Source organism: Mesorhizobium sp. M0663, from assembly GCF_040320585.1.
In the GTDB taxonomy this organism is placed as follows: domain Bacteria; phylum Pseudomonadota; class Alphaproteobacteria; order Rhizobiales; family Rhizobiaceae; genus Mesorhizobium.
Genome location: NZ_JAMYPX010000028.1, coordinates 1 through 56458, shown reverse-complemented (window position 1 = coordinate 56458; position 56458 = coordinate 1). Strand labels below are relative to the sequence as shown.

Genomic DNA, 56458 nt, shown 5'->3' with positions numbered 1-56458 from the left:
GCATCGGGTAAACGCCGTAGCCAGCGATGACGTCCTTGATCGTCAGATCGTTCTGGATGAAGTAGGCCGGACGCAGGATGGTAGCGTGAAAGCCCATCTGCTCGATCATCCGCTCGACGCCGAACTTGCCGGCGAAGTGCGGCACGTTCACGTAGACGTCCGGGTGAATGACTGACAGGTAGACGATCCGTTCGACGCCAGCCGAGCGGGCGACGTTGAGGGCGATCAAAGCCTGGGTGAACTCGTCTGGTGCGACAGCGTTCAGCAGGAAGAGCGTCGAGACACCGTCGAAGGCGGTACGTAGGGAGTCGACGTCCAGGAAGTCACCTTTGACGACGGCAACACCTGCCGGGAAATTGGCCTTGGAGGGGTCGCGGACGAGAGCGCGGACATCAGCGCCGCGGTCGACGAGGTGATGGATGACTTGGCCGCCGATATTGCCGGTGGCGCCGGTAACGAGAATGGTGATGGGATTTTCTCCGGGTTGGTATTGCTTGACACCCGGAATATGGCTGGTTCATTCTTAAACCAATAGGCTGTTAATTTAGACACTTCGTCTCACAGGTGGAACGATTATGGATCTCGTCGCCCTTGCCGATTTCAACCTTGTCGCGCGTCACGGTGGCTTCGGCAAAGCGTCGCGGGCGTCCGGCCGTCCCAAAGCGACCTTGTCCCGACGGGTTACGGAACTGGAGGCTGCCCTTCAACTTCGGCTCTTTGAACGTGGCGCGCGCAACCTCAAACTCACTGAGGAAGGACGCGCCCTTCATGAGCGGACAGCCTCTCTGCTGACGGAGCTCGACGAAACGGCGGCCACGATCGCGGCGGGCGGGGACAAGCCGCGCGGCAGGTTACGGATCAGCGCGCCGCTGCTGTTTTCGCAGACAGCCATGGGCAGGATCGCGGCGGGCTTTGCACTGAAATATCCCGACGTGCGGTTGGAAGTCACGACAGAGGACCGAGCCGTGGACATGATCGAGGAAGGTTATGATCTGGTCATCCGGGTCAATCCGGACCCAGATGAAAGTCTTGTCGGCCGAGCCTTTCTGTATGATCGCCTGGTCGTCGTGGCAAGCCCCGGTCTGCCCCGGCCGGCCGCGGATCTCTCGGTGCCAGGTGTCGTGCGTGGGGCCAGCGATCGGCAGACCTGGAACGTCGTGACTTCAGAAGGATCCGCGACGATCGGGATCGAGCCCATTCTCGCACTGTCGTCCCTCATCATGGTTCGGGATGCCGTGCGAACCGGCGTAGGCGCTGCTCGTGTGCCGATTTCGCTGGTGAGTCACGACCTGGCCGACGGCACTTTGCTGCACTGGGGTGATGTCGAGGGTTCCGAGATCGCGCTGTGGGCGCTTTACCCGTCGCGGCGTCTGTTGAGCGCGCGTGTATCTGCCTTCCTGGATTTTCTGAAGCAGGCTTTTCCCAACGGAACGCCCGATGAACTGGCGGCCTACATCGGCAAGTGAGGGGCCAAAGCAGCCTGCTCCACATTTTGCAATCGGGCCGGCGTTACCCAGCGGTGTTTACCCGCGAATAGGCGCCGGGCGGCATTCCCACATGCCGACTGAACGCGACGCTGAAGGCGCTTGCCGAGCCATAGCCGACGCGTTGCGCGATCTCCGCCGTGACAACATCCTTGCGAAGGAATTCCTTCGCCAGCGCCATGCGCCAGCCGGTCGCGTATTCCATCGGGGCCACGCCAACCTCCCTCCGGAAACGATCGAAGAAGGTCGAACGGGACATGGCAGCATCCCCGCGAGTGTTTCCACCGTCATGCTGCGACCTGGATCCGCGTGAATCCGGCGCAAGGTCGGTGCCAGCAGCGGATCGGCCATACCGCGCAGGAGACCGGGCGGGGCCGCGGCGCTTGCCGTTGAACGCAAAGCTTCGATCAACAGCACCTCCAACAACCGGTGAAGCACCATCTCACGGGCGGGCCGGTCGGCTCTCGTTTCGTCGTTTATCATCCCGACCAGCATCATCAGCCGCTCTTCGCCCTGGACATGGATAACCTCTGGTAGCAACGAGACGAGAAGAGCCTTGTCATCCGAGCCAAAGGCACAATGGCCAACCATCGCCTTGATTTCGGCGGTCGCTTCTGGGTCACCGAGCCGGAGGACACCCGGGCTGGTCTCAAGACGTTGGGCAAGGGCTCCGCGAGGAGGTGGTTCCAGGCTGCTCATCGTGAACGAGAAGATTTCCGGAACCAGCACGAAGTCGCCGGCCATCAGCAACATCGGAGCAGCTGCCCCATGTCGAACTCGTCGCGGACGATTCCGGACATCTCCTCCCGGCGGAACGCGAAGCCGTAGTCGAACAGGAAGTCGTCGCCGTAGCCCGACACGTAGGGCATTGTCCACCCGCGCTGTGCCTTAGTTGCCATCAGCTTCTCCAGCGGCGCCCGCGACATCGCGATGAGCGTCACGTCGCGGTCGTTCACGTGCGTGACCATGCCGCCCAGCCCATCGCCGACCGAGGTGCAGCCCGGGCACGCCATCTTCCAGTCCTCCCCGAACATCAGGTGATAGATGAGGAGCTGCGAGCGGCCATCGAACAGCTCCGGCAAGGACTTCGGCCCGTCGTCGGTGGCGAAAGCGTAGTGCTTCTCGACCGGAACCCAGGGCAACTCCCGCCGTTGCTTGGTGACGCGCCGTTCGTGCGCCGCCAGCTCCCGCTAGGCCGCCAGCAGCTCCTTGCGGGCGGCCTGCCACTCCTGCTCAGTCGCGACCTCCATCCGACCTCCCCATGTTCGACCTCGTCCTTGTTGAAACCGCGCGGCAGCGGAAAACTCATCGGCACCTCGAAGTCGACGACCTCCGCGACCCGTCCGTCCTCGAGGGCCTCGAGGCGCAGGACGGACAGGGCGAGCGGACGGTAGCCCGGCTCACCCGACGAGCACAAGAGCAGCATCGTCTGGTTGGTCCCGAAGCGGTCGTTCCATCGAGCCGATTGCTACCCGCGGGACGCGCCATTTCCTGACTTTGCCGTTTACGCCGCGAAGGTCGCGGCTCGAAACCAAACCGGACGGTCATCCGATCCTGTCCTGGGCTCCAGCGGCAGGTTTTGGCATCGGGACCGTCATGCAGGCGTAGTGGCCACGATCATTGCGCTCGTGAACCCGCCCCGCCTCTTCCGGCGATCTGATTGCCTGTCGCGAGCGGCTCAGGTGCTTTTGAGCGTGCCGTTCATCCCTTCCGGATAGAAGCCGCCCTTGCTCACTCCATCCTTGTCGGTGAGATAGACGATCCGGAGCACCTGTTGCGGTGTTCTGGTGAAGGCGATCGCGTCGGGCGTTGAAGGAACGATGTTGGCTTTGCGGTCCACCTGGATCCCCTGGTCCTTATCGTCCGATCCGTCGATTTTGTCCCGGGCATCGGAGACAACGTTGGCGGCCTTCCAGGCTTCCTCTCCCTTCCGGTATAGCGTAGATCGCGCCATTCCCATGTGGTAGGCCTCGACCGCCAATATGCCAGCGGCGGCGGCGAGGAAGTCCTTGTTCTTCAGAACTGTCGCCGCACCCGCATAGGCGGTGACGCCGACATCCTCGAACAGCAAGCCGCCGAGAACGAAGTTCGTTTCGTTACCGAAGGGATCGAAGTCCCGCCCGAGGCCCGCTGCCTCCGCAACCGCCTTGAAGCCCGCATCGAAATCGATGGCCGGCCTGTCGACGGCGTTCTTTCCAAGCGTCTTGCGGTAAAATCGGACGTGCGCGAGTTCGTTTTCCGCAACTTCCTGCATGAATTCGCCGATGGCCGGCGTCTCGAACGAGACTTGCTTTCCGCCAACGACGTCGCCGGATTTCGAGCCGGCATCGGCTGCGTCGATGCCTTTTCCGGTGGTGCCGCGGAGGTAGTATTCAGCCTCCATATATTCGAGGTTGAGCGCAAAGCGGAAAATGTCTTCGTCCTGCACGTCCTCCTGGGCATAGGCGCGAGAAACCGGCGTCAGGCCCGTGGTGGTGGCGAGGGTTGCTCCCAAGCCGAACTGCAACGCGCGACGGCGCGAAATATGAATTGAAGGCGTGACACGGATCCTGACTTCCTCCCAAAAGTCCGCCGGTATCACCTGTTGGCACCTGATCGCGGGCCAGCCTTTCTAACCCCGTCAAACTCGATAAATGTTCCTTCGGTTGTCGCGCATTTTCGCCAAATGTTGTGCTTCGAATCCGAGCCATGACCTTGAGCTGATTATGGGCGACTGATGTCTCTCGTCTTGTCGAGAAGCTAGAGATCACAACTGCATCGATGTAGCCTTTTATGACCAGTGATATCTACGTCATAGGCGTCATTTGCGCTGGCCGGTGCTTCGGCGCCAATACACAAGCGAACGCCGATTGGCTTATTCGATCGAAGCCAAGGGCGACACGGCCGGTCCGTTCAAGGCGCTGCCATCAATGGCAAAGTGCGAGCCGTGGCAGGGGCAATCCCAGCAGCGTTCCAGCGAGTTCCAATGAACATGGCAACCGACATGAGTACATGCGGCCGAGCGCTTGTGGAGCGTGCCGTCCTCATCGCGAAAAGCCGCGACTTTGGTAAGCCCTTCGCGCACGATAGCGCCCTCTCCCGGCCGCAGCTTGTCGGCGGAATCGATTTCGCCAGGCGCGATATACTCGGCAAAACTCTTGATCGCTGTCGCATTCTGCGCCAAATAATCGCCGATCGCGCGTGCCGTCTTGCGAGAGGGTTCGTAAAGTTCCCGCCAGGGGCTTTCCCCCTTGAGAATCAGGTCGGAAATCAACAGGCCTGCCACGACCCCATGGGTGATGCCCTGGCCGGAATCGCCGGTTGCAACGAAGACACGCCGGTCACCGGGATTGCGACCGATGAACCCGGCATAGTCGACGGTCTCCATCACCTGCCCGGACCAACGGTTGGTTTCCATCCCGACATCGGGCACCAGCCTTTTGGTCCAGGCCGCCAGGGCCGCGAAGCGTTTGCCGGCATCATCGGCCCGTCCTGTTTTGTGGTCTTCACCTCCGACGATCAGGAAGTCGGTCCGACCTTTGCCAGGCTGAAGCCGAACGTAGTGATAAGGGTCTTCAGTATCCCAATACAGCGCATCCGGTAGGATATCGCGCGCGATCTCGAATGACATCGCGTAGGTCCGATAGGGCGCTTGTTTGGTATGAAGGGCGACCCGATCGTTGATCGGCGAGTTGGTGGCGACAACGGCCGATTTGGCAGACACGGCAAAGCCTGAGACCGTGGTTACGCGCACGCCGCCGTCGGTCTCCTCGACCTTGTCGACGATAGTCTCCGCATAAAGCATGCCGCCGCGCGCGCGAATGCCCGCAGCCAGCCCGCGGAGATATTTGAGCGGGTGAAATGTCGCCTGATTGGCGTAGCGAAGGACGGGCGTATCCGAAAAGCCTGCAAACGGCACGCCTGCGGTTTTCTCGACGTCGACACCAATCTTCAGAGCGGCGTCCAGTTCGCGCTCGATGACGGATTCCTTTCTGCCTGACGCCGGAAACAGAAAGCCGTCGAGGCGGCGGAAATCACACGCAATACCCTCCGCCTCTTGGATTGCTTGGATACGGTCGATAACGGCCGACTGGCTTTGGTAGTAAATCCGCGCCAGTTCCTCGCCGCGCAATTTGATCAGTTCCGAAAAATAGTCGTCGCAGATCGATGACAGATGCGCGGTGGTGCGTGCCGTCATGCCGCTTCCGATCCGGCCGCGATCAAGCACTGCCACCTTTTGCCCGGCGACAGCCAGTTCGTAGGCGACCGACAGTCCGGCAATGCCAGATCCGACGACCACGACATCGACCTGTTCACTCCGCTCGAGCGGAACCGCCTCAGGCGCGACTTCGGTTGCCGCCCAAAGCGATACAGTCCTTTCATCGCTGACATTCATGGCGGAACTCTCCAGGGCATCGATCAGGAAATGGACGCGAGGGGCTAAAAGTTCCCGCTGCGTTTGTACGCCGATCTAATGCGCTAAGCTCCACGGACTGCGCAGGTGGGAAGCACCCCCTTCGCGCGGGTTTCCAGGCCAGCTGTTTCAATCGCCAGTTCGAAGCGTTAGCCGCATTCGCGGACAATTGCCGTGGTCCGCCAACAGCGAGAACGCTGGCCACATCTGACAAGGCGCAACCAGTACGTGACCGTGTAGTGTCTGGACGATCTTGAAGGCATCCCCATGCAGTGTTCTATGAGTAGACACCTCGAAGTTCCAGGATACGATGCTGTGCGACTTAAATGGCCGCGCCCGATTGTCGCCGTTTGGGGCGCGCCTGACCGCCCGGCCTTCAGGACCACGTTGCCTCGGCCGATACCCACTGATGGAATGCGGCGATACGAGGGTCGGTCCAGCAATCTCTTCTGCAACACAAGTAATAGGCCTCCGTGTCGTCAGAGATCTGCATATCCTTGAACGGCAGGACCAGTTCTCCCTTGGTGATCTCTTCGTGGAGCACAGAGAGGTCTCCGATCGCGCCGCCCTGGCCCATGGCCGCGGCACGATAGGCCATATCGGCACTGGGAAAGACCTCACCCGAGTTCACGTCAAGAAGGTTCGGCACAAATCGCCCAGCCCAAACTTTCCAATCGTGCCGATCAGACGTTTCATGCAGCAGGTTATGGTGAACCAGGTCGGCAGGAGAGGTTAGTGGCACCCCTCTCTCCAGCAGCTTTGGAGAGCAAACTGGGGTGCCGAACGATTGCAACACTAGCACCGCGTCGATATCTTTCGGCCCATTTGGATTACCGCAGTCAAAGGCGAGATCGAACTCACCTCCGAAGAAAATTTCCCAATCATAAGGAGCGGTCGTTAGCAATGGCGTGCAATCGGTGTCCGGGTAACATCACGTCGAACTCGACATCAAAGACCAGTTGGAGGTCGCATATCAGCCGATCGAGCGTGTGTATTTTCCAGAGATGGGCATTGCATCGGTGGTCGCCACCATGACCGGTGGGCGGCAAAGCGAAGTCGGCATCGTCGGCCACGATGGCGTGACAGGGGTTGGCGTTATCCTCGGCCAAGACAGGTCTCCCAATGAAACCTATATCCAGGTCGCCGGCAATGGCTGGATTCTGCCCGTTGAAGACCTTCGCGCTGCGATTGCAGCAAGCCAGTCCCTTCGCGAGTCGCTGCTTCGCTATGCCCACGCGTTCCTCGTGCAGTCGTCCCGGACCGCGCTGGTCAACGGCCATTCCAAAATCGAAGAGCGGTTGGCCCGCTGGCTGCTGATGGTCCAAGACCGCGCCGAAGGAAACAAGATCTACCTGACGCATAAATTTCTGCCGACCATGCTTGGTGCCCGGCGCCCCGGCGTTACCACCGCCCTCCAAATGCTTGAATATCGGGGGCTGGTTCACGCCAAACGCGGCGAGATCGCAATCGTCGATCGCGTTGGAATGATAAAACTCACACACGGTGCTTACGGCGAGGAGGAGCAAAGTCACTTCGGCCTAGCCTCCGCCTAACTGTTCGGAATCGGACAAACCCTTGCAGGCTGCCGAATTGGTGCCATAAATCGTGTTGGTTTGGGTTTCAGGGAGGAACTCACATGACCAATACTTTTCACACCGTCACGGTTGAAAGAGCCGCCGAAACCTATGTGCTCTCTAGGGGCAAGGCCCACTTCCTCTCCATCGCACAGGCAATCCGTGCCATCCGAACGCTCATGCCGGCATGCAAGGCTACCGACCGCGAACTGGAGGAGTTAGTGGCGGCAGCATGCATCATTCACGGTGTGCCCGTCGCATTCGACTTCAAAACAGCCGTGGCCGCAGAACCACAGCTCCATTCATAGGGCCGGTGATGCCTGCGCTCGCGCAGACGCCTACCTTGTTGGACGTTCGCCAAGCGATTGTCCGCTACCTGATCGACAACATCGGCAGCCCGAGGATTTCGATATCCGAGGTTAGCCACACTATCAGGAGAATGCTTCCCTTTGCGAACTGACGGACTGGGAACTTGGCGATCTCATTGCGCGAAGCGCGATCGATGCGGGATTCGCGATTGAACTCGACGCCGCAGATCCCTAGGACGCCTGTCGAGGCTCAATAGCGGAACAGCCGCTTTAGCCATGTGGCTCCCAATCACGGACGGTCAGGTTCCGGCCCCACACCGGTCGTTCCGTTGGTCCGGCTTAGTGGACGCGTCTGTCGATCCGGCTCGGCCGAACCAAGACGACACAGGCCGACAGCGACGCCTCTGTACTGCTCGTCGGCCGCCCGGTGACGGTGCTGCAATCGTGGCTCGAGCGCGCCGAAATATCTGAAGCCGCCGTGTTTCGCGGCATCGACCGGTGGGCAATCTCGAAAAACGAGCGCTCACGTCGCAGGCCGTCAATCTGATCCTGAAGCGCCGCGTCGCCGAGGCCGGGCTCGACCCGCAAGCCTTCTCCGCCCACGGCCTGCGCTCCGGCTATCTTACCGAAACCGCCCTTCGCCAAAAAGACGTACAACCGCTCTGGAGCCCGGTCGGGTGGGGCTCGGTTGCCTGATGCACGACCATTTTTTTGCAGCCGCCCACAGTTAAGAGCGCACAACCAGCGGCACGAGGCCCTCGTGTCGCTCGTCGAGATAGCAGACGATGCGGTCGCCGACGCGCTGAAAAGTGAGGTCGACCTTCACGTCACCGACCGCTAAGTGCCGGAGGACGATGTTGTCGATGCCTATCGGCAGCCGAGGGCGTTCGACATTGATCTCGCCCTTCCAACCATCGATCCGAATCCCGAGACAGGCTTGCAGCATCATGAAGGCGGATCCGGCGGACCATGCCTGTGGCAGACAAGCCACGGGATAGGCCACTGGCGCATCACCGATCGCACGCGTAAACCCGCAGAATAGCTCCGGGAGCCGCATGTTGAAACGGACCGCCGCCTCGAACATGCTGCTCATAAGCTTCACGACACTGGTGCGCTCCTGGTAGCGGGCGAGCCCAGCGGCACAGATTGCCGTATCGTGCGGCCAGATCGAGCCGTTGTGATAGGACATCGGATTGAATGGAAGCTCGTCGTCGGCCAAAGTCCGAACGCCCCAACCGCTGTGGAGATGGGCTGATAACAGCTGCTCGGCAACTGATTGCGCCCGTTCAGCTGACGGTAGCCCGACATAAAGCAGGTGACCGGGGTTGGAGGCGCGCACCGCGCATTGCTTGCCTTCGCCGTCGATTGCCAAGGCATAGAAATTGCGGTCTGGCATCCAAAACTGCGTCTCCACTGCGTTGCGGATCCTTTCTGCCATGCCGCTCCAGTGCGCTGCCTTGGCGACATCGCCGCGCTTGGCGGCCAGCGCAGCCATGCCTTGATAGGCTGCGAAGACGTAACCTTGCACCTCGACCAGTGCGATTGGTCCCCTGGGTATCGTCCCATCGCTATGGAAGATAGCGTCTGCGCTGTCCTTCCAGCCCTGGTTGAAAAGCCCCGTATCTGCCGCCCTGCTGTAGGTCACGAAACCCTCTCCGTTGCGGGCTCCAACCTCCTCCATCCACGCGATGGCCGCACACAGCGAGTCCCACATGCGATCGACCAACTCGTCATCGCCCGTGCGATCGGCATAGGACCAGGCCAGGTAAACATAAAGCGGAGTGGTGTCGACGCCGCCGTAGTAGCGGCCGAACGGTAGCTCTCGCAGCACAGCCATTTCCCCCTTGCGCGTTTCATGCATGATCTTGCCGGGCTCGGCATCGTCAAATATCGAAGTCTCTGTCGACTGATAGCGGGCAAGGAACGCCAGGACCCCGCGGGCAAGGTCGGGGTTGAGCCACAGCATTTGCAAGGCGGAAATGACGCCGTCGCGGCCGAAGGCTGTCGAGAACCAGGGAATACCGGCGTACGGATAAGGCCCGGTCTCCAGATCAGTGGTCAGCAACGCTATGTCGGCGCGCGTGCGCGTGAGCCAGTCATTGAACACGCGGCCGGAGCTGAAGACGGTGGCGCCCTGTCGACGCTTTGAGCGCATGGCAAACCGCGCTCGCGCCGCGGCCGCGCGGAAGCGATCACTGGACGGGATTTCCTCGCTGTGACCGACCTCCAGATGGAGCGCTCTGCTGTCGCGCATCCCCACCAGAATGAGGAACTCGGCGTGATTGGGGTGCATCTCATGGGGCGTCATCGAAAACGCGATGACGGATTGGCGCTCCACATTGTCGAGACCCTCGTAGCGAAACGTCACTCTTGACTCGCCCACTAGCGCGTCATGCGCGCGACCGCGCCGGCTGCGCGTAGTGCCGCGCACCTCAAACATGTCACGGAAATCGGCGTCGAAGTCGAACCGGACCGGCAGCAGCACCTCGCGCGCGGAGTAGTTCGTGAAGATGACGCGCTCGAACATGCGGTCTTGCCAGATGAACCGGGTCCGATCGATGTGCACGACGCCCGGCAGCGTTTCACTACCGTTCGGCCCGATGGTGGCCAGATTTGTAAGATTGGCGGTGAATAGGATGTTATCTTGCGATAGCGAGGCGCCAAGTAGTGAGGGCATGCGGCCGCCGATGAACAGACGGAAGCGCGACAGCACACGCGTATCGTCGCGGAAAAGCCCGTCGCCGGTGCCTCGTATGTCGCCGTAGCTGTCCGCGACGATGAAGCAGTCCTCGTGCTTGAGAGCAAATTGCCTATGCGGCTCGCGCGGCGCCGATTCGTCGAGCGCCGGGAGAGCCACAGCTGGATCAAGCTTGCGTTCTTCGACTTCAGTGGTCATGTCAGCCCTCCTGTTCGAAAGAGACTTGGGCGGTGGAGACTTGGGCGGCGCAGGCACACATGCTTCCCCATCAAGGCCGGCGCCGAACCATCCTCATCGACAGCGTCTCGCATCAATCCCGCACTCGGCGCGCGATCGCGGAGAGCCTCGTTCGAATTCTTGGCGAATGATTGGCGAATTCTGCTGTAAAGCGCGATCAAAAGCGGCTCGAAGCCGATCGGTTCTAGGCCGGTTCGATCAAACAGGCCTGACCAGCTGCATTTCAGCGCGGCCATTTCGAGAGCCAAATGCAAATCGCTTGTTGCCGGCGAGCGAGCGGTAGACCGCCATATAGTCGCTGCACATGCGCCCGACCATGAACCGCCTTTCAAAAGTTTCCCGTACCCGTCCGCGATCGAGACCGCCTATCCGCCGTACAGCCTCCACAGCTTCGTCGACGCTGTCCACTATCAATCCGGACACGCCATCATCGATGACCTCTGGAACGGCGCCGCGGTTGAAGGCTATCACCGGGGTGCCGCAGGCCATTGCCTCGATGGTTACAAGGCCGAACGGTTCGGGCCAGTCGATCGGAAACAGCAGCGCTGTCGCATTGCCCAAAAACTCCGCCTTCTGCTGCTCATCGATCTCGCCAATGAACTCGACATTCGAATATCGAAGCACCAGGGGCTCAACTCGCTCCGCCCAAAATGATTGGTCAACCGCGTCGATTTTGGCCGCGATCTTCAGCGGCATTCCAGCGCGGGCGGCGATTTCTATCGCCACTTCCGGGCCCTTTTCCGGTGAGATGCGGCCAAGAAATGCCAGATATCCCGAGGCTTTCCGCCGGAATGGAAGAATATCACGCGGCAGGCCATGGTAGACCGTTCCGAGCCAATTGACCGGCGGCATGGGCCGGCGCTGGTCATCGGAAATCGAGACCAGCGGAATGTCGTCGAACATCGCGTAAAGCCGCGCCAGGAACGGAAGGTCGAGCCTGCCATGAAGCGTGGTAACGGTTCGCTGCGCGAACTCTCGAATTATCGGAAAGTGGAGAACATCGACATGAAAATGCAGTGCATCGAATTCATCCGCCCGTTTACGGACCTGTTCAAGCATCATGATGTGGTAGGGAATATGGTTTTGGGACTTGGGATTCAGGCGCAGTGCAACATCGCAACACGCCACCAGTTCGGCCGAAGTGCGTGAATCACCGCTGGCGAACAAGGTCACCTCGTGGCCCTGTCGAACCAGCTCTTCCGTCAGATATGAAACGATGCGCTCGGTCCCGCCATAGAGCCTGGGGGGTACAGATTCGATAAGAGGTGCAATCTGGGCGATCTTCATTTTTGCAGGACATCGTGAAAGTGAAAAGTCGGCCTTCAACGAGAGCGGGCGACGCGCACACCTCTCCTTGTATTGCACCGACGCCAACTCTCGAATTGCTAATATGTTCCCGGGAAGATCACCCATCGTGACGTTCGGGCTAGGCAAGGCTTGAGGGCCTAGGTCCTGATCTTTGCGGAATGTTCGCGGGGTGCGGGCATTCCGGCATGGCATCGACCGCGAGCGCCGGCATCAAGGTGATCATATTCTGGGTCAACGTGGCGTGTCGAAGCCGCTTCAGCGGGGCCGAGTTTATTCGCAGAAGAAGCATCATTCTCCAGATCCCCCCTGTAGCGCGAGGCGCGTCCGTGGCAGAACTTTGGCATGGCACGCCTTGGCCCGCTGCTGGCATTTTTAGCGCTCTATGCCGCAATGTATGCTGCATTCGGGACAGCGTCCCCGTTCTGGCCACGGTATTTTGAGGCGCGCGGCCTGACACCTGAAGAGCTGGGCGTTCTGTTCGGGCTAGGCAACGCAGCCCGGCTGATTGCCGGACCGCTCGCCAATCGAATTGCAGATCTTCTCGGTGCCCTCCGCATCACCCTGGCGGTCTGCATCGGGATCGCGGTAGCGGCGACGCTTGGGCTGGCTGCCGTGCAAGGCGTCTTTCTTCTGTTGGTCGTCTATCTGGCCCAGTCAGCCGGGCTGGCACCGATCACAACCCTCGCCGACGCCCTTGCGGCGCGCGCATCGGTGCGCGAGCCGGGTTTTGAGTATGGTTGGGTGCGGGGTGCGGCATCAGCGGCCTTCGTTGCTGGCACCCTCGCGGCTGGCCAGGTGCTCGGAGTTTTCGAGCTGGATGCGATTATATGGATGTACGCCGCGCTGCTCGCCGGAGCGTTGGCTGCCGCCGCGCTGGTGCCGGAATCAGACACCGGCGCCGAGCGGGCTGCGGACCCGGTCGGGCAAAGCGTAATCGGCGGGCTGCGCGAGCTGCTCGGTCTCCCGACTTTCCGGCGCATCGTCATGATTGCGGCGCTGATCTATGGCAGCCATGCAATGCATGACACCTTCTCGGTCATCCGCTGGACGGCGGCCGGGGTCGGCACGGCGGCGAGCAGCATACTTTGGTCGGAAGCCGTCGGAGCGGAGGTGGTGGTGTTCGTTGTGGTCGGGCCGATCCTGCTGCGCCGGCTTGGCGTGGCCGGGGCCGCTGCTCTGGCCGCGGTGGCCGGAATCCTGCGCTGGGTCGTGGAAGCGGAAACGGCGGCGATCTGGATGCTTGCGTTCGTGCAACCGCTTCACGGCATTACCTTCGCACTGCTGCATCTTGCCTGTATGCGTGTTATCGCCAGCAGCGTGCCGGCACATCTTGCCGCCACGGCGCAGGCCCTTTACGCGATCGGCCCGGGGCTGGCCACCGCGGGCCTTGTCTGGGTATCAGGTCAGCTTTATGGAGCCTATGGCCCGCCCGGGTTCCTCATGATGGCGGGACTCTGTGTGCTGTCCCTTCCGCTAGTAATTGGACTTCGTGAAAGGCCCCCACCATCGGATTGACGCGTATGAGGGCGATGGTCGCCGATTGTGCGAGCTTCTCAGCCAAGGGGTGGTAGCGGCGGAATGGGGAAGATGCCAGAGGGGCTCGTCAGCGCCCTCGAGCTTCGGCTTGAGTATTTGCACAAACGAGTCCAGCGGGGGGTTATACCGAAGGCGGATGGGAAACAGCGACTGGAAGACAAGATCGTTCAGGATGCAACAGTCACGGTGCTCAATGCATCTATGAAGGCGACTTCTGCGGTTTCTCCTACGGGTTCCGGCCCGGAAGAGGACCACACGGCGCATTGGATGCCCTGTACATCGCGATTGACCAACGGGAGGTGAACTGGATCGTAGACGCCGACACCCAGAACTTCTTCGGGACGGTCAGTCCGGAAAGGCTGGTTCGCTTCATCGAACACAGGATCGGCAACAAGCGCATCATCCGCTTGATCCGCAAATGGCATAGACATGCTCGGACATGACCTCGCGAACGGTCGTGTTGCCGGCTGAGCGCTCCTCGGCGACACCGCGCATCACGATATCGCGGTCGGTCACCATGCCGACCAGCATGTCATTCTCCCGACCGGAAGGGCGCCGAGATAGTCGGCCCGCATTTTCCGGGCGGCAACCGCTATGAGGAAAGGCCTCTGTTCACTTGCTATGCGCTTTAATGTGCATATATTGTGCGTATGAGAGGTCGGAGATTTGCCATGACCCACGCACAGCTCGCACATTCCGCGGTGGTCTCAGGCTTTGTCGATAGCTTGCAGGAACCACGCACGCCCTATATCTCGCCGAAACGCCTGTCGCAGGCCCTCGGCGTGAAGGTGGCCAACCTGGCGCAGTTAACCGGTGTTCATCGCAACACGCTGCGCAATCCCGCATCGGAACGCCTGCAGGGCCGGATGCGCGAAATGGTGAAGGTGATTTCGGCCGCGACGGAACTCACCGGTAACGTCGACAAGGCGATCTACTGGTATCGCAACGAGCCCATCGCCGACTATGGCCATCGCACGGCGGCCGAGCTCGTTGCGGACGGCCAGGTCGAGGCGGTTCTGGCCTTCATCAGGGATCTCGAGAACGGGGCGCGCGGGTGAGAATCACCCACGTCGGCCCGGACGAGATCTTTCACCGCTATCTGACACCCAAATGGGCATTCCTGCCCATCAGCGGTGCGGGCGCGGCGATCGACGGCGGCCGCTTCAATCGACCGGGCGTCGAGGCGCTTTACCTGTCACGCGCGCCGCAAACGGCCCTCGATGAATACAAGCAGAGCGCCAGCATCATCCCGCCGGCCACCCTTGCAGCCTACAAGATCACGCTCGCCGAGGTCGCCGACCTTTCGCAGGGGTTCGACCCAAACGTCTGGGACGACATCTGGCAAGGATGGGATTGTGCGTGGCGCCAGATCGCCCGCATCGACAGGAACGTCCCGCCATCGTGGAAGCTCGCGGACCTGGTCATCACGGCTGGGCTTCGCGGTATCCTGTTTCCGTCGCTGCGCCATGCCGGCGGCACCAATCTGGCGATCTTCTCGGCCAATCTTGTCGAAGAGGATCGCGTCGCGGTCCATGATCCCGATCATCGGCTGCCGCACGATCAGTCGTCCTGGTCCTGAATTGCCGCCTCTCGCCAAGGGCGCAACGACCTCTAGGGCACTTGGTCCTCAACGCGGTCAGCCTCTAATTCTTCCTCTTCGCCTTCCTCCTCCTCGCTCGCCAGCCCGGCCGGAATTTCTCCCGCCAGCAGCTTCTCCTTGCTGAGCAGTCCGGCGTCCTCGAGCGCCTCGAAATCGGGCAAGTCGCGCAGCGTGTCGAAACCGAAGTGCGACATGAAGGCTTTGGTCGTCACGTAGGTGTAGGGGGCGCCGGGCTGTGGGCTGCGCGGTCCCGAGGTGATGAATTCCTGCTCGCGCAGTACGCCAATCAGATCGCGTGAAACCTCCTTGCCGAAGAAGGATGACAGCTCGCCACGGGTGATCGGCTGGAAGTATGCAATGCACATCAGCACCAGCGCCTCGAACTGCGACAGGGGTTTTGACCGCGTTCTATCCGCGCCCTGGCCCGTTGCTGTGCCAAATGCACCGCGAATGACGTCGGCAAACGCTTTCCTGGTTCGGTGCTGCCATCCTCCGGCGACCGACACGAGCTCATAGGGCCGGTTGCGCAGTTCCTCGCGAATGTCGTCGATGATCAGATCGACGTTGCAGCTCTTTCCGACGACCCGCGCCAGCGTCTCACGCATGACGGGCTCGCTGGCGGCGAAGATGACCGCCTCAATCCGGCCCATCCATTCACGCCAGCGCAGCTCCGGCGGCAGGTGCTCGAGTTCGGTATCGACCAGCAAGCGCTGGTTATCCTTTCGCTGACTTCCCGTCCGGTCCGCCATCGCTACAGCCCATAGAGCCGGAAGGTCGGCCGACCCGACAATTCTCGCACGGCGCCAAAGTCGACCAGCCTGTCAAACAGGCGCCGCAGACCTCGCTCGCTCATGCCAGGAATGGGCTGGGACGCGACAATCGCATCGTCGGAGAGCAGTTTTTCGACTACAGCATCCGATCCCTTTGCCCGCAGCTTCGGTGCAACGGCGATGAGCCGCTGGGCACGACGATCGAGCTCGGCCGAAAGCTCGACGGCCCGCAGCGCGGCGCGCGCCTGAGCCACAAGGAGGCTCTGCACGCTCTCCCGGCCTGGCCCCTGGTCCCTCTCCGCCAGGCTGGTTATTCTCGGTCGCACGCCACGCGTGTACCCGCCCGATCCTGACTGCGCTCCCAGCAGCGGCACCGCATATTGCCAGCCCAGCCGTTGCGCGAGCAGGACGTCGGCGAGCCAGGACCCGAAACTGCGTCCGAAGCCATGGCGCTCAGCAGCCGCGAAGGCGCCGGTCAGCACCGCGACAACGCCCTCCGCCCCGGAAAGCTGGCGGAGATCCTCGATCAGATCGCTCACCGCCTCGTCGTCGCCTCCGTGACCGAGTTCGTCCAGCGCGGCGGCGAGCACAGCTTCCGTCAGCAGATCCTCTGCCGGCAGCAAAGTCAGCCGGCGCCAGGCGAGCAGGATGCGGCCGGCCGGCCCGACGTCATCGCCGGGACGGGTCAGACACACCGCGTCACGCAGGGCGCCGTCATCCTCGACGCGGCCCGCCTTTCGCGACGTCGAAGCTGCCGCCGCGAGCGCCAAGCGCTGCCGCCAGGCCCCGGCCCACCGCTCCTGCCGGCGCACGACAGCGTCGAGCGCGCCGATCGTTGCGCCTGCCACAACCGCAGCCTCGTCAAGGCTTTGCGGGCCGTCGACCGCCCGTCGCAACCAGGACGGCACCGGCGCCACGGTGGTGACCAGTTCGATCCCGGCAGGGTGAGCATTGTGGCGGAGCGACGGCTTGGGGCGAAGAATCATCGTCAATGAGGATGAACGAGCGCGGCGCTTCTGGCAACGATAATGCGAACAAACCGCCGCGCCCGTCGTAGCTCCACAACGAACGATAATGTTGCATTATCGTTCGTTGTTTACGAGCCTTCGGAGCCATGGTAGAATGCACCCGAAAGGTAGAATTTTGGAGTCTTTCGTGTCTCTGAACATCAAAAATCCGGCCACCGTGGCTCTCGCCGACGAACTCGCACGCCGCCAGGGCATCAGCAAGACGGCAGCCATTCATCAGGCCCTTAGCGATCGCTTGCATCGCTTGGGCTTTGGAGAGACCGCTCAGGAGCGTCTGCTGACAGAATTGCGCGCCATCCGAGAAAGAGTGGCACGATTGCCTGAACTAGATAGTCGCAGCGACGAGGAGATCATCGGGTATGACGAGCATGGAATCCCGAACTGATGGTGATCGATACCTCAGCTGTTGTAGCGATCCTTCGGAGCGAGCCTGAGGCAGCAAGGCTGGAACGAGCGCTGATCTTGGACCCAATCCGTCTGGTCCCGGCAACCTGCGTGCTCGAGGCACGCATGGTGCTGGTCAGCAGGCGCGGCGAACACGTATTGGCCGAGATCGATCTTTGGCTGCGCAAAATCGAGGCCGACATCATTCCTGTCGACTCCGAATTGGTTGATCTGGCGACCCAGGGTTGGCTGACCTACGGCAAGGGCCACCACCCGGCGGCGCTGAATTTTGCCGATTGCCTCTCCTATGCTTTGGCAAAGCGTGCGGACGAACCGCTGCTTTTCGTCGGCAAGGACTTCTCTCAAACGGATATCGAAGTGGCATGAGCATGACTGACGACGCTCCAAGATCATCGGCTGCTTCCGGCGATGACGACATGCCCGACATGGTCGACGTCGTCATGCAGATGGGCGATGCCGACTGCGGCTCGTCCCCTCCCCTTCCAGCCATCGCCAATCCCAGCCTGCCTGCGCATCTTGAGGCGCTCGCCGGCCGCGCGCGCGATTATATCGAGGCGGCGAGTTCGGCCAACACGCGCCGCGCCTACGCAGCCGACTGGAAGCATTTTTCGAGCTGGTGCCGGCGCCAAGGCATCGAGATGTTCCCGCCCGATCCTCAGGTCGTCGGGCTCTATATCGCCGCCTGCGCGTCAGGTACGGCCACTGGCGACAAAAGGCCCAACACCGTTTCAACCATCGAGCGCCGGCTTTCGTCGCTCTCCTGGAATTTTGCCCAGCGCGGCCAGCCGCTGGAACGCAAGGACCGGCATATCGCCACCGTGATGGCTGGCGTTCGCAACACCCACGCCTCCCCTCCCCGGCAGAAGGAAGCGATCCTGCCCGAGGATCTGATCGCCATGCTCGAGACCCTCGACCGCGGCACGCTGCGTGGTCTGCGCGACCGCGCCATGCTGATTTTGGGCTTCGCCGGTGGCCTTCGCCGATCCGAAATAGTCGGCCTCGACGCCGGCAGGGACCAGACCGAGGACGGACGCGGCTGGGTCGAGATTTTTCCCGAGAAGGGTCTGCTTGTCACATTGCGCGGCAAAACAGGCTGGCGCGAGGTCGAAATCGGCCGCGGCTCCTCCGACGCCACCTGCCCTGTGGTCGCTCTGCAGACCTGGCTAAGACTGGCGCGCATTGCGCACGGACCGCTGTTCCGGCGCGTTGCTGGTCAAGGCAGAGCCGTCGGTGCCGATCGCTTGAACGACCAGGAGGTCGCACGCCTGGTCAAGCGCGCCGCCCTGGCCGCCGGCGTGCGCGGCGATCTGTCGGAGGGCGAACGGGCCAAGAAATTCGCCGGCCACTCACTGCGCGCCGGCCTCGCCTCGTCGGCCGAGGTCGATGAACGCTATGTGCAAAAACAGCTCGGCCATGCCTCCGCGGAGATGACCCGCCGCTATCAGCGCCGCAGAGATCGCTTCCGCATCAACCTGACCAAGGCGTCCGGGCTCTAAGGAGGCAAAAGCCCCTCCCCTGCCGTCTTGCGTCTCGCGATCCGCGCACGCCCTCCAGCCTGACCAGGCATTCTCGCCAAATGAATTGGGTCACTTCTGTCGGGACCGCCCCGGGGGCCGTCTTCATCGCCAGGACAGCTGGTCTTTCGGCAGCCGACCGCTCGGATCGAACACGTTCACTTTGTGCGGAAGATCGGGGCCCCAGTCCCATAGCACCAGATTGCGGTCCTCCGTCTCCGCGCCCGGAGCAAAACTCGGCACCAGTATTCCAGCGATGCCTTGAGGTCGCAGCCGGTCATAGATAGACCAGGATGCAGGTCGCTCGCCGTTGCTGAGAGCCGTGGCCCAGGCGCTGCCCATGTCCGCAAGCGTGACAGAAGATCCTCCCCTCCCCTGCTCGGTTGCCAGATCAGTGATGTCCTCGCAGTCCACCTCATAAGAGCACAGCACGCAGGGATCGATGCGATGCGCGAAGCCCTGGTTGGCTTCCTTGACAGCCGTCATGACGGTCAGCGCCAGATACAGCGCGGGCACACCTTTGGGATTGAATCGAGCGCCCCTGATCGCCGCTCCATCACCGGAACTCGGCTTGAATGCCCAACGTGGATCATGCGCCCTGTAGCAGGTTCCGACAAACCTCAAGCAAAGCCACCCAGGGCCATGTGATCGAGGTAGTCGCGAATAGCAGCGGCCTTGCCGTCCTTCACGAGGGCTTCGGCGGTGCGTCCACCGAATGCCGGCAGCGGCTGGGCTCGGTACCAGGCCATGGCCTGTTCCTTGCCTCCGGCCCATTCCGTCACGCGGCTGATGATCTCGAGCATCTCGCGCAGACGGCTCTGCGTCTTGGCCGTGCGGCTGCGCTCCAGCCGATAGAGGGTTTCACGGGCAAGCCCGGCTGTCTGAGCCAACTGACCCTTGGACATTCCAAAGCTGTCGGCCACCTGGTCAACGGCAATTTTCCCGGCCCGGTCCATATAGGACAAAACCAGAGGCTCATTCTGCACGGATATCTTGAGGGCCTGCCCCATGGAGTTCCTTGTCGTATTAGCAGCCGCGTTTACTGTGCAAAACATATGGCGCTTGTCGACTGGTTTCAAGCCCGCAGGCGCATGACGTTGGTTGGTGGCTTCTGATTGCGTAGACCAGCTTGCGAGCTGCTTGGCACGTCGATCTCATAACATCATCTTGCCATTCGCCTCCTCGACCGCGCGCGGACCACCAACAACGGCAGCATTACGCACAAGAATTTCCAGCGCCTAGCCGGTCATTCTTGCCGTCGTGCCATTGGCCTTAAGCGCTGCCATCAGCATGGGTCCGACCGAGAACTGTCCTGCCCTCGCCTTTTCGGTCAGCACGCGCAGATAGCCCCCGGCCGAGTTGATATGCTGCGCCCTTTGTAGGATACAGGCAATCACGATCGCGGCGACCTCCTGGCCCATCACATGGCAAGCCTCCTCATACGCCGAGGGCGACACGCCAAGGTAGCCACGCACCTGGGCGGCGGTAATCATCAAATCGCGCCAGCTTGCGATTCCGTGGGCGGCATAGTCGGCAAGTTCGGGACAGGCCTTCAGCACAAGTCCTATCGGAAACCCTTTCGGCTTCTCGGCGTAGGCCGTTCTTGGTTCGACCGTCGCCCTGCTTTGTTCTAAAGCTGGTTCAAATACAAAAGTGGAGTCTGTGTTTGAATCAGATTGCTGCCGCTCGTTTTGGGACTCATTGCCGCTAGGATTCGTGGAATTCATGAAGCTTTCCAGCATCATATCCACTTCGTCGTGAAGCAAGGAGAGCTCCGCAAGAATCGCTTCCAGCTCCGACAGCCCTGCCCGCCGAGGAATAGCCTCCACGATTGCTCTGAACCGCCTCCAAATGGTTCCCCAGTCGCCAGGCGCGCCCTCGTCGATCGCGGCTTCGACCAGCTTGTGAATGTCGCGCCGATGGAGGGTGATCCGCTCCCGCGTTAATTTGAGCGCCCGGCTGTCGGCGCGGACCTGCTCGGCAGCCTGCTGAAACTCCGCGGCCCGTGCAAGCAGTGGCGCCAGCGAGAACCCGAACGCCTCCTCGACTGCGCCGCCCTTTGCCTTGCGAGCGAACCGTTTGCCGTTTGGACTGTCTCGGCGGATGATCAGTCCGCTATTCACCAGTTCGGCCAGATTCCTGCGCAGCGTGGAATCGGCCATGCCGTGCGCCCGCAGTGACAGCTGCGCGTTCGAGGGATAGACCATCAGCCCGTTCTCTTCGCTGATCTGATCGTCCGGATAGAACGACAGCAGTCCGCTGAGGACGGCCAGGGCGCGATCTCCCACGCCTATGATCGTCTTGCCCTCGCACAGCCAGCGATACACCTGCCATTTCTCGACGGCGGCCCCTTCAGGAATCTTTCGTGATGCCGTGTTCGCTTGCACCAAGGCAAGCGTCATCGGCCGCCGCCCAAAGGGCGTCGTCGCATAACCACTTTCCATTTCCCTCGCCTTTCAATCAGGCAAAAGAAAACTGCTCGTCGAAACGACGCCAACGACTCTTGACAGTGATTCGGGGAAATGCGATTCTCAGCTTGCTACAGACGTGAGAAGGGCTTCCGCGACGGTGACGTTCGGGGGCCTTTTTCTTTTGCGATTTCAGTCTCCTGTTTTCTTTGCCGTTTCCGATGCCCTGAAAGCCTCGAAAAGCTCGTCCAGCTTGTCGGCGATGAATGCGCCGAAGGGCGATGCATCCTTTGACTTCAAGGCAAGCGTAAACACCTTTCCCGTGTCGGTGATCTTGGCTCGGACCGACTTGTCCTGGGGCACCCAGGCCTTTTCCTGAGGCTTCGATGCGGCTCGCGGCTGCTTCATCGGCGCATTCAAAAAATCGAACAGACGAGCAAAACGAGCGTCACTGCCCGGTTCGGCGAAATCGGCACTTGTCACGTACTCTGCCGCCCGTGCGGCGGTCCCGGGATGCTCCATGAGCTTGGCAAGCTGCCACCAGCGGTCCCGGCCTATGCTCTTGGCTGCGCCGACGGCCACAATGACCTGCTCGGGAATGTTGTTGGTCACGGAGCGCATTTTCGAGAAGGTCGTATCATCGAGCGCAAGGGCCGACTTCACCGTGTCCGGCGAATGGCCCCGCTTGAGAATGCGATCGGCAAAAAGCGTCCTTTCGATGAAGGACAGGTTGGCCCTGGCAGCATTCTCCTGGCCCTGCGCGATGACATGGTCCTCATCGCCGATCTTCTTGACGACTGCACGAACGGGCCTGCCCAGCTGGCGTGCGACCTTGACGCGCCTGTGGCCGAAGACGGTTTGAAACCGGCCGGAACTATCCGGGTGGGGCCTGACCAGAATCGGAGAATCCTGCCCTCGCTCGCGAATCGCCGCCAGCAGCTCATGAAATGCCTCATCGTCATCGTCCATGCGGTCCGAGACGAATGAGGTGTCGACCAACGCCGGATCGAGATCGACGACCGAACTCTTAGAGAGCTCCTCGAATGACTGCATGATCGACCGGGATGCCCCACGAACCGCATAGCCCGAGACATCCCCGCTGTCGGCGACTGACGTCGCGGGGCCCATCACGCTGCCGAATACATCCTTGCGCGCCATTCAATCACTCCGATTCGCAGCTAGTCGGCTGATTTCACGAGCAAAATCCCCACTTTTTACTGCCGTAAAATGCGTCATGACCGTCCCCATGCGCGATGGATTAGCGCGACAATCTCGGAATTCACCGCGTCCAGCGATTCAAGTGCCCGTTCGTAGGTCGAACGCGTAAAAGACGACTTTTCCACCTCGTAGAGCGTCTGTTTCGTCAGTCCTGCATCCGAGATTGCCGTCGACTTGAGCATGGGATTCTCAAGGATCTGGCCGGCAAGCATCGATTGCATGAAGCCGACCATCTGTGCCTGGGGAATGTCGGTGGGTTCGTAGCGCGTGATCAGATAGCGGAACCAATCCAGCTCGATCGCAGCACCGGCGGCCTTGATGGTCTTCAATATGCCGCCGAGCATCAGCAGGAACTGGCTCATCGACATCAGGTCGAGCATCTGGGGGTGGACGGTAATGAGAACCGACGTCGCCGCCGACATGGCGGTCAAGGTGAGATAGCCAAGTTGCGGCGGGCAATCGACCACGACGACATCATAGCGCTCGTCGACCTCGGACAAGGCCTTTGCAATCCTGGTGAAGAACTGGCGGCCAACGCTGGACGATTTGTCCTGCATGGCAAGCGGCGTGTCGTACTCATACTCCTGCAGCTCGAGGTTGGCCGGGATGATATCCAGGCCCGGAAAATTGGTAGGCACGATCACGTCGGATATCGGCTTGCGCTCGTCGTCGTACCGGATCGCCTCATACAAAGAGAGATTGCGATCGAGTTCCGGCTGGAAGCCATGCAGGGCCGAAAGTGACGCCTGCGGGTCGAGATCGATGGCAAGCACGCGGTGCCCGGTCAGCGCAAGGTGCTGGGCGAGGTGGGCAGCCGTTGTTGTCTTGCCGCTGCCGCCCTTGAAATTGACGACAGCAACCACCTGGAGCTTGTCTCCAGGCTTGCGGTGCGGGACGTATTTTTTTACCTCGGTCCTGCCATGCCGATCCAGAAAATGACGCAGTTCAAGCATCTGTTCGGCGGTATAGGAACGGCGTCCCGAAGGTATCTGCTCGGGCAGGGGGCCCTTGCCCTCCAGATGGAGGCGCTTGAGATTGTTCTGCGAGACCCCGAGGTAGTGGGCCACTTCCGCCAGCGAAAAAGGGCGAAGTGTCTTTGTTGCATTTGGCGGAAACTTTTCCATGCGGAGCTGGTTAAGCCGCCGCGATATCTCTGCGCCTTGCTCGAGGATCTTGTCATCGAACTCGAAGCGTGGCAGCCGCATGGAGATGTTCATTTCTGTCGAAACCTGAATTGGCGCTTTTTGTGAGCAATTCACTCAACAAGCGCCATTAAGCTCCGATTCGGCCGGCTCCGGCAAGAAGTTTTGGGTTAACAAAAGGTTAACGTCACTGACCGGCTTTTCTTGCTGCTAGCTGCTCTTGCCATCACGAAGGCAGCTGCTCAGTTTTTTGAGCGCGGTACTGTCTTGCTATCCAAGCTAACGGCATGTTTTCTCTGTCATAAGGATCATAATTTACGGCAGTAAATCGGGCACACTCAGAGGCGGGATGCAAGTGCCGGCGGGCAGGGCAGGGCAGGGCACCGGATCCGATGGCACGTGGCCGGTTGGGTTCGTTGTCGGTTAGAGCGAACCGGCTGGGGGCGAGGCCGATATCGGAATAGCCGACTACAATGAAGACCGTCAGGGGAGACCGTTGACGGAGTGGGTGAAGCCCTCCTCAAGGCCGAGGTTAAGCCCGATCAACATCTGGAAGCATAGTTTCCGGAACGAGACAGCCTCGAGTTCATGCGGAGAACTCTCCCCGGCCCATAGCGGCAAAGCTCGCTCTCAACACCGTGGCGCACTGGACTTCGAGCACCTGCGTCACCATGGCAGCAGCGGCGTCGTCGAGTTCGCCATGCCTTCCGGCGAAAGCACCGACACGCCGGTGCCACGGCAGTTCGGTGTCGTCCTCCTCATCGCTCAACATACCACGCCACCGGTCCTGCTCCCCGGCAGAAGTGCGGAAGAAGCCCAGTTGCAAACTGAGTGAATGTAAACGCCGGGCCGTCAGAAGGACACCGCGACCGGATCGGCGAGGGCCGCCACGGCGTCGGGCGACGCGTTCACATCCGCAGCCCACCAGGCCGGAAACCTCAAGCTGCGCATCAGGACCGTTTTCATCCTCAGTCAACGGCCCCGAAGCAGCGCATCAGCCGGCGCTTTAGGGCCGCTACGAGCAGCTGGCTCGAGGCGCCAGAATCGCTGCCAGTACGCGGAGCCAGCGCGTGTACCGACACGACCATGGTCGCGGTTGTCCGGAGTTCTTGTGTCCTGCTTGGTGTCCAGTCGACTTCGAAGACCAGGTCAGCCACCGCCGCTGGCATATTGGGTTATCGCGATGAATCGCTGGCGCACAATCTCGACCCGGCCTTGGGGCCCTCTGATATTGCCTTCCAGAAAGTCGTCGAAATCTGGGGCTGCAAGCATGTCTTTGAACTGGTCGCCGATATAGGTACGGACCTCGTCTTCCGCGCCTCCCAGCTCAGCAACCAACTCTTCTCGACCGTCGACGATCAAGAGTATGTCCTCGGCATCCCGGCTAGAAAGCAGATCCTTTCCACCTCTGCCAAGGTATGCCTCCAGCTTCGTCGCGACGAAGAGTGCCGGTGTCAGGCGACGGATGATGAGCTTATCGTCCAACGGACAATCGACCGCCGTCTCAATACCCGCTTCATACCAACGATTGCTGAATCCGAGGATTTTGGAATCGTCCGGCATGAAGTCGACTTTGATCCGGCCAAGATGCATTCGGCAAATGACACTGTCGTTGGGTGACTCCGAGAAACCCCGCTCTCGAAGCCGTTCCAGGAGCTGCGCCCATTCCGAAAAGCCGGCCAGATCGACAATTAGGTCGACGTCGTCAGTCGCCCTGACATCCTCGAGCGTGATGGCATCGGTGATGAAAAGAGCGGTCGTACATCCGCCGACGAATACAAGACGCTTGCGCAGGTCATCGCCTAGAGCTTCCGCGACAGCCCTTAGCATTGCTAGTAGCTGGCCTTGGATGCTGGTCATTTCTGCGCGAGCCTTTCCGCAAGACGCTCCGCCGCGAGGCCAGCCTCGCGCTGGTTTCCGAGTCTTATTGCGTCCGCAAGGGCAAGATACTCGTACAGCCGATCATCCCTTTGAACGGCTTCAGGAACGCTTTTAAACATCGGCGTCACCGATTGTCCCATGTCGCGGCCGCTGGCATAGGGCCACACATAGATGTAGCTGCCAGCGCTTATTAGCACGTTCTTTAGGATGGGCGCCGCAAAAGCGGTCGGGATTCCGCGCTGCATTGCTCCAGGCTTCGCTGGAAAAACGAACTTCAACCCGTGCACGATGAAATTCTGCAGGTTCCTGCGGCTCGGCTTGGCTCTGCCCGTATCTCTATCCCTGGCCGCGATACCGGAGGCAAGACTTCGATTTATGGATGCATTGACCTCAGTCTTGCTTATGCCAAGAGAAGACGCCAGATTGCGGACCGAGTATGGATCCTGGCCCTGCGCTTCTGAGCGCAGAGTTTCGACACCTTTTTCTTTCTCCTGCTCCTGAAGGCTGATGAGCTTGAGCAGGACGACGATGTCCTGGCTTTTCATTTGATTCCGATCCGCTGTCCGTTGTCCGAGGACCACGGACACCTACACGGGGAGTGCGGCTCTGTCAAAGGAATCAAGAATCCCTGCAGCTTACGTGGCCCAATAATGATTCGACCGCATTCAGAATAGAGCAGTGCGCGTTTTAATTAAGGCGATCCCGCTGCGCTGATCCGTCTTGAATTTCGGCGCCTTCATCGAAAAACATTGCAGTTCCGCCTACTGTTTTTTCCCGAAAAAAATATCGAGTTCTGGCCACGTTGCGGAATGCATCATTGCGAGGTGAGGCTAATCCCCGTCGAGCGCGCGGCGCAGCAATTCGACCAGGCGTTCGATCGCTTGGCTGTGAGCAGAGCCGGTCGGCCGCCGTGCGAAAAAATCATCAACGCTGATCCAGTTGGTCGCGTCGGTGCTCGTCCCCGGTGCCACACATTCAATATAAAGATGCAATTCGTCTGGTTCAAAGACAACCATCCAGTTTCCGCTAGTCCCCCGCAAGTCGGTAGGTCAGTGTGCTCATGGCAGGCAACTCCTCACCGCCAGCTTGCCTATCCGCCCTGAGATTTCTATTCCCAGAAATCGGTATTGACGCCTCAGGCGAAGTCTGCCGCCACGCTCCGCAAGAAGGCGAGCGTCAACGCGGTCCCCATGTTGTCTCGCGGCCGCGCCTGGCTCTCGCAGACATATCGCAATGCGCCATCAGGTGTGCGGCGCACCTTGCATTGATTCTCGGGTTCTCCCATGCAAGGCCTCTCCACAGGGCAGACGACCGCGCGGGAACGCTTCAGCATCTTCCTGGCATTTGGTGAACCGGACGGCTCTTCGACGCTAGGAGCAGGCAAAAATCGCAATCCAGGTAAGGTTCCCAGCTATGGCCCGCTCGACCCCGCCACGATCTCAGCATACCGCACCCTGGGATCTCCCCAATCGGTCTATGTTCAGATGTTATGGCGCTTCGGTTTGATCCGTTCAGAGCGCATGGGAGAGGTGCGGGCCTGTAGGGCAGGAGCTGGCACCGTCCGTTCCGCCGCCCTAGTCGAGATCAGGTGGGAGCGGCGGGACGGCTGCGTGACGAACAGAGTCGGGGCTCCTCATTCAAGAGCCGCAGCTTCGGTCTGTTCGTATCATGCGCCTTTTTCGCCCTGAGCATTTGAGACGTCGCGTCGCAGCCTTTCCGGGCCACTGGGCCGTATACGCGCTACCGCGCTCAGCTTTAGCTCCGACTCCAGTCCTGGAAAGCCAGCCAGCGTATAGGCCGCGGCCATCGAGCCAAACCGCTTTTTGAACACACGGTAGATGGGCAAATCGGAGTCCGCATTAATCAGCGACAAGGTGAGGTGCCCGTGAGCGGCGCGCAGCCGCCGAAATCCGTCTAGAAGCTCTTCGTCCGAGTACTTTCGCAGAGCTCCCCGCCGATCCGGTACGTAGCCGATCGCCGCATAGACCGCCTTCAAGCTGCCGAAAAGCCGGACATAGCACTGTCCTGACGCAGTATACGGACAAGCATTGATCACGGTGAGGCTGAGTCGTTTCTTTTCTTTCAATAGCCGCTTTAGGTTTTTGAGCATTTCGGGCTTTGTATAGGTGTACCCGCGCTTTCCCCTTGCGAGTTGCGCCCTCTCGAATATTTGAACCGTTACAATCGGCTCCATGACCCGGATTCGGACCCATTTATCGGGAGTGTTTGGCTTGGATTGGCTACTCATACTGTGCGACGTTCGGTTGTAGACATAGTAGCCTATCATCAACTCGCTTTTGAGGAGGGATGCGACGCGCCCGGTCGTCCACACATCGCCGTATGTGGAGGGCACTCCTTCCTTGTTCAGACGAACCGATATGCCGGCCATGCTCTGCCCTTCAGCAACAAACATGTTGAAGATGCGCCTAACAAGCTCGATTTCATTTGGCGGGCCGGGCACAAGGAGAACGCGGTCGCCAGCGAGCCCTTTCTGTTCTCCAGAGCCGAGAAGGTAACGGGGCTCCCCATCTTTATCCAGCAACAGTCGCCTGACGCCGTAGGGCACAGGTCCGCCCTGGCTGAATCCGAGACGAGCCTGCTGCAGGTGCGCTCTGGAGACCTTTGCGGATAGCTCGCGGCTGTACTCGCTTGCCATCACCCGTTTCATATTCTTGAGGATTGCAGAGACCATGCTGCCGTCGTTCTCGAATTGTTCGCCGCAATATTCCACCGCAACGCCTGCGTCACGACAGAGAAACTCGTAATGAGCGGACTGGTCCGTATCCGGAAAGCGGCCCCAGCGGCTGACGTCAAGAACGAGGATTGCCGAGAAAGTCTTTTGGCCAGTCATGACATCGGCCAGTAACTGCTTCAGTCCGTCGCGACCTCTTATGCTCAGGCCGCTTTTCCCAGCGTCTTCGTAGGTTTGGACGATAGTGTATCCGCGCCGCTCCGCGTACTCTGTAATGGCCATCGCCTGGTTCTCCAGCGAATAGCGTTGATGTTCAGTGGACATACGAATGTACTGCGCCGCACGGATAGGGGGCGCTGTCTGCAACTCGAAAGCCATGGGGTCTCCTTGGGCTTGAACAATCCCAGAGACACGAAATGTCTTTCAGAACTCTGTCGCATTCTGTGAATTCCCATTCGGCGGCCACGAAATTGGGAGCGCAGATCTCCTAGCAACGGATGATTGGACAGCGCAACGACCGGAAAAGGGATGCGGTGAGGTGCGGGCGCCCACGGGGTTTTGGCAGCAGAATCAAGGGGCAGCTTTTCCCCGCACTCGCGCAAGTCCTTGCCCTCCTGGCAATGCACGAGTTTGTTGCCTGCTCGCACAAAGTGCTCGAAACCGGTAAGGTCCTGGGTTAGAAGAGCTGGCAGGATGCCCCTTATGAAAAACCCGACGATGGACGATACCGACGATGGGCGCCCGAATGGCGGACGCAGCGCTCTGTTCACGCCGCCCGGCGATGCGTCCGGCGCGGAGCGGGTTTCGCGCCGGCGCAAGGCGCTGCTGTCGTCCTCGATGGTCGGCTCGACCAATCGCGGCCGTGTGCTGCAGGCCCTGTTCGATCTTGGGCCGACGAGCAGGGCTGAACTGGCTCGCCTGGCCGGGGTCAACCGCACCACCATTTCCGGAATCGTGCAGCCGCTGATCGACGATCAGGTGCTGGTCGAGAGCGACCCGGTTCCTCCCAGTCCGGGCGGCGGCAAGCCGGCCCGGCCGCTGTGGTTCTCGCCCAATGCCCGTCCGATCTGCGGTGTGCTGCTGATGCCGGATGCCGTGCATGCCTGCGTGGCGACGCTCGACGGCAAGATCGAATCGGAACGCAAGATGGCCCTGCCGGACGGCAGGGGGCCCGTCCGGCCAATCATCGAGGCGATCGCTGAATGCGTCGGCGACACTCTCTCCAGGGCCCGGCGCACGCCTCTCGGGATCGGTGTTGGCGTCGGCGGCATGGTTGACACCGATCGCGGGTCGATCGTCGCTGTCAATCTCGCGCCGGCGCTCGACCGCTACCCGCTCGCTGACGATCTCGGGCGACGCTTCGGCCTGCCGGTCAAGCTCGACCATCATCCGCGCGCCTTGCTGGTCGGCGACCGCTGGTTCGGCGCCGGGCGCGGCGTCAGGCAATTCGCGGTCGTCTACACGGGCGAGGTGCTGGGCGGCGCACTCTATTTCGACGGGCACCTCTATCGTGGCACGGCAGGCGCAGGCGGCGAACTCGGACACACTTTCGTGCAGCTCGACGGCGAGCCCTGCCGCTGCGGCAGGCGCGGCTGCTGGGACACCATTGCCACCTTGAGCTGGCTCCGGCGCGAGGCCGCCCGCGCGGCTCTGCCCGAGCCAGACCTGATCGACTCGGCCCGCCTCGTCGACATGGCGGGGCGGCGGCTGCCGGGAGCGGCTGAGCTGCTCGACCGCTATGCCCGCAACGTCGCCGTCGGCATCGCCAATCTGCAGCAGACGGTGGCGCCCAACATTTTCATCATGCATGGCGATGTCGTGCTCGGCGGCGATTGCCTGCTCGGCGCAATCGCGGAGCATGTCCGCGCCATGGTTCCGTCACGACCCGGCGGCGCGATCGAATTTATTGCCGGCGATGCAGGTGACCGGGCCGCCCTCCTAGGCGCAGCCGGCCTGGTGATTTCCGAGCTGCTGCAGCTTCCGATCTAGGTGTTCCGACACCCAACTATCCAGCGAGCCCCGGATAGCTCTGGAACCAAGGCTGCATACGCTCGAACTGAGCCGCCATCGCCAGAACGGTTTCGTCGGCGTGCCGCCGCCCGATGATCTGCAGGCCGACCGGCAGGCCCGGCGCCGTCAGGCCGGCCGGAACCGAAATCGCCGGATGGCCGGTATAGTTGATCGGATAGGTCATGCACCAGCCGATCAGCGGATCGACCGCCTCGCCATTGATCGATGTCGGCCCGATCGTGTTGCCGTCGGGGGCATTCTTGACGGGCGGAACGGCCAGCGTCGGCGAGACGATCAGGTCATGGGTTTCGAATACATCCTCGAGGCCGTCAAGGACGCCGGTGCGCAAAAGATCGTCGAGCGCATGGTCGACGGCGGACACCTTGTAGGCGCCCTCCAGCATGGCGAGGAACTGCGGGGTGAGCACCTTGGCGTGCTTGCCCATTAGGTCGATGCCCTCCTGTTTCCAGTACACGGCGATTGCAGCATAGTGGATCGAGATCGTGCGCACCCAAAGCGCCGCCAGTTCCTTGTGATCGGCCCTGAAATCGAGCTCGACCTCATCAACCTCAATGCCATGTGCTCGCATGACATCGACGGCCCGGGCAACGACGGTGGCGACCCCGGCTTCGACCGGAAAATTGCCCAGTCGCGGGCTGTAGGCCACGCGCAGTTTCGGCGTCCGCCCGGCAACGGCGCCGACATAGTCAACGCCGTGATCCGGCAGGCAGAACGGGTCGCGGTTGTGAGGCCCGGCCATGATCTTGGTCATCAGCGCGGCGTCCGCAACGGTGCGGGTCAGCGGTCCGATATGGACCAGAGGATGTCCCCACAAGAAGGCGTCGGGGCGAGTCACCGAAGGAATGCGGCCGAAAGAGGGCTTGAAGCCGACGGTGCCGCTGAACGAGGCGGGGATGCGGACCGAACCACCGCCGTCCGTGCCTTGCGCCAGGGCCGCCATGCCGTCGGCGACCGCTGCCGCACTGCCGCCGGACGAGCCGCCGGAATTGTAGCCGATCGCGAAGGGCGTGCTGGTCGGCCCGAAGCGCAGATTGTCGGTGATGCCCTTATGGCCGAACTCCGGCGTGTTGGTCTTGCCGAGCACGATGGCGCCTGCGTCGAGCAGGCGCTCGACCGCCACGGCACTTGTTTTGGGCACCCGGTCGTGCACCGCCCACGATCCCATCGAGGTCGGCACGCCGGCCATATCGTCGAGGTCCTTGATGCTGACGGGGACGCCATGCAGTGGTCCAAGCGGACCGCCTGCCATCACGGCCTTTTCGGCGGCCCGCGCAGCTTCCATCGCCTGGTCGCCAAGAACCAGCGTATAGGCGTTGACCACCGGGTTGCGCGCCTCGATGCGGCGCAGATAGGCCTCGGTCACTTCGACCGGCGACAGGTCGCGGCGCCGGATGAGCTGGGCCAGTTCCGTGGCCGGCAGGAAACAGATCTGGTCGTCTGCAGAAGTCATAAGCCGTTCCACCTTGTTGGGTGCTATTTGATGAACACTGGATTTGCCGCGCCGCCGGTGCCCTTGCTCACTTTGACCGGACTGGCGCAGTAGAAGCCTTCGTAGCGGCGGTCCGAGGCACAGTCGGCGGCCAGCAGGTCGAGCGATGCCATTTCGGTGAACGCCACGCCCAGATTGCGCATCAGCGCGGCGTGCAGCACCAGCATCAACCCGGTCTCGGGCTCGTAAGTTGTCTCGTTGGCCAGTGTGTCGGTAACCAGACAGGGGATCTGCATCTCGTCGAACCAGCGCACGAGGTCGAGGCTGAAGGTCAGTCCGGGTTCCCAATATCCATCGCCGACGCGCTGGCTTCCCGCCGCCAGTGCGCCGACCCAGCCGGTGCGAACGAGAAGGATGCTGCGCGGCAGGATATCGACCGCTTGGGCCCGGGCGCATTCCATGAGGTCGCGATGCGTGAATGTTTCAGCGCGCTCAAGGGCCGGTTTGCCGCGGAACCGGGCGATGTCGAGCAGCACGCCGCGTCCGACGATCCCGCGCTCCGCGATCGGCATGATGCTGGCCTTGGTCATGCCGCCATTGGTACTGCTTGCCGCGAAGCCGTTCCAAAGCGTGTCGTCGAACCACATGTGGCCGAGCGCATCGCAATGCGTGCCGGCCTGTGCGAAGCTGGTGATATAGTCGTCTGCGAATTCGAGGCCGCCGGCAAGCGGTTGCCAGTGACCGTTCTCGAAGCCGGCCTTGTCGGCGACCATGAAATGCTTCGCCGGCCAGCGGCCGGGAAAGACGGCATCGCCCTCAGAAGTCCCGACCGGCACGCCGAGGGTGAAGGTGCGGCCGTCCCGCACCGACGCCAGGCCGCGCTTGACCTCGTCGGCGGTCAGATAGTTGAGCGCTCCGATCTCGTCGTCGGCACCCCAATGCCCCCAGCGGCTCGGCGCATTGCCCAGCAGCCGGCGCAGCGTCATCGTTTCAGCCGCGCTCATGCTTCCGCCTGCGCGGTCGCCGGCTGCCTGGCGCCGGTGATATAAGCGACGACGTCCTCCATGTTGGTGCCGGAACTTGCGAGATCGGCGACCTTGCGGCCCCTGCGCATCACCACCACGCGGTTGCACACCTGCCAGAGATGATCGAGATTGTGGGTGACCATGACGATCGTCAGCCCCTGGGCGCCGAGTCGTTTGATGAGGTCGAGCACCTCACGGGATTCGCGTACGCCGAGCGCCGCGGTGGGCTCGTCGAGCAGCAGCAGCTTGTGGCCCCAAAAGGCACCGCGCGCGATCGCCACCAATTGGCGCTGGCCGCCGGACATGCGATCCACCGGTTTGCTGCGCACCCCGGGGATCTCGATGTGCAGTTCCTCGAGGCCGCGCATCGCGATGTCGCCCATCGATTTGCGGCGGATCCAGCGCAGCAGCGCCGGGCCGCGGCCAAGCGCAATCTCGCGGCCGAGAAAGAAGTTTTCGGCGGCAGTGAACGTGCCGATCAGCGACAGGTCCTGATAGACCGTCTCGATGCCGAGGCGTTGCGCTTCGGACGGCGGCGACAACTTTTGCGGCCGCCCTTCGAGGATCACGTCGCCGGAAGTCGGATCATGCGCGCCGGCCAGGATTTTGATCAGCGTGGACTTGCCGGCACCATTGTCGCCAACGAGGCCGAGTATGTCGCCCTTGGCGATGTCCAGCGAAACGTCATCGAGTGCCTGGATGCCGCCGAAGCTGCGGCAGATCCGGCGCAGGCTGAGCAGCATCTTCTGCGCCATGGCCTATCCCCTCGCATAGCGGCGGCCAATACCGCCGAGCGCTACGGCGACGACGAGAAGGCAGCCGGTGAACAGGAACTGAGTGAAGATCGGCGCGCCGATCATGGCCAGCCCATTGTTGCCGACGGCGACCGTCAGCACGCCGATCAAGGTTCCGAGGATATGGAACTGACCCTCTCGCAGCGCCGCCGAGCCGAGGAAGGCGGCCGAGAACGACGTCAGCATGAAGCTGTCACCCGCCGTCACCTGGCCGGAGCCGAGATTGGAGGCCATCAGCACGCCACCGATGGCAGCACAGGTGCTGGCAATGGCGAAGGCAACGATGCGGCTGCGATCGACGGCGACGCCGGCGCGGCGCGCTGATTCCGGGCTGACGCCGATGGCCTTGATGTGTTGGCCCTGCACTGTTCGGTTGAGGATCACCCACAGCAGTACAAGCACGACGGCCATGATGATGACGAGGTGCGGCACTCCGGCAATCCGGCCGATCGCGATATTGGTGAATTCGCGCGATTGGGTGAGCTGCAGCGGAATTCCGCCCGAATAGGCGTAGTTCAGCCCGACGACGATGGTGCCCGTGCCAAGCGTGGCAATGAAGGCGTTCACCCCGATCTTCGAAACGACAATGCCGTTGACAATGCCGATGACCGTTCCGAGGCCGACGACAAGGAAGATGGCGGGTAGGATCGGCAAGCCACTGCTGCTCAACAGCCCGACCACGAGCAGCCCGCAGAAACTCGCGACATAGCCGATACTGAGGTCGAAATCACCGGCGACGAGGGGCACGGTGAGGCCGGCCGCGACAATGGTGCCGATCGCCATGTCGTTTACGATGTTGCGAAAATTGCCGATGGTTGCGAAGGTCCCCGGCTCCAGCACCGAGAAGATCCCCAGCATCGACGCCAGCACGATGATGGTGCCGTAGGTTCCAAGCAGGCGCATGAGCAACGCGCGCCGCTGTCGGGCATTGGGCGAGGCATAGCCGGTCTGCGTTGACGGCAGGACGCGGGGCGCCTCTGCCGGAGCGTGGGTTTCGGGCAGGGAATGATCAGCGGACATGGCGGCTCTCATGACAGCACTCCGGCCCGGCCAGGCAAGTCCGGCCCAGACCCACAATCAGGAGAGCTTACTGCGGATTGTCCTTGATGAACTTGTCGACGTTCTCTTTGGTGACGAGCGTATAGCCTGGCACGAAGGATTTGGGCTTCCACTGGTCGCCGGCTGCCAGGATGTCGGGAATCTGATCGACTAGCATTTTGCCTGCCGAAGTCAGATCGACACCGAGCGTGGCGGTCATCGTCCCGTCCTTGACAGCCTGGACAGCGGGCGCCGTGGCGTTGAACGAATAGACCTTCACGTCGCTGCGGCCGTTCTGCTTCAGCGCCGCGATCGCGCCCATAGCGTTGTCGTCATAGCAGTTGAAGATGGCGAACGGCCCCTTGGCGTTAGCATTGGCTGCAAGCCAGGCGCTGGTCGCGGCCTGCGACGATTCGGCAGCACCCGGGATGCTGATCTCGTGCGAGGTCGCCTTGAGCCCCGGATTTGCCTTGACCGCCGTCTCGAAGGCGTCGGCTCGTTCGCGGCACGGAATGCCGGGATGGTAGGTGAGGTCGAGTACAGTTCCGGACTTGCCGATGTCCTTCAGCATCAAGTCGATCAGCGGTTGCGCAGCACCGGTACTTGCAGATAGCGCGATCCCGTCTGCCATGCCGCCGCCGGCCGAAAGCACGGGGATCTTTGCGTCCGCCGCCGCCTGGAGCCCGGCCGCCAGGCCCGTCGAATCGAAGACCGTGACGATGATGGCGTCCACCTTCTTGGTTGCCAGCTGCTTGATGCTGGTGATCGCTTGCGAAGGATCGCCGTTGGCATTGAGCGTTTCCACCGACCAGCCCTTAGACTTGGCTTCCTGGCTCATCGTGTCGACCATCTGGTTTGTGTCGACGTCGGATGTCGAGAAGGTGACGATGCCGATCGTGAGCTTGTCATTCGTGGCGAGGGCGGTCGACGTGAAGGATGCTGCGACGAGCGCTGCGGTCGAGAGTTTCTGAAAGCGGTTCACTGTGCGTATCCCCTGTTGACCGAGTGTTCCGGCTCACCTCCAGACCGCGCAGCAGCCCAGCTTGGGCGCCATCTACAGGTCGTCACAGTCAGTCTGTTTGTTCGTGCGAGCCACGTACTAACTATAGGCACAAGCTCTTATGCCGCGCAACGGCTAATTTCAACCGGCTTTGGTCACTCGAGGTTCAATCGCTGTGGGGCTCTTGGGGCAAGCGCGCAGCTAGGCCGCCTTCTTGATCTCCGCGACCTGAACGCCCAGTCGGAACGCCTGACCGTCTGCGAACGAACGCGCGTAGCTCTCAGATGTAAAAGGGACCGTGGTGGTGGTGCCGTTGACCGTCACGCGAACCGACCACTCTTTGTCCCTAATGATTTCAACGGCATGTTGCTCATGCGCAGCCATGCATTCCTCCCAGAATCTTCCGTTGAGGATGGGAGGATAGCGTCGTAAAACTGGTTTGCATGCAAATAATCCGACACCGCGACGTCGAAATGTCGAAACACGCACAGCTAGGCTTAAGTCGATGGCCTCGCCTTGAGCTGTTCGAGGTGTTCCTTGGCGAGGTTGAAAAGTGCGGTGGCAGTCTCTTCAGCCTCCGCCCGGAAGCGGACATCGCGGGTGACAATGCTGGAGGTCATGTTCGCGCCAACTGCGGATGCTTGAAGCGACCGCTCCGTCGGCTCAAAGAACGTTCCGCTCCGCCGGGTTTCGCTCTATCAACTCCGCCACAAGGCGTTGAAGCCGCCAGAGGCTGCTGTCATGTATGCCTTTGGCTTCGAGGTGAGAAACCGTGTTGAACAGGTATTCGGCCCCGCTTCCCCAATGACCGCAGGCCAGGGCCAGGACATCGGCAACGGCTTCAAGCGACTGACGACCGGCATAGAGAGGTGACGCGCGGTTCATCACAAAGGCCAAGGCCGAGATAGGCCCGGAAGCAGTCGCCACCGTGATCCACCGGGGCATGCTGTTGGCCGGCTTATAGGTGAATTCGCGTCGAAAGAGTTTGCCGAATTGGCGTTCGAGGTTGTCCTTTGGCAGGTCGTACAGGACGCCGCTGCATTGCCCCCCACGATCGAGGGCCATCATAAGGCCTGGCTGCTCCGGCGTGCCCCGAAAACGGGTCATGCGAAAGCAGAAAGCGCGATGCCACCCACGAGCGAGGCCTACCTGCTCACCGATATGCTCGATCTCCGGCTTCCAGATCAAGGAGCCGTAGGCGAACAGGCGGGTCGGTGCTTTCGGGGCCGGATGAGTTCGGATCATTTGCTCGACCCAGCTGTCGTAGTCGGCATCGGTGTGTAGCTCGGCACCTGGCGTCAAACCCTGGTCCTGAACGACCTTGTAGACCCGCGCGACGTGGTCCGCGGTCAAGGTCAGCTTTCTCATTTGGCTCGGCATCCCGTGCTCCATCGGATCAGGATCGCGTATCCTTGGCAGATACTACGGGCGTTGCAAGATACGAACCGATGCACGGCGTGAATGAGTCTTTGCCCCTTCACCATGACAGCAAAGCGCCCCGCATATTCGCCCTCGAACGATTCCATGTGGTTTCGGCAATCTAGGTTTGGGAGACGCTTTTCTACTCACTGTGAAACCCTGACCAACAGCTTGCCGAAATTGCGGCCCTTGAGAAGACCGACGAAGGCCATCGGCGCGTTCGCGAGTCCCTCGACAATGTCCTCACGATATTTGACCTTCCCCGCTTGGAGCCAGGCCGAAACGTCCCTGCCGGGGCGGTTCGACGTGTGCTGTTTGGGACATGCAGAATAATTGGCGGAGTGCCAGAAAGTTCCTCCGCACTCGCGCTTCGCACCGCGGTGCCACCCACAGCGTCTTGCCTAAGGGACTTTGCGGCGTAATTCGCTCGCGTTCGAATTGAGAGCGACCTCGGATTGAACTCGCGGATTACCAGGCGGACAAAAAAACCCCGGCGCTGGGTCGTTGCGCCGGGGCTTTGGGCACGTACAAGCTACACCAACATGTCCGTTTATGAACGTGCGCTAATAAAGTGAAAAAACGGTGAACCACGCATGGGCTGAAGGGCGCACGCTCAAAGCTGGGGTGAAGCGGCAATATCAGTGATGACAAGTTGCGCACCTGATTGTTCCACCCAGCTTTCGACCGAACGAGGGGGCGAGTATGCCGGCTGCGTTGATTTGCCAAGATGATGTACTCCGTCACCCCGCATGCCGATGAAGGAAGCCCGCTCGAACCGCAAATCTCCAAATGTCTAGTGATGGCCCCTGGACCCCGCACATTCGGGGATTCGAAACTGATTTCCAGGTGGTGCTAAGCAAGGCCGGCAAGGTGGAGACGATCACCGTAATGCTAGTATGCTCATACATCGCGCTTTGCTCTGAGGGCGGCCCAGCAGCTTGGGTTAGGGGGGCCGCTGGGCCTGACCAGCGAGCGTTCGGGAATGCTCGACTGGCTGGTTAGTATTTTAGATAAATCTAATATAATCGAACCATGCGAACGAAGTACGCGGCGGTAAGAAAGTGGCTGGCGTCCGATTCACTTACCGCGCGCTTTTGCCTTGGGTTCTGGCGCGCTTTCGGACGGGTTTGCAGCCAATTTTGCAGATCGCCGATCTGTTACCCACAGGGACTTTTTCCTCGCCACCAAATCGTCACGATCGCCCTCAGCGGTCGCTCGGCTATGCATGGCAGCTATGGCGTAGTCGGCTCTGTTGGTTCGATAGTCTTCTTTTTGGACAGTCATCGTTTGCTCCCAGTTTCATAGCCCCTCTTTTGCCCTGGCGGGGAGATTAACTGCCGGTGCATTACGCGAGTCAATCGATGAAACGACCACTCCGCAATCGCCAGGGCGGGAAGCAAGCCGACAATTTTAACGTTGGAACGGCTTACAGAGTGCCGGCAACACAGCCGCCCTTTCGTCGGGCTGCATTGATCGCGTCCATGTTGCCCTTCAGCTCGGCTCTTGGCTTCACGTGCCTTGATGTCTGTGTTGTCCATCATGCTGCCAACCTGCAAGCCAAGCCAAAACACGCCGTCCACGTCATGGCGGGCGGTTCTGTCTTGTATGGCCATTATCGGCGCCAGGTCGGAACTCGTTCGGTACAGTTCGGCTTCCAACTGGCTGCAGGACTTGCCCGCGTATACGCTGGACGAAACCAGCGTGGGCTTGATGTCGGCTGGGCGAGTAGCGCAGCCCGACAAAACGCTGATGGCTACAAACGCACATAACTTGATTCATGCTTCCCCCCAAAATGCCCGCGGCGAGCAGGCGCTGAGGGCAGGACGAAGTAGTCTATGTGCCTTGACGGCATGCGGAATATATTCCTATTTTGCGGGATGCCGCACCCTCGCCGACACGAAGCCGTTTCCGAATATCACCTCGCCAAAATTGAACGACAGGCGTGGCTTCTGACGGTAGAACTCCGCGACGCGCAGTTGTCGCTCAAGCCATTTGGCGAGCATTGGGAATGCGATCGAGCATCTGCATCGGGACATAAAGCGGGCGCTCAATCTGCTTAACAATAGGCCAGCGGACTACGAGGAGCCGCATTTCGCGCCCATGTCGCGAGGGTGAAGAACTAGCCTGTCAGTTTAGTGAAGTCGTGGCGCCGCGCGCGAACATGTGCCAGCAAATTCGTTTCGTTTACGACCCCTGATTGAAAGAGATTCAGCGTGGTCGAGGCCAGAATCTGACCGTCTATCGGGGTGCTGTACCATTTGGCGTCGGCGGTTACCTGGTCGACAACCCGCTGGCAGATCGCCCGATCTTTAGGTCTAAGGAACTGACTATTCAGTGCTCGTAGCATCTCGACGCCTTGAAACGGGGAGTCACCTGTCTCCCGCGCGATACCCATGCGTGGTCTCCGAGCATCGACCCTAAACGCATTCAGACAGAAAATTGCCATTCGTTTGAGTGGTACCGATGTCGCGTGGATAAGCGGCGGTCCGCGAGCTAATCCACCATGTCGCGCAGCGGCTTGTTGCGCTTTGGCGTCCTGTACTTCTCGACCAGCCTGACCTTGTCGACGTCGATCGTCACCAGCGGTCCCAGATCGACGGTCACCCTGCCGCCTTCCTCGTATGTGCGTGATCTCTCCGGTAAGCTCGATCTGCTGCCGCTTCTTCACCTTGGTATGTGGCTGTGATCGCCACCACGTCACCAATACCTATGCCCGCCGCCATTCCATGAGTCTGGTGCGCTCGGCGCCTTATTCAAGATATTGCTAATTATGGATGAGCCCGCTTCCTCCAATCGATGGATGAAGCCGATCGTGGGCCGGTGCTACTTTGATGCATCGCGCGACTTACGCGACAAGTGCTGGCTCCAGGGGCAAAATATGAGCAAGACGACTCTCATTGCTATCGCAATCCTCGCGATCAGTCTCGGCTGTGCCGAAGCCAAGGACCGTAAGGTCGAAACCGCGACCCTCGGCACGTACGCCAATTCGAAGGACCTGCCGGTTTGTACCGCGTCAAGCTCACTCTTCGAAGTCCTCGGTGATAAATGTTTTCTCGTCACAGGTTCGATGATCTATGGCGACATCGCCGAACTCTCCCGGACAATCACTTTGAGTTGGTAGCCGAAGCAACAACCTCCCAGCGCGGCCTCCATTCTCCGGTATGAAGTTGCGTCGCAGGGGCTGCCGTCGCCCCAGGTATCGACCAGTCTTCGCGCGTCGCCAATACCGGCGCAATCCCCAGTCACCACGGGCCTCTCCAAAATTCTTACGCCGACCGCACCTGCGGTCGAGCGTGTCGCGCCAACACAGCAGCGTCTCTGCATCGTTTGGACAACCCAACGCATACCTTCCGGTCCGGAAACTCGCTTACGCGTTTCATCGTCTATTCGGCAGTGGAAAATTAGGCCGACTTGGCAGTGCTCAGATTCGCGTAGCCGTCCTGCGTTCCGCTCGGAGAGGATGGCGAGTGGTTGCGGCAACTGCGCCTCAAGCTGGCTGGCGACCGCCGTCTGTAGCGCGCAGCTGCGGAGCAACACTCGCCCGACGTCAAAGACTGTGGCAAGACCGGCTTGATTGTATCGAACCTGAAACAGACCAACGCCGGCCCAACCTACACCTGAAACCAAAAGACAATATCGATGACCTCCAACAGCTACGCTCCCAAGGGTTCAAGCGCCTGCAAACATTGACCATGCCACTTTCGCTATCGCCGCTTGGATGAAGACGGCGGCATCAATTTCATGGAGCAAGGTTTGCCGCCAGGGGGTTCTGCCCGATGGCCGCGACCAGGCTCGTGCATACCTCGATCACCATCACCAAGACCCTGCGAGACGCGGAAGAGGCAAGCCGCTTCATGAACTGGCTAGAAGACTCCAAAACCCAAAAGCCGCTGATCGATGCGAGCCGCAGTAACGAAGTGTAACCGGGTTCCCACTACAAGAAGCTCAAACCGCGCAAGACCGCTGATCGATACGACCACGATCTTCAACGGTCTTGCCCAATGGAAGCCGCCCCAATGGAAATCGCCACGAACGGCTATACGAACAGCCATCTGATGACGTCACGGCGCTTTGCGCCTCTCTTCTGGACGCAGTTCCTGTCCGCCTTCAACGACAATTTCCTCAAGAACACGCTGGTGTTCCTTATTCTGTTCACCCTGGCGGCGGACAAGGCAGCATCACTGGTCACGCTGGCGGGTGCCGTCTTCATGGCTCCTTTCCTGCTCCTGTCCGCCCTTGGTGGCGAGATCGCCGACCGGTTCGACAAGGCGCTCATCGCCCGTCGGCTGAAATTCACCGAGATCGCCGCTGCGGCTGTCGCTGTCGTTGGAATCGCGCTGTCGTCGATCCCGGTGCTGATGATGGCGTTGCTCATGTTCGGCATCATCTCGGCACTGTTCGGACCGATCAAGTACGGCATCTTGCCGGATCATCTCGAGCGCAAGGAATTGCCTCGCGCCAATGCCTGGATCGAATCGGCAACCTTCGCCGCCATCCTCGGCGGCACTATCGCCGGAGGCGTCGTCTCGGCCGATGGCATTGGCGTCTCGGTGTTCGGGCCGATCATGATGACCCTTGCCGTGGCCTGTTGGTTTGTCAGCCGCTACATTCCGTCCACCGGTTCTGCGGCTCCCGACCTAGTCATCGACAAAAACATCTTTCGCTCGACCTGGCGACAGGTGAACGGTTTGCGTGCCGACAAGCGGATCTGGCGCGCCGGACTGATGACGTCGTGGTTCTGGCTGATCGGGGCCATTGTCCTTTCGATCCTGCCTGCGTTGGTCAAGGATTCGCTCGGTGGCGGAGAAATCGCTGTCACCGCCTATCTCGCGGTGTTCGCCGTCTCGATCGCCCTTGGCTCTGCCATAGCCGCATGGATGTCGCAGGGCCGCATCGTGCTCTTGCCAGCCCCGGTTGGCACTGCGTTGATGGCCCTATTCGGCTTGGACCTGGCCTGGACCATCTGGAGTATGCAGCCTTCGCTCGGGGCCGAAACGCTCGCAATATTCTTCGCCGGGCCAAACACGGTCCACGTTGCGATCGACCTTGCCGGCATGGCTATTGCCAGCGCCTTTCTTGTCGTGCCGACCTTCGCCGCGGTACAAGCCTGGGCGCCCGAAGCCAGCCGCGCTCGCGTCGTCGCCGCGGTGAGCATCGTCAATGCAGGCTTCATGACTGTGGGCGGCATACTCGTCGCCGCAATTCAAGCAGCGGGCGTCTCCACTGGAGGTATCCTGTTCGGCCTCGCCGCACTCAACATGGTCGCCGCCTGGCTGATGCTGAGATATCTGCCAACCAACGCCTTCCGCGACTTCGTTTCCATTCTGTTCCGAGCCTTCCATCGTCTGGAGGTGGAGGGGCTGGAAAACCTCAAGGCGGCCGGCCCGGCACCCATCCTGGCGCTCAACCATGTCAGTTTCCTCGACGGCCCGCTGGCTTTGACGCTGACGGATGAGGAGCCGGTGTTTGCGATCGACTACACCATCGCCCAAGCCTGGTGGATGAAGCCGTTTATGAAACTTGCGCGCGCCCTGCCGCTCAATCCGGCCAAGCCGATGTCGACCCGCACGCTTATCAAGGTCGTGCAAGGCGGCAATCCGCTTGTCATCTTCCCCGAAGGCCGGATCACCGTGACCGGCGGCCTGATGAAGGTCTATGACGGTGCCGCCATGGTGGCCGACAAGACCGGTTCGATGGTCGTGCCAGTGCGCATCGACGGCCTGGAGAAGAGCTATTTTTCGCGGCTGACCTCGCTGCATATTCGCCGCCGGCTGTTCCCGAAGGTCAAGGTGACCATTCTGGAGCCCGTCAAACTTGAAGTACTGCAGGATCTGAAGGGCCGGAAGCGCCGCGCCGCGGCGGGCGCTGCCCTCTACCAGGTCATGTCGGACCTCGTCTTCCGCACCCAGGACATCGACAAGACTGTGCTGGAGAAGATCATCAAGACGGCGAACGAACGCGGCATGAAGCAACTGGCCGTTCAGGACCCGGTCACCGGTTCGCTGAGTTACGGCAAGCTGCTGACAGCCGCCGCCGTGCTTGGCGAGAAATTCAAGAAACTCTATGCCGGCCAGCAGACGCTCGGCATCATGCTGCCCAACGCTAATGGCGCCTGTGCGACGCTGCTCGGCGTTATGTCGGCCGGCAAGGTTCCGGCGATGATGAACTTCACTGCCGGTGCAGCTAACATCCTCTCCGCTTGCAAAGCCGCCGAGGTGCGCACCGTGCTGACCTCGCGCGCCTTTGTCGAACAAGCGAAACTTGGCGCCGTGGTCGAGGAACTCGGCCGCTCGGTCGATATTGTGTGGCTTGATGATCTGCGGGCCACCATTGGCCTCAAGGACAAGCTGCTCGGCCTTTTGCGCAAAAAAACACCCCGGGTCGCCCGCAAGCCCGGCCAACCGGCGGTGATCCTGTTCACCTCAGGTTCTGAAGGCACGCCTAAGGGCGTGGTGCTCACCCATCGCAACATCCTGGCTAATGCCGCCCAGGCCGCCTCGCGTATCGACTTCCATTCGGGCGACAAGGTCTTCAACGTGCTGCCGATCTTCCACTCGTTCGGCATGACAGCAGGTACGGTGCTGCCGCTGATCTCGGGCGTGCCGGTCTATTTCTATCCCTCCCCGCTGCACTATCGCATCGTGCCGGAGTTGGTCTACGCATCGAACGCGACGATCATCTTCGGCACCGATACGTTCCTCAGCGGCTATGCGCGTACGGCACACCCTTACGACTTCCGCTCAGTGCGCTATTGCTTTGCCGGCGCGGAACCGGTCAAGGCTTCTACGCGCGCGACCTATCTGGAAAAGTTCGGCCTGCGCATCCTCGAAGGCTATGGCGTGACCGAAACCGCGCCCGTGATCTCCATCAACACGCCGATGTACAACCGCTCCGGCAGTGTCGGCAAAATCATGCCGGGTATGGAGTACCGCCTGGACCCGGTGCCTGGCGTCGAGGATGGGGGACGGCTTTTCGTGCGTGGGCCCAATGTCATGGCGGGCTATCTGCGCACCGAGAAGCCGGGCGTGCTCGAGCCGCTCGAAGACGGCTGGCATGACACCGGCGACGTCGTCGCCGTTGACGACGTCGGCTTCATCACCATTCGAGGCCGCGCGAAGCGCTTTGCCAAGATCGGTGGCGAGATGGTTTCGCTGGCCGCCGTCGAGGCGCTGGCGGGCGAATTGTGGAAAGGCTCGCTCTCGGCGGTCGCCGCCGTGCCAGATGCGCGCAAGGGCGAAAAGCTGGTGCTCATTACCGAGGCCGTCAACGCCACACGTGCCGAATTCCTGGCCTTCGCCAAGGCCAACGGCGCCATGGACCTGATGGTGCCGGCCGAAGTGCGCGTCGTTGCGAAAGTGCCTGTCCTCGGCTCAGGCAAGCTCGATTTCTCCGCTGTGACCAAAAAGGTGAGCGGCGAAGACATGAAAACCCAAGCGGGCTTGACAATAGCCGACTGAGGAAGTCGGCCTGTTTGCCCAATCACGTGAAACTAGGCTAGACGCGGATGCATGCAGTTTCGAACGAGGCTTCGACTCGCTTCTTGTAAAAAATAGGTAACGTTGAATGCTGACATTCGATGGCTACCACGCCTCGGGCCTGTCGATGCCGTCGAAGAAGGTGACGGGGCAATCTGACGCCGGCAGACCTGCCCAAGGAAGGCAGCTATTCAGCCGGGAATCCCCCGAATTGTCCGGGAGTTAGCCTATTGCCCGTTGTTTAACTCACCAGAAACTCACTGGAGATGATTCATTATCGATGAAACTATGCGGGAAGCGTTGCCTTGGATATCCGCTCTCCGTCCAACACGGAAGCAAGCGAACCTCAAATGCAGTCTGTCTCACAACACTGCGCTGGCTACAGCCAAGTTCAATTCATCAGTCTCGTTGCAGAATTCGTTGTCACTAAGTCACTTGCGCCAGCAAGATAAATTGAGCCATTGCCGTTCATCTCGATCCGGTTGACCACAAAGATGCGAGGCTTACTGTCCGTCGACAATGCACCGCCACCTGTAAGAAAAAGCTTTTGTGACGGCAGATAGATTATGCCGCCTAGATCTGTATCGCCACCGCCAATGAGCGTGGAGGTTCTCTCCACGCCTTGGGGTTTTTGAGCTAGCGCGATCCCCATCCACGGGCCGCTGGTCGGCGCCGTCAGGCGTAGCTTGGCGCCGGCCTGCATTGTGGTGGTGGCCTGATCGTCGAGTAGAACGATGGTGGTACCGTCAGCTGCATCGAGAACCGCGCCGGAGGAGAGCGAAAGCCCTCCCGTCCTGATAACATACGTTCCCGCGGCAAGATTGACCACCGCTCCGACCGATAGAATGAGCCCTCCACAAAAAGTGCCGGGAACGAGATTTGCGGTGGCGTTTTTGATCACCAGGTTATTGTAGGTGCAGACATTGTCTGTTGGCCAGACCAGTCGAGAGATAATGGGATCTGCCAGCTCTTTCTGATTAAAAAGCGGTTGAGGGTTGAAGCCGGCAGACGGCCCGGAGGGGCCGACGACTGACGTCACCAATGTTCTGATGGACGATGCGCCATTCGTGGCTAGCGCAGACACCGATCTTGAATTCACCTGCGCAACGCATTTCTGGCCATTTATCGATGAAGACCCCGAATTCGACCATGCGTTCGAGGCGAACCGATCTAACACGAGAAGACAGACTGGGTATCGCGGATAGGCAATCGCGGTTGCGCTTCGGCTAATATCAAGTTTATCGACGCCAAGGATTGCCGAGAAGGCCAATTCCTGCGGTTGGTGCAATACAACCGTCACGATTGTGGGATTGGTTGATCCAACCGTCTGGTGGGCGTCACCACTATAGGGACTTCGCGTGGCCACAAAGGTGGGGCTGGCGAAAGTATCAACGTTCTCCTGACGCTGTTCCGACGTCATATCGCTGCTGTTCGCGCTTGCCACGGCCAACTGAAGGGCCGTGGAGTCGGCTCCCTCCTGCAACTGTTGGGCAGTTCGGCTCACGCGCGCAAAGTCTATCGCCACTCCGACGCCCAAAAGCACGACCGGCAAGACCAACGCAAACACCACGGCGAAGTTGCCGCGTTCTGAACGCCAAAATCGTTCGGTCACCCGCATGGAAGCCCCCCTCATTTAGCTGGGACTAACCTAGAGGCAGCATGTTGAGGGTCCGTTTCGCGAGCCGGTAAAGTTGTCTCGATCGCAAATCAGCTTGCGGGGAGCAGCTGAATCAGCGTCTCAAATTCATCACGATGACGCCGCCGAGCGCCAGTGCGCCGCCGTCTGGCGCCGGTCTGGCGATCGTCAAGGCCGGCGCCATTTCGATTGGATGTTCGAGCTGCCCGAAACCACAGGACCTAAGTCTGACCGCGTTGGGCAATGATCCTGCGCACAATGGCGCCTGGAACTTGCACGGCGGGTTGAAGTTGATAGCGTCGTCATGCGTATCCTAGTCCCTTCATGCGCTGATAGGGTCCGCTCCCACTGCTCGCACAGTGGCGAGCGGACCCTCGATCGCGCCCGCCTGCAGGAAGCCGCCAAGACCTGCGACCCCAAACGAAATAAGAACAAAAATGTCAAGAGCGCCTTGACCGGAGAGGAATTTGTTCCTTATTTCTGTTTCAATCTGAGGCGGGAAGGAATGGTCGCGAAGTGCCAAAAGCGCTGGTCGGCGAAGCTATGGCAAAAACAGCGGAGGACAATTTCCGGATCGAGGTTTGGGACCGCGAGGAGAAGGCGCTCGTTGAGACGATAAGTCGATCGCCGGATTCGAGCGTCAGCCAGGCCGCCTGGCAGGCAGCTATCAGGCGCCGGCCGGGGATGCTGCTGATCCACTACAACAGCCGGCATGTGATGGAGAAGATCGTTACACCAGGCGAGCCCACGGTTCCGCCGCATGCCATCGTTGCGGCTAGCGTGCACGCCGGCCTCGACGTATCGCTTGGCGATCTGCGCGAATGGCACACGCTGCGCGCTTGGTGCAAAAACTGCTCACATCATGCCGAGGTGAAGGCCGCTGGCCTGGTCCGGCCCTATGGCAAAGATGCGCTGTTCAGCACGGTCGAAAGGGCCCTGTTCTGTACGAGCTGTGACAGAGGCGGCCCGGTCAGGTTGGAGATCCAAAAGCTGCCGAGGAACTGAAGCGCTTGCCTCGTGGGGAAGGTGGCCGGCGCCGCTTGGGGGGGCGTTGGGGTAGTTTGCCTGAATAGGCGCCGGCCGGGCGGGTTGGGGTCCGCCGCGGTGAATAGTACCGAACTCGGCGATTCAGGTAATTCCGCGATCACGGAAGACGGCCTACGCGCACCCGTCGGTTTCGCTTTCCTCGTCAACCGTCTTCACTGCCAGGTAGGCGTTGGTTTCCAGCCACTCGCCAAAGCACAACCTGGATGAGGTCCATTCGGCCAATTTTCATCTCAGCGGGCGATGGAATTGGGCGCGTCCTCCGTGGGCTCAAGTCAATGGGGTGCGATTCAAGATGGTCGGAAGATCGGCCCGCGACAGTGTCCGCGGTGCGGTCCGCGGCGTTCTCGATCTCTTCGGCAATGGAGATTCGGCTCATCCCGCCTCGCCCTCGTCCTCGTGGTCTTTACCTAGGACTGATTTCGGCAGCTTGGGAACCAATTTCCACATTTCGGAAAGCTGCTCGACTATCCGAGTGTGTGCACGGACACCACAGGATATGACGGATTGTCCCCGGAATGACACACCGCAGGCCACCCAGATCGGGTCCGGATCATCAGTTTTAGCATGAGGGGGGCAGCGGCTCGCAATTCCCCCCCAATAGCGGGTCAATCGGTGCCCCGAATGCCGAAAGCGGCGCGCAGCGACTGGTCAGCGAAGAGACGCGGCCGATATGATCGACATAGTTCTCTTCGTCGTCATAGATTTGCTCGCCTTCCCACCACACCAAATCGGCAGTGCTGTCGCCCAGGATTTTGCGTGCCCGGCGGGTAATGCCCGACCAAGCGCCCCGCAGGTCGAGATAGTTTTCGGTTTCAGGCGCGGCCGCGATAGCATCCTTCATGTGGAACTCGGGCGTGTCGCTTTCTGCGATGACGCGAAGCGCCGCAGTGGATTTTGCGCTGATCGGCTCGGCGATCAATTTCCGCGCCATCGCGACCGTCAGATCGGCCGGGCCGTCCTCTATGGCCGGAAGGGTGCGCGGCGTCGATAAGTTCTCGGGCGCGAACGGCTAATCCGACGCGGTCTTCACCAAGTTCGCCAGAGAGGACCTCCTCCATCACCTTACCCGCGGCGCCCCGGGTCCGGCTACGACCTCTTTCTGGAGCATGTGGGGCTCTCCGCTCCCCCGGGAGGATTGAAGGTACAGCCGAGGAAGTAACTCGTCGTGGTGGCAGAGGCATAGCCGTGCGCTGCGACCAGACCAGTGAGGCAGAGGTTCAGGAGCTTTTCGCCCGGATAGACCGAGAGAGCGGTGGCCTCGATATCCTGGTGAACAACGCTTGGGGCGGCCACCAGCATCACGTCACGACGTCTCCCTTTTGGACGCAACCACTGGGTCACTGGGATGCGATGTTCAACAGCGGCGTTCGGAACCACATCCTGGCAGCTAGAGCCGGGTCGGACTGTTCGTCCATCAAAGGAGTGGGCTGATCGTCACGCCCACGTTCTGGGACAGAGGTCGTTACACGGGCAATATTTTTTATGATCTCTCCAAAGCGGCAATGTCGCGTCCCGCTTTCGGGCTGGCGCAAGAATTGCGGCCCCACGGAGTGGCGTCGGTGGCCGTTTCTCCCGGCTGGATGCGGACCGAGTTCGTTCTTGCCAATTTCCGGACCAGCGAGGAGCAATGGCAGGATGTCCCGGCCCTCTCCGGAACGGAGTCGGTGTTCTATGTTGGCCGTGCGGTGGTCGCTCTCGCGTGCGACCCAGCGATCATGGAAAGATCCGGCAACGTCTATCGGGTGGGCGACCTGGCTCGGGAATATGGCTTTCGGACGTGGAAGGCAGGTCTCGCCGTTCGAGATTCCGGATCAGGTTCGCGGGTGATGTTTGGCCAGTGCAATCGGCACAGTCGCACGACCATGGGTTAGGGTGCCATTAGCCTAACCCGATTGTCAGGGAAAAATGTTTTGTTCGTCTCGAGAGCTTCAGCCCAGCTTCAACAATCCGGAAAGTGGCCGCTCACTATTCAGGTCGGCGGCAGCCGAGTGCCGGTCGCGCAAAGTGCCCCACTTGGAGATACAGGCCGATACGGCGCAGCCCCATTCCACCGCTGAGTGGCGGCAGGCGATGTCGGCACGGACCTTCAGGCTCGATCCCCGGGCACTTCCCGCCCAAGCTCGAGCTTGCGCTGCTTCTGAAAGGTAGCAGCCAGGATATTCTGCCGATGACCAAGTCGGCGGGCGGCACGTTCGCAGGGCAGTTAGTGCCTGTGGCACGCAAGTCGGCAAGCTAAGGGCCGGAGGGAACGAGCGGGCCGTGATAACCCAGGACAGCATGGATGGCTGGAGGGGCTTCACGCCGGAAAGGAAAATTCCTGTCGACATGTGAGACGAGTGGGCCATCCGAGAGAAGGTGGTATTCTGGTCGATCCATCCGGGCCTTGCGATTTCTCACTTTTGCTGCGTCTATTTATGAACCGGTCTGGCCTCTTCGTCGGATCAAACACGCTGGGAAGTCACAAGGAGTATATGCCCATGGCAACTGGAACCGTGAAGTGGTTCAACAGCACAAAAGGGTTTGGGTTTATCCAACCCGACGATGGCGGTCAGGACGTTTTCGTTCACATCTCCGCCGTCGAGCGCGCTGGTTTGTCGAACCTCGTTGAGGGCCAAAAGATCAACTACGACATTGAGCAGGACCGACGTACCGGCAAGTCTTCTGCTGGCAATCTCCGCAAAGCAGGTTGATTTCTCTCGCGCGCCGTGGCGAAAGCCGCAGGAGCGCGGCAAGTCACGAAATGTACTGACCGCCGTGTAGAAAGCGCGCCAAGCTTGGTGTGATGTAGAGACCTGGGCAGCAGATTGCTGCAACGCTTCAGAAACGATCGTGTGAACCAGGTTGTCAGGCAACGGAAGGCGGGAAGTCCCCTGCATTTTTCGCGTTTGCGTCCTCCAGCGTAGGATGGTTGGCGACGTGGGGTTGCCCCGCGAAGCACTTTGGCTTGTTGCATCCCACAGCAATGTCATTGAAGATAGCCTGAGTTGGCCCACATGGACATTGCGTCGGATTTCTCCTCCCATTCGTCCGGCGCGTTCCCCTTTGGAGGTTTAGGCTGCCTTCATACTTGGCCGGGCTCAACAGTCCGGCCTTTTTCTTTTTGTCGGTGGGCTGCGGTACATTGGATATGATGCGCATTCGCACTGAGCCGCTCGACAAGCATTATGACCAGTCAGGATCATCAAATGGCAAATCCTCCACGCCGACCCACAAATCCGATGTCAGCCGCTGAAGCCGCCTTCAAGCCGATCAAAAAGCCGGCGGCGCCGGTTCGCGAACCGTCGGCTGCTCCAAATATCAGAGAGCTTGTTTCGATCAGGATCGATAGGGCCGTGCTGGACCACTTCCAGGAAGATGGACCGGGCTGGCAGGATCGGATCAACGACACCTTGCGGCGCGCTATCTCCAAAGAACCGACCAATGCCGGTGACAAACGATCAGACGACTACTGATCGGCACGGCGCTGATAGCGGCGACGCAGATGGAGTTGAACGGAAGCATAAGCGTAAGCGATTGCGCATCTTTTGGACAACCGACAACGCGTATCCTGGAATTTTTTTCATCGAGCCGCGGCCGAACCCCTCTATGCTCCGGGCGGAGACCCGAATGGCATTTCGATTCGTACACACGGCCGACATTCACCTCGACTCGCCGCTGCGTTCGCTGGCGCTGCGAAACCCTGATCTTGCCGAACTCGTGGGAGACGCCAGTCGCCAGGCATTTGTCTCGATAATAGATCTCTGCCTTGCGGAAGGTGTCGATGCGCTCGTCGTTGCCGGCGATCTTTATGATGGCGACCAGACGTCGATGAAAACCGCCCGTTTCCTGGCGTCGCAAATGACACGCCTCCACCAGGCCGGCATCAGGGTTTTCAAGATCCGCGGAAACCACGACGCCTTATCGCGCATATCGAAACAGCTCGTTTTTCCGGACACGGTCAGGATCTTCGGCGGCCGCCCCCAGTCGGTGCTGCAAGCGGCCGGCGGGCTTGACGTCGCATTCCATGGATTGAGCTTCGCGAACCCAAAGGCCCCGGAAAGCCTGCTGCCCAAGTATCCGGCGGCCCGGGAAGGGGCGGTCAATGTGGGCATCATGCACACCAGCCTCGCTGGATCGCCCGGTCACGATGTCTATGCCCCTTGCAGCATCGCTGACCTGCACGGCCATGGTTTTGACTATTGGGCGCTTGGGCACATCCACGTGCGCCAAGTCCCTCCTGGAGCAAGCACCGTTGTGATGCCGGGAATGCCGCAGGGCAGGGACATCAACGAGGCCGGAGAGAAATCCGTCACTCTGGTCACGATACGAGATGACCGGTCCGTCGAGATCGAGGAAAAACTGACCAGTATCGCGCAGTTCGAGCGGGCGAGCGTCGATCTGACCGGTACGGTCGAATGGTCTGAGGTCGTCGGCCGTGTCCGCTCCGCGCTCGAAGATATCCGGGGTTGCGTCAGATCCCGCCACGCTGTGGTCCGTCTCGGACTGGCCGGGGCGTCGCCGTTGTCATGGGCGCTGATCCGCGACAGGGACCTGCTGCTGGCCGAAGCCGAGCAGGCGGCGGAGCAGACGGGCGACACATGGGTCGAAAAGCTTGAGCTTGACCTCGCTCCACAGAGCTCGGAAACAGCCGATGACGTCGCCGATCCGATTTTCGAACTCGCGCAATCCATGCGTGCCGATGTCAAGTCAGAGGCCTTCCGCGCCGAGGCGAGGGCGCTTGTCCAAAAGATTATTGCCGATCTGCCGCCGGACGGGCGCGGCTTCGCCGGACGGGACGAAGCTGGGCTGGAACTGTTCATCGACAAGGTGCTTGCCAGCGGTGCCGACCTGGTCACGGCCCGCCTCAAGGCAGGTGGAGCGCAATGAGGCTGCGGCGCCTTGATCTTATTCGTTATGGAAAGTTCACCGACGGGACGATCGAATTCGGCCCAAGGCCGGAGTCCGGTCCCGACTTCCACATTGTGTTCGGGCTGAACGAAGCCGGCAAGTCGACCGCACTTTCCGGTTATCTGGACCTGCTGTTCGGTATCGAGGAACGCAGCCGCTACAATTTCCTGCACGAGTACAGCGCGATGCGTATCGGCGGGGTGCTCGAACTCGCCGGCACTGAGCACACATTCACGCGCACGAAGCAGCGTACCAACTCGCTGCTGAACGCAATGGAGCAACCGGTGAGCGAAGTGGCGATAGCGGCCCATCTCGCAGGTCTGTCGCGTGACGCATACGAGACCATGTTCTCGCTGGACGACGACACGCTGGAAGCAGGCGGAAAATCAATCCTGGAGTCGCGTGGCGACCTGGGCAAGCTCCTGTTCACGGCCAGCGCCGGTCTTGGGCATGCGAGCGACACGTTGAGCGCGCTAGAGGCCGAAGCGGACGGGCTCTATCGCAAGCAGGCTCACGGAACCGAACTTGCGCTGCTCAAGAAGCGCCTTGCGGAACTCAAGTCACGCAGGGACGCGATCGACACCTTGGCATCGACTTTTGAAAGCCTTGAGGCCGAACGTCTTGACGCGGCGGAAAAATACGACCGCAGTATTGCTGAACGGTCGGTGCTGTCGGCTCGGCTTGACACCATTGCCAGGTATCTTCGCGCTATCCCGATCCTCGCCGACATCCGACGCAAGGCGGCCCAGCTTGCCGAGCTGCCTGACATCGCTTCACCGTTGCGCACCTGGACAGGCACCGTCACCGGACTGATCGATGACGACGCCAGCCTGAGAACGCGGCTGTCAGGGAACATCGACGACGCCGAGCGCGTGACAATGAAAATCGGCTCGGTCGATGTGGACGAGGCGATCCTGGCAATGTCCGAGCGGGTTCGGGCGCTCGCGGATCGCAAAGTACGCCATGTCTCCGCAGGCCTGGACCTGCCAAGCCGCAGGACCGAGCTGCAGATACTCGACAGCGCCGTGGCGACTTGCCTTGCCGCCCTTGGAAGATCGTCCGAGGCAGACCCGGCTGCGCTGCTTTTGCCTGCTGCCACAGTCGGCGCTGTTCGCGCCATGCTCGAAGAGCGATCGGGAATCGCCACCGGCGTACGCGTTGCCCGCAACGAATGCGCGGCGGCGCTCGATGCACTTCAGGCGGCACGCGAGCGGGTTGGGCAAGAGAGGGGGGTGCCCGAACCTGCCAGGGCAAGGCTGGCCTCGGCCTTGTCGAAAGCGCGAGCCAGCGGGCACCTAAAAGACCTCAAGATGGCCCGCGAGGCGGAGGACGCGAGCACGGTTCGATGGGAGGCGGCAGTCGCTCGACTGCATCCCTGGTCCGGAGACGCCGGGGCACTGGCCAGGGTGCCCGTCCCGAGTGTCAGGCAGGTTGGTGCATGGAAGGTGCGGGCAGCTGGGTTGGGAAAGAGCAGGGCTGTCCTTTGCGAACGTCTCGCCGAACACCAGGAGAGTCACGACCTGCTCTCGGCTCGCCTGGATGCGGTTCGTGCCTCGGTCGATGTACCCGATGATGAGGCGGCCTCCGCCATTCGCCGCGCCCGAGACGAGGCGTGGGCCAGGCATCGGGGCGAACTTACTGGCCAAACTGCTGACGATTTCGAGGCGCTATTGGCGCGTGACGACAGTGTTGGAGCGGTTCGGCTGGCCAACGCGCGAGAGCTCGCCGAGATCCGGACAACGCTCCGCAGCCTCACCGAAACAACAGCCGCCATCACACGTATCCGCGACCAACTTGCACCGATCGACCTGGACGATCAGGCTGTATTCTCCGAACTTCGTGCGGTGGCCAGCGAACTGCTGGCAGAGTGCCTGGAATTCTCGCCCGAGCGTCTGATCGAAACGATCGAGGATCGTACCTCTGCCCGCATTGATGCGCTCGCGGCCTGGGAGGAGGTCGAGCTGGCACGCAAGAAGGCCCGCCGCGCGCTCGACGAGGGAGAGCAGATCCAGCTGGAGTTGATCGGGGCGTTGGCGAAGGTCGGCCTAGTCTCGGAACCCGGCGACGGCCTGGAGACTGTCATGGCCGTGGCAGAACTGTTCCTCGACAGGCAGCTCAAGGTCGATGCGGAGCGTGCCGAGGCGCTTAAGACCGTGAGCGCGAAAGAGGAGGATCTGGCCGCCAGACGGCGGGCTTTGGACGTGGCAGAAAGGCGCGAGGAGGAATGGTTGGCCGGCATTACCGAAGCGCTTGCCGGCACCTGGCTTGAAAGCGGCATTTCGGCGCCCGGCGTGGGCAACGTGCTCGATCAATTGGCTGAGCTATCGCAAAGCATTCAGGAGCGGGATGCCATGCAGCTCCGCATAGAGAAGATGGAGGCAGACCGAGACAACTTCATTGTCGAGGTCACCGCTGCCGCAGCTGAAGCGGGTGAGCCGGCGAACGACGACGAACCGGAGCAGTTGGCGATCCGGCTTGCTGAGCGCTTGGAGCGCGCCGATCGCTCCAGAGAGATGAAGGCAAACCTCATCAATGACCTGCAGCGCCTGCAGGACGCTCGTGACAGTCTCAATCTCGAGACAACGGCGCATGAGCGACGCAAAAGTGAGGTCCTGACCGCCTTTGGCGTCACCACGTTGCCGGAAGTCGTGGAACGCGACGAGTTGCTACGGGAAAGGGATCGCCTGCGCGCTGCCGTTGCCGAGCTTGAGGAGCAGCTGTCGGTAGAGCTCGCGGTGGAAGGGTTCGACCAGGCGCGTTCGATCCTGGATTCTGTCGAGGTCGATAGTCTCCTGGTCGAGAAGGCTGAAAGTGAGCAACGGCTTCGGGATCTCGATGAAGCGATACAACAGCAGCTTATTCGCCAGACCCGGGCGACCGACAAGCTGGACGCGATTGGCGGCGACAGCGCGGTTGCGCGGATAGATGCCGAACGCCGCACCGTCTTGCTCGAAATCGAAGAAAAGGCAGTCCGCTATTTCGAGCTAAAACTAGGAGTTATGGCCGCCGGGAACGCTCTGCGCGTGTACCGCGAGCGCCATCGCTCCGGGATGATGAAGCGGGCATCTGACGCTTTCGCACTCATCACGCGCAGTCAGTATTCGGGGCTTGCGACCCAACCCGTGAAGGGCGGAGAAGTCCTCATCGCATTGCAGGGCGACGGGCAGTCCAAGGTCGCCGACGCGCTATCAAAGGGTGCGCGTTTTCAGCTCTACCTGGCGCTGCGGCTTGCCGGATACTACGAGTTCGCGCAGTTTCGACCCTCCGTGCCATTCATCGCCGACGACATCATGGAGACCTTCGACCATTTCCGGTCCGAGGAGGTTTTCAGGTTGTTTGGTGAGATGGCAAGCGCTGGCCAGGTGATTTATCTGACGCATCACCAGCACCTGTGCGAGATCGCCAAGGCTGTTGTTCCCGGCGTTACAATTCACGAGCTCACGTAGTTGGCTGATGCCGCGTGGGATGAGTTGAGGCCCAGCTGCGAACTGAAAGTAAACGGCCGGGCCGTCAGAAAGACAACGCGAACCGGATCGAGGGCCGCCACGGCGTCGGGGACGCGTTCCCATCCTCTGCCGGCAAGCCGAAAGCCCCAAGCTGGGCAGCCCATGTGAATTAGAGCCTCGGCGGCTCCGGCGCCGAAAAGCCGTTCAAAATGAGCGATGCCGCGCTGGCGCAATTCGGGATTTGAAATCATTTCAGGTCTTCTTCTGGTGTTCTTTGCGTCCGGCAGCGCCACCTGATATTGGTAGGCGCGGTCGATCGCTGATAAGATAGCTCACCCATCCTCCGACCCGCATCAGTCTCGATCTCCCACCTCTTGTGATGCCACTGCCGACTGAAGCCTGAGGAGACCGCGACCCGAAAATATTGAATCTCGCGCTCCAGGTGGGCGACCTGGACGATCAGTGCGCGAACCGGGGCTCTCGCGTCGCCGTTACAGAAGGCGATGACGGCGTCGACGTCGCGCTCCAGATCGTCATCCTGGCCGGCTATTTTCTCGGCATGCATCAGGCCGCCTAGTTCGAAGCCATGGGGCCGTCGTAATGGATCTTGATGAGCCCCGGAACTGCTTCGGCGATCTGTTCGATCTGGCCTTCGAGATAGCCGTTGTGGAGCATCGCGGCCTTGAGAGCTTTCAGCATGTCGCCGCCGTGGAGTGTGATCAGCTTTTCGGCCGCATGCTGCAGCGCGACTTCCTCAGCCCCTGGCAGGGGAGTTTCCTTGCACATTGGGCACTCTCTTTCGTGCGCATGCCACAGTGAACAAAATGAGAACACAAGAGTCAAGTCGGCCGAACCCTTCATGTCGTCGTCAATCGCCGTCCTGCTCGTCTTCGCTGCGCACTTCAGCCGTCAGGAAGCCGGGGGCGCCCGGGGCCAGCCGCGGCCCCGCGCCGCGCAAGGATTGGTTTGCGGGTAAGATTGTTTTTGGGCGAAGCGCCAGAAAACGCACTCCCCCGGGGGCGGCGCCGGCACGCC

54 protein-coding genes and 3 pseudogenes (1 of these 57 cut by a window edge) are annotated in these 56458 nt (G+C 60.9%); 22 read left to right on the top strand and 35 right to left on the bottom strand.

The window, feature by feature from the left end:
• Positions 1 to 469, bottom strand: the 5' portion of a protein-coding gene (locus tag NKI54_RS29860) for an SDR family oxidoreductase (RefSeq protein WP_352693245.1). The gene continues 401 nt to the left of window position 1, outside the view; 469 of the gene's 870 nt are visible here — the first part of the coding sequence; the start codon lies at positions 467 to 469; its stop codon lies off the left edge, out of view.
• Between the two features lie 106 nt (positions 470 to 575).
• On the opposite strand from NKI54_RS29860, the gene NKI54_RS29855 reads away from it, so the two are divergent.
• The gene (locus NKI54_RS29855; protein ID WP_352693224.1) at positions 576 to 1466 is read left to right on the top strand and encodes a LysR family transcriptional regulator; all 891 of its coding nucleotides are present in this window, start codon (positions 576 to 578) and stop codon (positions 1464 to 1466) included.
• A 43-nt stretch (positions 1467 to 1509) separates the two neighbouring features.
• Here NKI54_RS29855 and NKI54_RS29850 read toward each other — a convergent pair.
• Positions 1510 to 2240, bottom strand: a pseudogene (locus NKI54_RS29850) (helix-turn-helix transcriptional regulator); the annotation flags it as partial.
• Entirely contained in the window at positions 2228 to 2668 is a 441-nt protein-coding gene (locus tag NKI54_RS29845; protein WP_352693243.1) for a DUF899 family protein, read from the bottom strand. The gene NKI54_RS29845 and the pseudogene NKI54_RS29850, both read right to left, overlap by 13 nt.
• 77 nt (positions 2669 to 2745) lie before the next feature.
• Here NKI54_RS29845 and NKI54_RS29840 point away from each other — a divergent pair, with 77 nt between their 5' ends.
• Positions 2746 to 2979: a hypothetical protein gene (locus tag NKI54_RS29840; RefSeq protein WP_352450333.1), complete on the top strand. Its 234-nt coding sequence runs from the start codon at positions 2746 to 2748 to the stop codon at positions 2977 to 2979.
• A gap of 183 nt (positions 2980 to 3162) precedes the next feature.
• Here the strand turns inward: NKI54_RS29840 and NKI54_RS29835 are convergent, their stop codons facing one another.
• From NKI54_RS29835 to NKI54_RS29825, 3 genes are all read right to left on the bottom strand, one after another.
• Complete coding sequence (locus tag NKI54_RS29835) at positions 3163 to 3978, bottom strand: ferritin-like domain-containing protein (protein ID WP_352693222.1); 816 nt, start codon at positions 3976 to 3978, stop codon at positions 3163 to 3165.
• A 360-nt stretch (positions 3979 to 4338) separates the two neighbouring features.
• Complete coding sequence (locus NKI54_RS29830; protein WP_352693220.1) at positions 4339 to 5859, bottom strand: FAD-dependent oxidoreductase; 1521 nt, start codon at positions 5857 to 5859, stop codon at positions 4339 to 4341.
• Between the two features lie 394 nt (positions 5860 to 6253).
• Entirely contained in the window at positions 6254 to 6781 is a 528-nt protein-coding gene (locus tag NKI54_RS29825) for a LysR substrate-binding domain-containing protein (RefSeq protein ID WP_352693218.1), read from the bottom strand.
• Positions 6782 to 6836: 55 nt separating this feature from the next.
• Here NKI54_RS29825 and NKI54_RS29820 point away from each other — a divergent pair, with 55 nt between their 5' ends.
• The 3 genes and pseudogenes from NKI54_RS29820 to NKI54_RS29810 all read left to right on the top strand — a co-directional run.
• A complete protein-coding gene (locus tag NKI54_RS29820; RefSeq protein WP_352693216.1) occupies positions 6837 to 7430 on the top strand; it encodes a Crp/Fnr family transcriptional regulator in 594 nt (197 codons plus the stop codon).
• An 83-nt stretch (positions 7431 to 7513) separates the two neighbouring features.
• On the top strand, positions 7514 to 7759 hold the full coding sequence (locus tag NKI54_RS29815) for a hypothetical protein (RefSeq protein WP_352693214.1): 246 nt from the start codon (positions 7514 to 7516) through the stop codon (positions 7757 to 7759).
• 352 nt (positions 7760 to 8111) lie between these two features.
• Positions 8112 to 8401: pseudogene (locus tag NKI54_RS29810) on the top strand (site-specific integrase); the annotation flags it as partial.
• 85 nt (positions 8402 to 8486) lie between these two features.
• On the opposite strand, the gene NKI54_RS29805 reads toward NKI54_RS29810, so the two are convergent.
• Complete coding sequence (locus NKI54_RS29805; protein WP_352693212.1) at positions 8487 to 10655, bottom strand: amylo-alpha-1,6-glucosidase; 2169 nt, start codon at positions 10653 to 10655, stop codon at positions 8487 to 8489.
• 237 nt (positions 10656 to 10892) lie between these two features.
• Positions 10893 to 11981: a glycosyltransferase family 4 protein gene (locus tag NKI54_RS29800; RefSeq protein ID WP_352693210.1), complete on the bottom strand. Its 1089-nt coding sequence runs from the start codon at positions 11979 to 11981 to the stop codon at positions 10893 to 10895.
• Between the two features lie 363 nt (positions 11982 to 12344).
• Here NKI54_RS29800 and NKI54_RS29795 point away from each other — a divergent pair, with 363 nt between their 5' ends.
• On the top strand, positions 12345 to 13517 hold the full coding sequence (locus tag NKI54_RS29795) for an MFS transporter (RefSeq protein WP_352693208.1): 1173 nt from the start codon (positions 12345 to 12347) through the stop codon (positions 13515 to 13517).
• A gap of 420 nt (positions 13518 to 13937) precedes the next feature.
• Here the strand turns inward: NKI54_RS29795 and NKI54_RS29785 are convergent, their stop codons facing one another.
• A complete protein-coding gene (locus tag NKI54_RS29785; RefSeq protein ID WP_352450421.1) occupies positions 13938 to 14069 on the bottom strand; it encodes a CBS domain-containing protein in 132 nt (43 codons plus the stop codon).
• A 140-nt stretch (positions 14070 to 14209) separates the two neighbouring features.
• Between NKI54_RS29785 and NKI54_RS29780 the strand changes: the two genes are divergently transcribed.
• Together NKI54_RS29780 and NKI54_RS29775 are read left to right on the top strand one after the other, a co-directional pair.
• On the top strand, positions 14210 to 14596 hold the full coding sequence (locus tag NKI54_RS29780) for a hypothetical protein (RefSeq protein ID WP_352450324.1): 387 nt from the start codon (positions 14210 to 14212) through the stop codon (positions 14594 to 14596).
• Positions 14593 to 15117 carry an RES family NAD+ phosphorylase gene (locus NKI54_RS29775; RefSeq protein WP_352693206.1) on the top strand — a complete coding sequence of 175 codons (525 nt, stop codon included), beginning with the start codon at positions 14593 to 14595 and terminating at the stop codon, positions 15115 to 15117. The genes NKI54_RS29780 and NKI54_RS29775 overlap by 4 nt, the downstream gene beginning before the upstream one ends.
• Before the next feature lie 32 nt (positions 15118 to 15149).
• Here NKI54_RS29775 and scpB read toward each other — a convergent pair whose 3' ends face one another.
• Complete coding sequence (gene scpB, locus NKI54_RS29770; RefSeq protein ID WP_352693204.1) at positions 15150 to 15887, bottom strand: SMC-Scp complex subunit ScpB; 738 nt, start codon at positions 15885 to 15887, stop codon at positions 15150 to 15152.
• A 2-nt stretch (positions 15888 to 15889) separates the two neighbouring features.
• Positions 15890 to 16894 carry a DUF1403 family protein gene (locus NKI54_RS29765; RefSeq protein ID WP_352693241.1) on the bottom strand — a complete coding sequence of 335 codons (1005 nt, stop codon included), beginning with the start codon at positions 16892 to 16894 and terminating at the stop codon, positions 15890 to 15892.
• A gap of 169 nt (positions 16895 to 17063) precedes the next feature.
• Here NKI54_RS29765 and NKI54_RS29760 point away from each other — a divergent pair, with 169 nt between their 5' ends.
• The 3 genes from NKI54_RS29760 to NKI54_RS29750 are packed head-to-tail and all read left to right on the top strand — an operon-like array spanning position 17064 to position 18837.
• Complete coding sequence (locus NKI54_RS29760; protein WP_352693202.1) at positions 17064 to 17321, top strand: type II toxin-antitoxin system VapB family antitoxin; 258 nt, start codon at positions 17064 to 17066, stop codon at positions 17319 to 17321.
• Positions 17321 to 17707, top strand: coding sequence for a type II toxin-antitoxin system VapC family toxin (locus NKI54_RS29755; RefSeq protein WP_352643884.1), 387 nt, complete (start codon positions 17321 to 17323; stop codon positions 17705 to 17707). Before NKI54_RS29760 ends, NKI54_RS29755 begins: the two co-directional genes overlap by 1 nt.
• A complete protein-coding gene (locus NKI54_RS29750; RefSeq protein ID WP_352693200.1) occupies positions 17704 to 18837 on the top strand; it encodes a site-specific integrase in 1134 nt (377 codons plus the stop codon). The genes NKI54_RS29755 and NKI54_RS29750 overlap by 4 nt, the downstream gene beginning before the upstream one ends.
• A gap of 123 nt (positions 18838 to 18960) precedes the next feature.
• Here NKI54_RS29750 and NKI54_RS29745 read toward each other — a convergent pair whose 3' ends face one another.
• From NKI54_RS29745 to NKI54_RS29700, 10 genes are all read right to left on the bottom strand, one after another.
• A complete protein-coding gene (locus NKI54_RS29745) occupies positions 18961 to 19479 on the bottom strand; it encodes an RES family NAD+ phosphorylase (RefSeq protein ID WP_352693198.1) in 519 nt (172 codons plus the stop codon).
• Positions 19476 to 19865 carry an antitoxin Xre/MbcA/ParS toxin-binding domain-containing protein gene (locus NKI54_RS29740; RefSeq protein WP_352693196.1) on the bottom strand — a complete coding sequence of 130 codons (390 nt, stop codon included), beginning with the start codon at positions 19863 to 19865 and terminating at the stop codon, positions 19476 to 19478. The genes NKI54_RS29745 and NKI54_RS29740 overlap by 4 nt, the downstream gene beginning before the upstream one ends.
• A 228-nt stretch (positions 19866 to 20093) precedes the next feature.
• Positions 20094 to 21299, bottom strand: a complete 1206-nt coding sequence (gene repC / locus NKI54_RS29735; protein ID WP_352693194.1) for a plasmid replication protein RepC — start codon at positions 21297 to 21299, stop codon at positions 20094 to 20096.
• A gap of 156 nt (positions 21300 to 21455) precedes the next feature.
• Positions 21456 to 22421 carry a plasmid partitioning protein RepB gene (gene repB / locus NKI54_RS29730; protein WP_352693192.1) on the bottom strand — a complete coding sequence of 322 codons (966 nt, stop codon included), beginning with the start codon at positions 22419 to 22421 and terminating at the stop codon, positions 21456 to 21458.
• Positions 22422 to 22495: 74 nt separating this feature from the next.
• Positions 22496 to 23698: a plasmid partitioning protein RepA gene (repA, locus tag NKI54_RS29725; protein ID WP_352450316.1), complete on the bottom strand. Its 1203-nt coding sequence runs from the start codon at positions 23696 to 23698 to the stop codon at positions 22496 to 22498.
• A 511-nt stretch (positions 23699 to 24209) separates the two neighbouring features.
• Positions 24210 to 24395 (bottom strand): hypothetical protein, encoded by a 186-nt coding sequence (locus tag NKI54_RS29720; protein ID WP_352693190.1) that lies wholly within the window; start codon positions 24393 to 24395, stop codon positions 24210 to 24212.
• Between the two features lie 377 nt (positions 24396 to 24772).
• Positions 24773 to 25483 carry a hypothetical protein gene (locus tag NKI54_RS29715; protein WP_352693188.1) on the bottom strand — a complete coding sequence of 237 codons (711 nt, stop codon included), beginning with the start codon at positions 25481 to 25483 and terminating at the stop codon, positions 24773 to 24775.
• The gene (locus NKI54_RS29710; RefSeq protein ID WP_352693186.1) at positions 25480 to 26049 is read right to left on the bottom strand and encodes a hypothetical protein; all 570 of its coding nucleotides are present in this window, start codon (positions 26047 to 26049) and stop codon (positions 25480 to 25482) included. Before NKI54_RS29710 ends, NKI54_RS29715 begins: the two co-directional genes overlap by 4 nt.
• 285 nt (positions 26050 to 26334) lie before the next feature.
• A complete protein-coding gene (locus tag NKI54_RS29705) occupies positions 26335 to 26520 on the bottom strand; it encodes a hypothetical protein (RefSeq protein WP_352693184.1) in 186 nt (61 codons plus the stop codon).
• Between the two features lie 650 nt (positions 26521 to 27170).
• Positions 27171 to 28574, bottom strand: a complete 1404-nt coding sequence (locus NKI54_RS29700; protein ID WP_352693182.1) for a recombinase family protein — start codon at positions 28572 to 28574, stop codon at positions 27171 to 27173.
• 324 nt (positions 28575 to 28898) lie between these two features.
• Between NKI54_RS29700 and NKI54_RS29695 the strand changes: the two genes are divergently transcribed.
• On the top strand, positions 28899 to 30185 hold the full coding sequence (locus NKI54_RS29695) for an ROK family protein (RefSeq protein WP_352693180.1): 1287 nt from the start codon (positions 28899 to 28901) through the stop codon (positions 30183 to 30185).
• 16 nt (positions 30186 to 30201) lie between these two features.
• On the opposite strand, the gene NKI54_RS29690 is transcribed toward NKI54_RS29695, so the two are convergent.
• From NKI54_RS29690 to NKI54_RS29645, 10 genes and pseudogenes are all read right to left on the bottom strand, one after another.
• On the bottom strand, positions 30202 to 31677 hold the full coding sequence (locus NKI54_RS29690) for an amidase (protein ID WP_352693178.1): 1476 nt from the start codon (positions 31675 to 31677) through the stop codon (positions 30202 to 30204).
• 23 nt (positions 31678 to 31700) lie between these two features.
• Positions 31701 to 32660, bottom strand: coding sequence for a cyclase family protein (locus NKI54_RS29685; RefSeq protein WP_352457239.1), 960 nt, complete (start codon positions 32658 to 32660; stop codon positions 31701 to 31703).
• Positions 32657 to 33436, bottom strand: coding sequence for an ATP-binding cassette domain-containing protein (locus tag NKI54_RS29680; protein WP_352693175.1), 780 nt, complete (start codon positions 33434 to 33436; stop codon positions 32657 to 32659). The genes NKI54_RS29685 and NKI54_RS29680 overlap by 4 nt, the downstream gene beginning before the upstream one ends.
• Before the next feature lie 3 nt (positions 33437 to 33439).
• Entirely contained in the window at positions 33440 to 34495 is a 1056-nt protein-coding gene (locus NKI54_RS29675) for an ABC transporter permease (protein WP_352693173.1), read from the bottom strand.
• Between the two features lie 67 nt (positions 34496 to 34562).
• Positions 34563 to 35495 (bottom strand): sugar ABC transporter substrate-binding protein, encoded by a 933-nt coding sequence (locus NKI54_RS29670; protein WP_352693171.1) that lies wholly within the window; start codon positions 35493 to 35495, stop codon positions 34563 to 34565.
• Positions 35496 to 35714: 219 nt separating this feature from the next.
• Positions 35715 to 35897, bottom strand: coding sequence for a hypothetical protein (locus NKI54_RS29665; RefSeq protein ID WP_023679139.1), 183 nt, complete (start codon positions 35895 to 35897; stop codon positions 35715 to 35717).
• Between the two features lie 113 nt (positions 35898 to 36010).
• Positions 36011 to 36133, bottom strand: a complete 123-nt coding sequence (locus tag NKI54_RS29660) for a hypothetical protein (RefSeq protein WP_023679140.1) — start codon at positions 36131 to 36133, stop codon at positions 36011 to 36013.
• Between the two features lie 43 nt (positions 36134 to 36176).
• Complete coding sequence (locus NKI54_RS29655) at positions 36177 to 36881, bottom strand: gamma-glutamylcyclotransferase (RefSeq protein WP_352693169.1); 705 nt, start codon at positions 36879 to 36881, stop codon at positions 36177 to 36179.
• A 197-nt stretch (positions 36882 to 37078) separates the two neighbouring features.
• Positions 37079 to 37219: pseudogene (locus NKI54_RS29650) on the bottom strand (NADP-dependent oxidoreductase); the annotation flags it as partial.
• A gap of 1832 nt (positions 37220 to 39051) precedes the next feature.
• Positions 39052 to 39327, bottom strand: a complete 276-nt coding sequence (locus NKI54_RS29645) for a hypothetical protein (RefSeq protein WP_352648043.1) — start codon at positions 39325 to 39327, stop codon at positions 39052 to 39054.
• Positions 39328 to 39810: 483 nt separating this feature from the next.
• Here NKI54_RS29645 and NKI54_RS29640 point away from each other — a divergent pair, with 483 nt between their 5' ends.
• The 3 genes from NKI54_RS29640 (at position 39811) to NKI54_RS29630 (ending at position 44389) form a co-directional block, all read left to right on the top strand.
• On the top strand, positions 39811 to 40053 hold the full coding sequence (locus tag NKI54_RS29640; protein WP_352648045.1) for a hypothetical protein: 243 nt from the start codon (positions 39811 to 39813) through the stop codon (positions 40051 to 40053).
• Between the two features lie 655 nt (positions 40054 to 40708).
• A complete protein-coding gene (locus NKI54_RS29635) occupies positions 40709 to 40855 on the top strand; it encodes a hypothetical protein (RefSeq protein WP_352648047.1) in 147 nt (48 codons plus the stop codon).
• A 93-nt stretch (positions 40856 to 40948) separates the two neighbouring features.
• A complete protein-coding gene (locus NKI54_RS29630; RefSeq protein WP_352693167.1) occupies positions 40949 to 44389 on the top strand; it encodes an acyl-[ACP]--phospholipid O-acyltransferase in 3441 nt (1146 codons plus the stop codon).
• 409 nt (positions 44390 to 44798) lie between these two features.
• On the opposite strand, the gene NKI54_RS29625 is transcribed toward NKI54_RS29630, so the two are convergent.
• The gene (locus NKI54_RS29625) at positions 44799 to 46025 is read right to left on the bottom strand and encodes a pilus assembly protein TadG-related protein (protein ID WP_352693165.1); all 1227 of its coding nucleotides are present in this window, start codon (positions 46023 to 46025) and stop codon (positions 44799 to 44801) included.
• 561 nt (positions 46026 to 46586) lie between these two features.
• On the opposite strand from NKI54_RS29625, the gene NKI54_RS29620 reads away from it, so the two are divergent.
• Positions 46587 to 47048 (top strand): hypothetical protein, encoded by a 462-nt coding sequence (locus tag NKI54_RS29620; protein ID WP_352693163.1) that lies wholly within the window; start codon positions 46587 to 46589, stop codon positions 47046 to 47048.
• A 601-nt stretch (positions 47049 to 47649) separates the two neighbouring features.
• Here the strand turns inward: NKI54_RS29620 and NKI54_RS29615 are convergent.
• On the bottom strand, positions 47650 to 48009 hold the full coding sequence (locus NKI54_RS29615; protein WP_352693162.1) for a hypothetical protein: 360 nt from the start codon (positions 48007 to 48009) through the stop codon (positions 47650 to 47652).
• On the opposite strand from NKI54_RS29615, the gene NKI54_RS29610 reads away from it, so the two are divergent.
• From NKI54_RS29610 to NKI54_RS29585, 6 genes are all read left to right on the top strand, one after another.
• Positions 48009 to 48521: an SDR family NAD(P)-dependent oxidoreductase gene (locus NKI54_RS29610; protein WP_352693239.1), complete on the top strand. Its 513-nt coding sequence runs from the start codon at positions 48009 to 48011 to the stop codon at positions 48519 to 48521. The genes NKI54_RS29615 and NKI54_RS29610 overlap by 1 nt on opposite strands.
• Positions 48494 to 48961, top strand: coding sequence for an SDR family oxidoreductase (locus NKI54_RS29605; protein WP_352693237.1), 468 nt, complete (start codon positions 48494 to 48496; stop codon positions 48959 to 48961). The genes NKI54_RS29610 and NKI54_RS29605 overlap by 28 nt, the downstream gene beginning before the upstream one ends.
• A gap of 606 nt (positions 48962 to 49567) precedes the next feature.
• On the top strand, positions 49568 to 49780 hold the full coding sequence (locus NKI54_RS29600; protein ID WP_031194806.1) for a cold-shock protein: 213 nt from the start codon (positions 49568 to 49570) through the stop codon (positions 49778 to 49780).
• Positions 49781 to 50275: 495 nt separating this feature from the next.
• Positions 50276 to 50542, top strand: a complete 267-nt coding sequence (locus NKI54_RS29595; RefSeq protein ID WP_352450411.1) for a BrnA antitoxin family protein — start codon at positions 50276 to 50278, stop codon at positions 50540 to 50542.
• A gap of 154 nt (positions 50543 to 50696) precedes the next feature.
• Positions 50697 to 51956, top strand: a complete 1260-nt coding sequence (locus NKI54_RS29590; protein WP_352693234.1) for a metallophosphoesterase family protein — start codon at positions 50697 to 50699, stop codon at positions 51954 to 51956.
• Positions 51953 to 55423, top strand: coding sequence for an ATP-binding protein (locus NKI54_RS29585; protein ID WP_352693160.1), 3471 nt, complete (start codon positions 51953 to 51955; stop codon positions 55421 to 55423). Before NKI54_RS29590 ends, NKI54_RS29585 begins: the two co-directional genes overlap by 4 nt.
• Before the next feature lie 247 nt (positions 55424 to 55670).
• Here NKI54_RS29585 and NKI54_RS29580 read toward each other — a convergent pair whose 3' ends face one another.
• Both NKI54_RS29580 and NKI54_RS29575 read right to left on the bottom strand, forming a co-directional pair.
• Positions 55671 to 55988 (bottom strand): hypothetical protein, encoded by a 318-nt coding sequence (locus NKI54_RS29580; RefSeq protein WP_352693158.1) that lies wholly within the window; start codon positions 55986 to 55988, stop codon positions 55671 to 55673.
• An 8-nt stretch (positions 55989 to 55996) separates the two neighbouring features.
• The gene (locus NKI54_RS29575) at positions 55997 to 56209 is read right to left on the bottom strand and encodes a hypothetical protein (RefSeq protein ID WP_352693156.1); all 213 of its coding nucleotides are present in this window, start codon (positions 56207 to 56209) and stop codon (positions 55997 to 55999) included.
• Positions 56210 to 56458 lie beyond the last annotated feature (249 nt).

Bases quoted from the DNA above. Each gene is read 5' to 3' on its own strand.
- NKI54_RS29855 (WP_352693224.1), top strand. From the start codon at position 576: ATGGATCTCGTCGCCCTTGCCGATTTCAACCTTGTCGCGCGTCACGGT.
- NKI54_RS29840 (WP_352450333.1), top strand. From the start codon at position 2,746: ATGTTCGACCTCGTCCTTGTTGAAACCGCGCGGCAGCGGAAAACTCAT.
- NKI54_RS29830 (WP_352693220.1), bottom strand. From the start codon at position 5,859: ATGAATGTCAGCGATGAAAGGACTGTATCGCTTTGGGCGGCAACCGAA.
- NKI54_RS29815 (WP_352693214.1), top strand. From the start codon at position 7,514: ATGACCAATACTTTTCACACCGTCACGGTTGAAAGAGCCGCCGAAACC.
- NKI54_RS29805 (WP_352693212.1), bottom strand. From the start codon at position 10,655: ATGACCACTGAAGTCGAAGAACGCAAGCTTGATCCAGCTGTGGCTCTC.
- NKI54_RS29800 (WP_352693210.1), bottom strand. From the start codon at position 11,981: ATGAAGATCGCCCAGATTGCACCTCTTATCGAATCTGTACCCCCCAGG.
- NKI54_RS29795 (WP_352693208.1), top strand. From the start codon at position 12,345: ATGGCACGCCTTGGCCCGCTGCTGGCATTTTTAGCGCTCTATGCCGCA.
- NKI54_RS29785 (WP_352450421.1), bottom strand. From the start codon at position 14,069: ATGCTGGTCGGCATGGTGACCGACCGCGATATCGTGATGCGCGGTGTC.
- NKI54_RS29780 (WP_352450324.1), top strand. From the start codon at position 14,210: ATGACCCACGCACAGCTCGCACATTCCGCGGTGGTCTCAGGCTTTGTC.
- scpB (WP_352693204.1), bottom strand. From the start codon at position 15,887: ATGGCGGACCGGACGGGAAGTCAGCGAAAGGATAACCAGCGCTTGCTG.
- NKI54_RS29765 (WP_352693241.1), bottom strand. From the start codon at position 16,894: ATGATTCTTCGCCCCAAGCCGTCGCTCCGCCACAATGCTCACCCTGCC.
- NKI54_RS29755 (WP_352643884.1), top strand. From the start codon at position 17,321: ATGGTGATCGATACCTCAGCTGTTGTAGCGATCCTTCGGAGCGAGCCT.
- NKI54_RS29750 (WP_352693200.1), top strand. From the start codon at position 17,704: ATGAGCATGACTGACGACGCTCCAAGATCATCGGCTGCTTCCGGCGAT.
- NKI54_RS29740 (WP_352693196.1), bottom strand. From the start codon at position 19,865: ATGGGGCAGGCCCTCAAGATATCCGTGCAGAATGAGCCTCTGGTTTTG.
- repC (WP_352693194.1), bottom strand. From the start codon at position 21,299: ATGGAAAGTGGTTATGCGACGACGCCCTTTGGGCGGCGGCCGATGACG.
- repB (WP_352693192.1), bottom strand. From the start codon at position 22,421: ATGGCGCGCAAGGATGTATTCGGCAGCGTGATGGGCCCCGCGACGTCA.
- repA (WP_352450316.1), bottom strand. From the start codon at position 23,698: ATGAACATCTCCATGCGGCTGCCACGCTTCGAGTTCGATGACAAGATC.
- NKI54_RS29720 (WP_352693190.1), bottom strand. From the start codon at position 24,395: ATGTTGAGCGATGAGGAGGACGACACCGAACTGCCGTGGCACCGGCGT.
- NKI54_RS29715 (WP_352693188.1), bottom strand. From the start codon at position 25,483: ATGACCAGCATCCAAGGCCAGCTACTAGCAATGCTAAGGGCTGTCGCG.
- NKI54_RS29710 (WP_352693186.1), bottom strand. From the start codon at position 26,049: ATGAAAAGCCAGGACATCGTCGTCCTGCTCAAGCTCATCAGCCTTCAG.
- NKI54_RS29705 (WP_352693184.1), bottom strand. From the start codon at position 26,520: ATGGTTGTCTTTGAACCAGACGAATTGCATCTTTATATTGAATGTGTG.
- NKI54_RS29700 (WP_352693182.1), bottom strand. From the start codon at position 28,574: ATGGCTTTCGAGTTGCAGACAGCGCCCCCTATCCGTGCGGCGCAGTAC.
- NKI54_RS29695 (WP_352693180.1), top strand. From the start codon at position 28,899: ATGAAAAACCCGACGATGGACGATACCGACGATGGGCGCCCGAATGGC.
- NKI54_RS29690 (WP_352693178.1), bottom strand. From the start codon at position 31,677: ATGACTTCTGCAGACGACCAGATCTGTTTCCTGCCGGCCACGGAACTG.
- NKI54_RS29685 (WP_352457239.1), bottom strand. From the start codon at position 32,660: ATGAGCGCGGCTGAAACGATGACGCTGCGCCGGCTGCTGGGCAATGCG.
- NKI54_RS29680 (WP_352693175.1), bottom strand. From the start codon at position 33,436: ATGGCGCAGAAGATGCTGCTCAGCCTGCGCCGGATCTGCCGCAGCTTC.
- NKI54_RS29675 (WP_352693173.1), bottom strand. From the start codon at position 34,495: ATGTCCGCTGATCATTCCCTGCCCGAAACCCACGCTCCGGCAGAGGCG.
- NKI54_RS29665 (WP_023679139.1), bottom strand. From the start codon at position 35,897: ATGGCTGCGCATGAGCAACATGCCGTTGAAATCATTAGGGACAAAGAG.
- NKI54_RS29660 (WP_023679140.1), bottom strand. From the start codon at position 36,133: ATGACCTCCAGCATTGTCACCCGCGATGTCCGCTTCCGGGCGGAGGCT.
- NKI54_RS29655 (WP_352693169.1), bottom strand. From the start codon at position 36,881: ATGAGAAAGCTGACCTTGACCGCGGACCACGTCGCGCGGGTCTACAAG.
- NKI54_RS29645 (WP_352648043.1), bottom strand. From the start codon at position 39,327: ATGGGTATCGCGCGGGAGACAGGTGACTCCCCGTTTCAAGGCGTCGAG.
- NKI54_RS29640 (WP_352648045.1), top strand. From the start codon at position 39,811: ATGAGCAAGACGACTCTCATTGCTATCGCAATCCTCGCGATCAGTCTC.
- NKI54_RS29635 (WP_352648047.1), top strand. From the start codon at position 40,709: ATGGCCGCGACCAGGCTCGTGCATACCTCGATCACCATCACCAAGACC.
- NKI54_RS29630 (WP_352693167.1), top strand. From the start codon at position 40,949: ATGGAAATCGCCACGAACGGCTATACGAACAGCCATCTGATGACGTCA.
- NKI54_RS29625 (WP_352693165.1), bottom strand. From the start codon at position 46,025: ATGCGGGTGACCGAACGATTTTGGCGTTCAGAACGCGGCAACTTCGCC.
- NKI54_RS29620 (WP_352693163.1), top strand. From the start codon at position 46,587: ATGGCAAAAACAGCGGAGGACAATTTCCGGATCGAGGTTTGGGACCGC.
- NKI54_RS29600 (WP_031194806.1), top strand. From the start codon at position 49,568: ATGGCAACTGGAACCGTGAAGTGGTTCAACAGCACAAAAGGGTTTGGG.
- NKI54_RS29595 (WP_352450411.1), top strand. From the start codon at position 50,276: ATGGCAAATCCTCCACGCCGACCCACAAATCCGATGTCAGCCGCTGAA.
- NKI54_RS29590 (WP_352693234.1), top strand. From the start codon at position 50,697: ATGGCATTTCGATTCGTACACACGGCCGACATTCACCTCGACTCGCCG.
- NKI54_RS29585 (WP_352693160.1), top strand. From the start codon at position 51,953: ATGAGGCTGCGGCGCCTTGATCTTATTCGTTATGGAAAGTTCACCGAC.
- NKI54_RS29580 (WP_352693158.1), bottom strand. From the start codon at position 55,988: ATGCATGCCGAGAAAATAGCCGGCCAGGATGACGATCTGGAGCGCGAC.
- NKI54_RS29575 (WP_352693156.1), bottom strand. From the start codon at position 56,209: ATGTGCAAGGAAACTCCCCTGCCAGGGGCTGAGGAAGTCGCGCTGCAG.